The organism is Variovorax sp. DXTD-1, assembly GCF_003984625.1.
Lineage (GTDB): Bacteria > Pseudomonadota > Gammaproteobacteria > Burkholderiales > Burkholderiaceae_C > Variovorax.
Genome location: NZ_RWKH01000012.1, coordinates 56,455 through 111,907 on the forward strand (window position 1 = coordinate 56,455; position 55,453 = coordinate 111,907).

Sequence of the window (55,453 nt, forward strand, 5' to 3'; positions counted from 1 at the left end):
CGCGTTCTCGGGCCGCATCGGCCAGCGCGTGGCGGCCAAGGGCGTGACGGTGCTCGACGACGGCACCATTGCCAACCGCCGCGGCTCGCTCAACGTGGACGACGAAGGCAACGCGAGCCAGCGCAACGTGCTCATCGAGGACGGCATCCTCAAGGGCTACATCCAGGATTCGCTCAACGCGCGCCTCATGAAGGTCAAGCCCACCGGCAACGGCCGGCGCGAGAGCTACGCCCACGTGCCGATGCCGCGCATGACCAACACCTACATGCTCGGCGGCGACAAGGACCCGAAGGAAATCGTCGCCAGCATCAAGAAGGGCCTGTACGCCACCAACTTCGGTGGCGGCCAGGTCGACATCACGAGCGGCAAGTTCGTGTTCTCGGCCAGCGAGGCCTTCTGGGTCGAGAACGGCAAGATCCAATACCCCGTGAAGGGCGCGACCATCGTGGGCAACGGCCCCGACGCGCTCACCCGCGTGACCATGATCGGCAATGACATGGCGCTCGATTCGGGCGTGGGCACCTGCGGCAAGGAAGGCCAGAGCGTGCCCGTGGGCGTCGGCCAGCCCACCTTGCGCATCGATGGTTTGACCGTAGGCGGAACGGCCTGAGAGCTTGCTAAGCTCCGCTCCTTATTTTTCAAGAAGAGGAGCATTCGATGAGGATCAGGATCAATTCGTCCACGGCCCTTTGGGCTGCAACCGCCGCAGTGGCGCTCGCAACCGCAGGCTGCGCTTCGCGCGGCGGCTCGGGCGACAGCAGCCAACCCGCGGCCTCGGCACCCGCTGCCAGCGCACCCGCCGCCCCGGCGCGCGGCGGCGCCAAGGCCGGCATGGACGCCAAGGGCAACGTCATTGATTCGTCCAAGGTCGAAGCCGGCAGCGGCCGCACCGTCAAGGGCCTGAACGGCTACGAAGGCGAAATCACGGGTATTCCCGCCCGCAACAGCAAGTTCTCGCGCTTGCAGATCGGCATGAGCGCCAAGCAGGTGACCGACCTGGCCGGCCAACCGACCGACCAGGGCGCCTATGTCACGGGCAAGGCCTTCATTCCGTTCTATTTCGGCGGCGACCGCCACCGTTACGAAATGACCTACAAGGGCCAGGGGCGCCTGGTTTTTGCGGGTGGCGGCATGGGCGACTACTCGGGCGGCAACCTGATCTGGATCATCCACAACCCCAACGAATCGGGCTACCGCTAAGCCGTTCGGAGCCGGGCTTTCGCCCGGCTTCTTGTTTTCCATGCTACATTTCGCCCACATGTCCGCCCTCCGCGCTTATTTCTTTGCCTACTTTTGGTTCCCGGTTTCCGGCGGACGAGAGGCGAGCGCGTAAAGCAAACGAACACCCTCCCAGAACCGCCGGTGGCCCAGAGCCCCCGGCGGTTTTTTTATGCCCTGACGATTTCACTCCAACAAGGAAAAGCACCATGAGCACGAACACTGCCCCCGCCAGCGACAGCTGGTATGCGAGCGTCGAAAAAACCAGCAAGACCGACGACGAACGCATCAAGGACATCAACGTGCTGCCCCCTCCCGAACATCTGATCCGCTTCTTCCCGATTCGCGGTACGCCGGTCGAAACGCTGATCGAGGGCACCCGCCGCAACATCCACAACATCATGGCGGGCAAGGACGACCGGCTGCTGGTGATCATGGGACCGTGCTCGATCCATGACCCGGCTGCCGCGCTCGACTACGCCCGCCGCCTGAAGGTGGAGCGCGAAAAGTACGCCGGCACGCTCGAGATCGTGATGCGCGTGTACTTCGAGAAGCCGCGCACCACGGTGGGCTGGAAGGGCCTCATCAACGACCCGTACCTGGACGAAAGCTACCGCATCGACGAGGGCCTGCGCATTGCGCGCCAGTTGCTCATCGACATCAACCGGCTCGGCCTGCCGGCAGGCAGCGAGTTCCTCGACGTGATTTCGCCGCAATACATCGGCGACCTGATCGCCTGGGGCGCCATCGGTGCGCGCACCACCGAGAGCCAGGTGCACCGCGAACTGGCCTCGGGGCTTTCCGCGCCCATTGGCTTCAAGAACGGCACCGACGGCAACATCCGCATCGCCACCGACGCCATCCAGGCGGCGGCGCGCGGCCATCACTTTCTATCGGTGCACAAGAACGGCCAGGTGGCCATCGTGCAGACCAACGGCAACCGCGACTGCCACGTGATCCTGCGTGGTGGCAAGGCGCCCAACTACGACGCCGAGAGCGTCGAGGCCGCCTGCAAGGACCTCGAGGCCGCCAAGCTGCCGCCCACGCTGATGGTCGACTGCAGCCACGCCAACAGTTCCAAGCAGCACCAGAAGCAGATCGACGTGGCGAAGGACATTGCCAATCAGATCGCGGGCGGATCGAACCGCGTGTTCGGCGTGATGGTCGAGAGCCACCTGCAAGCCGGTGCGCAGAAGTTCACGCCGGGCAAGGACCAGATCGCAGGCCTCGAATACGGCAAGAGCATCACCGACGCGTGCCTGGGCTGGGACGATTCGGTGCAGGTGCTCGACGTGCTGTCGCAGGCGGTCAAGCAGCGCCGGGGATAAACCGCGCTGGCCGGGATCAGAGCATCCCGGCCAGTTCGGGCCAGTGGTGCCGCATGGCGGTGGCTTCATCGCTTTCGGGCGGCACCAGGGAAAAGTCTGCGAAGTCGAAGCCCGGGCCGACCATGCAGGCGACCAGCGTGTAGTCGCCACTCGCGTGGCCCTGGATCGGCCGGGCAGCCTGCCACTGGCCGGCCGATACCACGTGCTGTGGGCGCGTGCCGTGTGCGTCGACCGGCCCCAGCCGTACGTGCGCCGGCGCGGTGCGCATGGCGGCATCGCACGTCCACAGTGCCAGCGGCACGCCTTCCAGGTGAACCCAGACTTCATCCGAAAGCACCCGGTGCCAGCGTGAATGCTGGCCGGCCTCCAGCAGAAAGTAGATGCTGGTGAGCGCGCTGCGCGGCGCGCGGCCGTCCATGGGAACCACGCTCGCGGCCGAACGGAACACCTCGCTATACCAGCCGCCCTCGGGGTGGGGCTGCAGCTTCAGGCTCTCGATCAGCTCGCGGGTGCGCGTGGCTGTCATGGGGCCGCCGCGCTGCGGAGCGCCGCAAGCAGCTTGTCGTGCACGCCGCCGAAGCCGCCGTTGCTCATGCAGACGATGTGATCGCCGGGCCGCGCCGCGGCAACGATCTGCGCGACCAGCGGCTCGACGGCACCGGCCACTTGCGCGCGGTCGCCCATCGGGGCCAAGGCCGCGGCGGCGTCCCAGTCGAGCCCGGCGGTGTGGCAGAAAGACAGGTCGGCCGCTTCCAGGCTCCACGGCAGCTGCGCCGCCATCACGCCGAGCTTCATCGTGTTGCTGCGCGGTTCGAAGGCCGCGAGGATGCGCTCGCCTTGCTTGCCGGCATCGTCGAGCTTCTTGCGCAGGCCGTCGAGCGTGGTGCGGATGGCGGTCGGGTGATGCGCGAAGTCGTCGTAGACGGTGATTGCGCCGCCGCTGCGCTCGACCGTGCCGCGCAACTCCATGCGCCGGCGTACGTTGCGGAAGCTGCCGAGTGCCTTGGCCGCATCGGCCGGCGCAACGCCCACATGCTCGGCCGCGGCAATGGCGGCCAGCGCGTTCATCTGGTTGTGCAGGCCCGAAAGCCCCCATTCGACGCGGCCCACGGCCTCGCCGCGACACAGCACGTCGAAGGCGTCGTGCGTGCCGCGCGCCTGCCATTCACCGCCAGCGCCAAAGCGGGCGAGCCCGCTCCAGCAGCCTTGGCTCAGCACGCGTTGCAAGCTCTCTTCGGTGGCGTTCACCACCAGCCGCCCGCTGCCGGGCACCGTGCGAACGAGGTGGTGGAACTGCCGCTCGATGGCGGCGAGGTCATCGAAGATGTCCGCGTGGTCGAATTCCAGGTTGTTGAGAATCGCCGTGCGCGGGCGGTAGTGCACGAACTTGCTGCGCTTGTCGAAAAAGGCGGTGTCGTACTCGTCCGCCTCGATGACGAATGCCGGGCCGTCGCCTAGCCGGGCCGACACGCCGAAGTCGAGCGGAACGCCGCCCACCAGAAAGCCCGGCGCCTTGCCGCCTTTCTCCAGCACCCAGGCCAGCATCGACGTGGTGGTGGTCTTTCCGTGGGTTCCGGCCACGGCAAGCACGTGGCGGCCCAGCAGCACGTGCTCGGCGAGCCACTGCGGTCCGCTGGTGTAGGGCTTGCCGGCATCGAGGATGGCTTCCATCAGCGGGAACTTGGGACTGCCGTCGGGCAGCCGGGCCCTCGAAACCACATTGCCGACCACGAACACGTCGGGTGAAAGTGCCAATTGGTCGGCACCGAAGCCTTCGATCAGGTCGATGCCGAGCGACCGCAGCTGGTCGCTCATGGGCGGGTACACGCCGGCGTCGCAGCCCGTGACCCGGTGGCCCGCGTCGCGCGCCAGCGCGGCCAATCCGCCCATGAACGTGCCGCAGATGCCAAGAATATGAATGTGCATCGGGCGATTCTAGGGAGGCGGCATGCCGCGGCCGCGCCGCAGCCTTGTCCTTTGTACTGATGTTTGGTGTGAGGGCGGCGTAGTGCGGGCAAAATGTTCCGATGGACACGACCACCAAGCGTGAGATCGCCGCCGCCGCAGCCCGCCTCGTCGTCGAAGAGGGGCTGGAGTACGGCCCGGCCAAGCGCCGGGCGGTACGAGACCTTGGCCTGTCGTCGCGCACGGCGCTGCCGAACAACGACGAAGTCGAGGCCGAAGTGCGTGACTACATCGCGCTTTATTGCGCCGACACCCAGCCGCAGGAGCTGCATGCCTTGCGGCTGCTCGCGCTCGAATGGATGGAGCGCATGGCGGCGTTCCGGCCGCACATCGGCGGTGCCGTGTGGCACGGCACCGCCACACGGCTGTCAGACATTTATATTCAATTGTTCTGCGATGATTCCAAGTCGGCCGAAATTGCCCTCATCGACCATCACGTGGACTACGAGCCGCGAATGGTCACCGGTTTTCACGGTGAGCAGGTCGAGGCCTTGAGCGTGCATGCCGCGAGCCGCGCGCTGGGCGAGGAGATCGGGGTCCACCTGCTGGTCTACGACCTCGATGACCTGCGTGGGGCACTACGGCCCGACGCCCAGGGGCGTACCCCGCGCGGCGATCTGGCCGCGCTGCGCCGGCTGATTGAAAGAGAAAAGGACAAGTGAATGACTTCTTCGCCCACACGGCGCCGCCTCATGTATGGCGGCGTGGCGGTCGCGGCCGCCACGGCGGGCCTGGGCGGCGCGTGGTGGCGTGAGCGCGGCGGCAGCACCAAGGGCGAAGTGCTGGATGCCGCCTTCTGGGACCAGCGTTTCGACCGCCCGGAGGGTGGTGAACTGGTTTTCTCGAGCTTGCGCGGCAAGCCGCTGCTGTTGAATTTCTGGGCCACGTGGTGCCCGCCGTGCGTGGAAGAAATGCCGATGATCGATCGCTTCTTCCGCGAAAATGGCGCCAACGGCTGGCAAGTCGTCGGTTTGGCGATAGATCAGCCCAGCGCCGTCCGCAAGTTTCTGCAGAAAACGCCCGTCAGCTATCCGCTTGGGTTGGCCGGTTTGCAGGGTACCGAACTGGTAAAAAGCCTTGGCAACGCCGCCGGAGGATTGCCTTTCACGCTGGTTGTTACGGGCGCGGGGACTGTGGCGGCTCGTAAAATGGGCAAGCTCGAGCCCACCGATCTGGACACTTGGCGACGTGAACTCGTTCACGGTTAGAATCAGATACACCTCGGCATTCGCCGCCAATCGCTAAAGATCAACGATTTTTAGCCAAATTACATCCTAATGACCGGCAAAGTCGGCACTGGAGCCTCATGGATCTGCGCAAACTCAAGACACTGATCGATTTGGTGTCTGAATCCAATATTTCCGAACTGGAAATCACCGAAACCGAAGGCAAGGTTCGCATCGTCAAGGGCGGCGGCGCTGCCCCGGTGCAATATGTTCAGACGGTGGCGGCGCCTGCCGCTGCTCCCGCCGCCGGTGCCCCTGTGGCCCCCGCGCTTGCAGCTGCGCCCGTAGCCGAAGCCGCGCCCGCCGGTCATGCGGTCAAGTCGCCGATGGTCGGCACCTTCTATCGTTCCTCCAGCCCTGGCGCTCCGGCGTTCGTCGAAATCGGCAGCAAGGTCAACGAGGGCGACACCGTCTGCATCATCGAAGCGATGAAGATCCTCAACGAAATCGAAGCGGACAAGTCCGGCACGATCACCCAGATCCTCGGCGAAAACGGTCAGGCAGTCGAATACGGCCAGCCGCTGTTCATCATCGAGTGACCATGTTCAAGAAGATCCTGGTTGCAAACCGGGGGGAAATCGCCCTCCGGATCCAGCGCGCCTGCAGCGAGCTCGGCATCAAGGCCGTGATGGTCTATTCCGAAGCGGACCGCGACGCAAAGTACGTCAAGCTGGCGCAGGAAGCTGTGTGCATCGGCCCGGCGCCATCGTCGCTGAGCTATCTGAACATGCCGGCGATTATCTCGGCGGCCGAGGTCACCGACGCCGAGGCCATCCACCCCGGCTACGGTTTCCTGAGTGAAAACGCGAACTTTGCCGAGCGCGTGGAGCAGAGCGGTTTCCAGTTCATCGGCCCGACGCCCGACAACATCCGCACGATGGGTGACAAGGTCTCGGCCAAGCAGGCCATGATCAAGGCCGGCGTGCCTTGCGTGCCCGGCTCCGAGGGCGAGCTCTCCGACGACGCCGCCACCAACAAGCGCATTGCGCGCGCCATCGGCTACCCGGTCATCATCAAGGCCGCCGGCGGCGGTGGTGGCCGCGGCATGCGCGTGGTGCACACCGAAGCGGCACTGGTCAACGCGATCCAGATGACCAAGGCGGAAGCCGGCGCTGCTTTCAACAATCCGGCCGTGTACATGGAGAAGTTTCTCCAGAACCCGCGCCACGTTGAAATCCAGATCCTGGCCGACAAGCACAAGAACGCGGTCTACCTGGGCGAGCGCGACTGCTCCATGCAGCGGCGCCACCAAAAGGTGATCGAGGAATCGCCGGCCCCCGGCATTCCGCGCAAGCTGATCGAGAAGATCGGTGAGCGCTGCGCGGCGGCCTGCAAGAAAATCGGCTACCGCGGCGCCGGCACCTTCGAGTTCCTGTACGAAAACGGCGAGTTCTATTTCATCGAAATGAACACGCGCGTGCAGGTGGAGCACCCGGTGACCGAGTTCACCACCGGCATCGACATCGTGAAGACGCAGATCATGGTGGCGGCGGGCGAGAAGCTGCCGTTCACCCAGCGCCAGATCGAAATGCGCGGCCACGCCATCGAGTGCCGCATCAACGCCGAAGACGCCTGGAAGTTCACGCCGTCGCCGGGCCGCATCACCATGTGGCACCCGCCGGGCGGCCCTGGCGTTCGCGTCGATTCGCATGCGTACACCAACTACTTCGTGCCGCCCAATTACGACTCGATGATCGGCAAGATCATTGTGTATGGCGACACGCGCGAGCAGGCCATGGCGCGCATGCGCACGGCGCTGAACGAAACCGTGATCGAAGGCATCCAGACCAACATTCCGCTTCACCGCGAGCTGATGGTCGACGCCAAGTTCATGAGCGGCGGCACCAACATCCACTACCTGGAAGAGTGGCTCGCAGCCCACAAGCGCTGAACAGCGAGCACCGGACGCCACCATGTTTGAACTTCGCCTGATGGCGCCGGAAGACCGGGTCGAAATGCTCAGCGATTCGCTCGACGCACTCGATGCGCTGAGCGTGTCGGTGGAAGACGCCGATGCGCAGACCGATGCCGAACAGGCGCTGTTCGGCGAGCCCGGCATGCCGCCGCCCAAGGAGGGCTGGCAGCGCTCACGCATCATTGCGCTGTTCGCCGACGAAACCCTTGCCAAAGAGGCTGCGTCGGTGCTCGCGCTGCAAGACTTCTTCGAAGGCTGCGCGGTGCTCGGCGTGGCGCCGGTGCCCGATCAAGACTGGGTGCGGCTCACGCAGTCGCAATTCGCGCCGGTCGAAATCACGCCCGAGTTCTGGATCGTGCCCACCTGGCATGAGCCGCCCGAACAGGCCAGGCAGTTGATCAGGCTCGACCCGGGGCTCGCCTTCGGCACCGGCACGCATCCCACCACGCGCATGTGCCTGCGCTGGATCGCGAAGCAGGGCGAAGGCGCATTCGGCAACCAGCGCGTGCTCGACTACGGCTGCGGCTCGGGCATTCTTGCCATTGGCGCGGCGAAGTTCGGTGCGCTCGATATCGACGCCGTCGACATCGACGAGGCCGCCGTTTCGTCGACCCGCCTCAATGCCGAAGCCAATGGCGTGCGCCTGAATGCCGGCCTGCCGGAAGCGGCCAAGGGCAGCTACAACACGGTGCTGGCCAACATCCTTGCGACGCCGCTCAAGGTGCTTGCGCCTTTGCTGTGCAGCCACGTGGAACCGGGCGGATCGCTGGTGCTCGCCGGCATTCTCGAGCGCCAGGCCGACGAACTGAAGCAGGCCTACGCGCCCTATGCCGCGCTCGAGGTCAGCGACAGCGAGGACGGCTGGATCCTCATGACGGCTCGCTGCTGAGCAGCGCGGCCGGGATTTCGCACCGCCGCGCACCGCTCGCGAGGCGGGGGCTCAACCCTACAATCGCCCGGTCATGAGCCTTGTCACGCGTTGTCCCGCCTGTGCCACCACCTTCAAGGTGGTGCGCGACCAGCTTCGCATCTCCGATGGCTGGGTGCGTTGCGGCCGCTGCAGCCATGTGTTCGACGCCACGCTCGATCTGCACGAGGCACCGGACGGCGTTCCGGGTCCGGCGGTTCCACCTCCGCCTCCAACGGAGCCTTCCGCAAAGGCCGAAGCGGAGCCCGGGCCGTCCAAGCAGCACTCTTCACCAGCCCAAGCCGCGGCGGAGCCTTCGAGTGCCGCGGAAGACGCGGACTTCTTCGACGACGAACCGGAGCATGGTGAAACGTCGGACGCTGTTGCTTCGTCGCCGCTGGAAGAAACGGACGAGCTTCTGTCGCCGGCGCCGCTTCCCGAGACCAGGCCTGCACTGACGCCTGCGCCAAGTCCCGCAGCTGCGACGCCGTCCGCGACGGCCTTCGTCCTGCCTGCGCACGGAATCATCGCCGACGAGTTGTGGTCCGACTTCGAAGCCAACGAGCCGGAATGGCGGCCACCGGCGAGCTCACTGCCGCCGTTTCCGAACATCGACCTGAATCTTGCGGCGGCGCCTTCGCCGCCGCCACCGCCGCCGCCTCCCTTGCCAGCCTTGCGCGTCAAGGCTCGCGAAATGGCGGCATCGGCCAGCGTCGAAGACGAAAAGCACGAGGCCGCGCAGGATCGCGACCAGGTGCAGATGCAAAAGGCGCTGCGCCGGGCGCGCATCAAGTCGGCCAAGATTGCGAGCGCCAAGGCGCGCGACGAGGGCACCGCCGCAAAGGCCTCGGCGTCGATGGTGAGGCAGGCGAGCGAGCAGGATGGCGACTCGGGTCCGCTGCCGCTTCCGGCGCCGCTTCACGAAGCGGAGGATTCGGACAGGGTTCCTTTCTCCGGTGACGAGAAGGCGGACCGTGGCACCGAGGGGTTCTGGCAGCGTGGCGCCATTCGATTTGCGCTTTGGTTCTTCGCCGTGCTGGCCGTTCTGCTGTTCGTCGCGCAGGTCTTGCATCACGAGCGCAATGGCATCGTGGCCCGCCAGCCGAACCTGCGGCCTGCATTCGCCGCCATGTGCCGATTGACCGGCTGCGAGCTCACGGCGTTGCGCCAGATCGGCGACATCGTGATCGAAGGCGCCGCCTTCGCACGCGAGAAGACCGGCAACAACGACTACCGGCTCAGCTTTACCTTGCGCAATGGCGCCACGGTTCCGCTGGCCATGCCGGCCATCGAGCTTTCGCTGCTCGACACCCAGGAGCGGGCAGTGGTGCGCCGCGTGCTCACGGCGGCGGACTATGGTGCGCCGACGGTGCTCGCAGCGCGCTCCGACCAGGCCGCATCGCTGCCGCTCACGTTGTCCGCAACGGAGGCGGCAACGCTGCCGCCCATTGCCGGCTACCGCGTGGAAGCGTTCTATCCTTAGGCCCTCGGTTTGGGCTCGACCCGCGCCTCGTCCATTTCATCCATTCATCCTTCAACCAACGGCTCACCATGGCAGCAGTGATTTGCGGTTCCCTCGCGTTCGACACCATCATGACTTTCGAGGGCCGGTTTGCCGACCAGATTCTTCCGGACCAGCTGCACATCCTCAATGTGTCTTTCCTGGTGCCGGGCCTGCGGCGTGACTTTGGCGGCTGTGCCGGCAACATCGCCTACAGCCTCAACGCGCTGGGCGGCACGGCATTGCCGATGGCCACGCTCGGAAGCGACGGAGCCGACTACCTGGAGCGCCTGCGCACGCTGGGCATCAGCACCGAGTTCGTGCGCCAACTCGACGACACCTTCACCGCGCAAGCGATGATCATGAACGACGTCGACAACAACCAGATCACCGCGTTTCATCCCGGTGCGATGCAGCAGGCGCACCTCACGAAGATTGCCGCGCGCGAAGACATTCGCGTCGGCATCATCGCGCCCGATGGCCGCGAAGCGATGCTGCAGCATGCGGAGCAATTCGCTGCCGCCGGCATTCCGTTCGTGTTCGATCCGGGCCAGGGCCTGCCGATGTTCGATGGCGAAGCGCTCAAGCACTTCATCGACCTGGCAAGCTGGGTGGTCGTCAACGACTACGAGGGCAAGATGCTTTCGCAGCGCACCGGCTGGAGCCTGGCCGAAATCTCAAAGCGTGTACGCGGGCTGGTGGTCACGCTGGCGGCCGAGGGCTGCGAAGTGTGGACCGACGGCGAGCGCGAGCACGTGCCGGGCGTGAAGCCGACCGCGGTGGTCGAACCCACCGGCTGCGGCGATGCATGGCGCGGCGCGCTGCTGTTCGGCCTTGAAAAGGAATGGCCGCTTGCGCAATGCGCGGCACTTGGCAACCGCATCGGTGCGCTCAAGATCGCGCAGCGCGGGCCTCAGAACTACCAGATCGACAAGAAGGCGCTGGGCCTCTGAGCCGCCGCCTGCTCGCTCCCCCTTGTGAGCGGCGCGCATAAAAAAAGCCCGACACCGTGAGGTGCCGGGCTTTTTGCCGTCAAGGCCGCTGAGAAGCTCAGGGCTTGCTGGCCGTCGGAAACGGCCAGGCTGCCTGCGGGTTCAGCGTCGTTTGCGCAGCAGGAGCAGGCGCTGCGGCAGGAGCTGCCTTGGCGGCCTTCTTCGCAGCAGGCTTCTTGGCAGCAGCGGCAGGCTTGGCAGCGGGCTTTTTCGCGGCTTTCTTGGCCGCAGCCTTTTTGGCAGGAGCCTTCTTGGCGGCAGCCTTCTTCGCAGGGGCCTTCTTGGCAGCGGCCTTCTTCGCCGGAGCCTTCTTCGCCGCCGCCTTCTTGGCAGGAGCCTTCTTCGCTGCGGCCTTCTTCGCCGGAGCCTTCTTGGCAGCGGCCTTCTTTGCCGGAGCTGCCTTCTTGGCGGCTACCTTCTTCGCAGGCGCCTTCTTGGCGGCTACCTTCTTGGCTGCGACCTTCTTGGCCGGAGCCTTCTTCGCAGCTACCTTCTTGGCGGGAGCCTTCTTAGCGGCCGCGACCTTCTTTGCCGGAGCCTTCTTTGCAGCGGCTTTCTTAGCCGGCGCTTTCTTTGCAGTTGCCATTTCTATTTCTCCTTGATCAAGTTGAAAAAATCAACCTATTGAAGCACTCCGCGCACGTTGGTAGCGCAAAGCGATTCATGGCGTTGGAATCTGTGCTCCAGCACCATGAACACCTGAGCCCTCATCCATGCCGCGCTCTTCGGCGCGATCGGTGGCAAGGGCAATTCTTGAATTCATTAATTCTTATCGGAAAGATTCAATCCCAGGAGAGCGCGCCACCCGACTGGTACTCGATCACGCGGGTCTCGAAGAAATTGCGCTCTTTCTTCAGGTCAATCATTTCGCTCATCCAGGGGAACGGGTTTTCCTCGTTCGGGAAGAGCGTTTCGAGGCCGATCTGCTGTGCACGCCGGTTGGCAATGTAGCGCAGGTAGCCCTTGAACATGGAGGCGTTCATGCCGAGCACACCGCGCGGCATGGTGTCTTCGGCGTATTTGTACTCGAGCTCGACGGCCTTCATGAAGAGGGCCTTGATCTCGGCCTTGAACTCGTTGGTCCAAAGGCCGGGGTTCTCGAGCTTGAGCTGGTTGATCAGGTCGATGCCGAAATTGCAGTGCATCGACTCGTCGCGCAGGATGTACTGGTACTGCTCGGCGGCGCCGGTCATCTTGTTCTGGCGGCCCAGCGCAAGAATTTGCGTGAAGCCGACGTAGAAAAAGAGGCCTTCCATCAGGCAGGCGAACACGATGAGCGACTTGAGCAGCGTCTGGTCGGTTTCGTGCGTGCCGGTCTTGAAGTGGGGGTCGCTGATGGCGTCGATGAACGGGATCAGGAACTGGTCCTTCTCGCGGATCGACGGCACTTCGTTGTAGGCGTTGAAGATCTCGCTCTCGTCCAGGCCGAGCGACTCGACGATGTACTGGTACGCGTGCGTGTGGATCGCTTCCTCGAAAGCCTGGCGCAGCAGGAACTGGCGGCATTCGGGCGCCGTGATGTGGCGGTAGGTGCCCAGCACGATGTTGTTAGCGGCCAGCGAGTCGGCGGTCACGAAGAAGCCGAGGTTGCGCTTGACGATGCGGCGCTCGTCTTCGGTCAGGCCGTTCGGGTCTTTCCACAACGCGATGTCGCGCGTCATGTTCACTTCTTGCGGCATCCAGTGGTTGGCGCAAGTGGCGAGGTATTTTTCCCAAGCCCACTTGTACTTGAACGGCACCAGCTGGTTGACGTCGGTCTGGCCGTTGATGATGCGCTTGTCGGAAGCCTTGACGCGCTGCGCTGCGACGGGGGCCGTGGGTTGTGCAATCGACGAAGTCGGAGCGTCCACCGGTCGGCCTGCGGGCAAGCCGCTGGTCGATGCGTGGTGTTGCTGCAATCCTTGTTGCATATCCTTTGGTAAGGAGGGCTTGACTTCTTCGTCCCAGGTCAACATAGAAAAATCCAATGCTCAATTATCGGAGCAACGATGTGAGTTGCAAAGTGCTCGTTCACGTCGCGCTCCATTTATGTGGTTGTTATGTTGCTCTCATGCATCGCGCGATGTCAGTCAATGCCGTGATCGAGTGAGGGTTCGCGCGTTGTGCATGGACCTCGCTCTCTTCACTGACGCGTCATTGGCATGCTTCGCAAGTCGGATCGTCCACGCCGCAGAACGCGATGTCGGTTGCGGGAATCGCGTTCATCTGCGCCTTTGCTGCGGCAGCTGCTGCGTCGAGTGCGCTCATGCCCGAAGGTGCATCGCTGCCCGACGACACCGCGTTGAGACGGCCCGACTGCACCGTGGATTTCTCCGCGTGCGTCGCGCTCTGCGTGCGCAGGTAGTAGGTGGTCTTCAGGCCGCGCAGCCATGCGAGCTTGTAGGTGTCGTCGAGCTTCTTGCCCGATGCGCCGGCCATGTAGATGTTGAGCGACTGCGCCTGGTCGATCCACTTCTGGCGGCGCGAGGCGGCTTCGACGAGCCACGTGGTTTCCACTTCGAACGCGGTGGCGTAGAGCGCCTTCACGTCTTGCGGCACGCGGTCGATCGGACGCAGCGAACCGTCGAAGTGCTTCAGGTCCATCACCATCACGTCGTCCCATAGGCCCAGGCGCTTCAGGTCGCGCACCAGGTAGTGATTGATCACGGTGAATTCGCCCGACAGGTTCGACTTGACCGAGAGGTTGCCGAAGCAAGGCTCGATGGAAGCGTCGACGCCGATGATGTTCGAGATCGTCGCGGTCGGGGCGATGGCCACGCAGTTGGAGTTGCGCATGCCGTCGGCCTTGATCTTCTGGCGCAGCGCGTCCCAGTCGAGGGTGGCCGAGCGGTCGACCTCGACGTAGCCGCCGCGTGCTTTTTCAAGCAGGTCGAGTGTGTCGATCGGCAGGATGCCCTTGTCCCACAGCGAGCCCTTGTAGCTCGAGTACTTGCCGCGTTCCTTGGCCAGCTCGGTCGAAGCCCAGTAGGCGTGATAGCAGATGGCTTCCATCGACTCGTCGGCAAACTGCACGGCTTCCTGCGAGGCGTAGGGAATGCGCAGTTCGTACAGCGCGTCCTGGAAGCCCATCAGGCCCAGGCCGACCGGACGGTGGCGCAGGTTCGAGTCGCGCGCCTTCTTCACGGCGTAGTAGTTGATGTCGATCACGTTGTCGAGCATGCGCATCGCGGTCGAGATCGTCTTCTTGAGCTTTTCCTGGTCGACCTTGCCGTCCTTCAGGTGCTGCAGCAGGTTCACGGAACCCAGGTTGCAGACGGCGGTTTCGGTGTCGCTGGTGTTCAGCGTGATTTCGGTGCACAGGTTCGACGAGTGAACCACGCCGGCGTGCTGCTGCGGCGAGCGCACGTTGCAGGCGTCCTTGAACGTGATCCAGGGATGGCCGGTCTCGAACAGCATCGTGAGCATCTTGCGCCACAGGTCCGACGCCTGGATGGTGCGGGCGGGCTTGATCTCGCCGCGCGCGGCCTTTTCTTCGTAGGCGACATACGCCTTCTCGAAGTCGGCGCCGAAGAGGTCGTGCAGGTCGGGCACGTTCGACGGCGAGAACAGCGTCCAGGTGCCCTTTTCCATCACGCGGCGCATGAAGAGGTCGGGAATCCAGTTGGCCGTGTTCATGTCGTGCGTGCGGCGGCGGTCGTCGCCGGTGTTCTTGCGCAGCTCCAGGAACTCCTCGATGTCGAGGTGCCAGGTTTCAAGATACGTGCAGACCGCGCCCTTGCGCTTGCCGCCCTGGTTCACCGCCACGGCGGTGTCGTTCACCACCTTGAGGAACGGGACCACGCCCTGCGATTCGCCGTTGGTGCCCTTGATGTGGCTGCCCAGCGCGCGCACGCGGGTCCAGTCGTTGCCCAGGCCACCCGCAAACTTGGAGAGCAGCGCGTTTTCCTTGATCGACTCGTAGATGCCGTCCAGGTCGTCGGGCACGGTCGTCAGGTAGCAGCTGGAAAGCTGCGAGCGCAGCGTGCCGGCGTTGAAGAGCGTGGGCGTGCTCGACATGAAGTCGAACGACGACAGCACTTCATAGAACTCGATGGCGCGGGCTTCGCGGTCGATTTCGTTCAGCGAGAGGCCCATCGCCACGCGCATGAAGAAAGCCTGCGGGAGCTCGATGCGCGACTTGCGCACGTGCAGGAAGTAGCGGTCGTACAGCGTTTGCAGGCCGAGGTAGTCGAACTGGTTGTCGCGCTCGGCCTTGAGCGCCGCGCCCAGGCGGGGCAGGTCGTACTGCAGCAGCTTTTCGTCGAGCAGTTCGTTCTCGACGCCCTTCTTGATGAACTGCGGGAAGTAGTCGGCGTAGGTCTGCGCGCGCTCGGCGGGCATGACTTCGCGGCCGATGATTTCCTTGAAGATCGTGTGCAGCAGCAGGCGGGCGGTCGCGAAGGTGTAGTCGGGGTCCTTCTCGATGAGCGTGCGGGCGGCCAGGATCGAGGCCTTGTACACCTCGTCGAGCGGCACGCCGTCATACAGGTTGCGCATCGTCTCGGCGACGATCGGCGCGGCGCTGATGCCGTCGCCCAGGCCTTCGCAAGCCGATTCGATCAGGCCCTTGAGTTCGTTCAGGTCGAGCGCCACGCGCTCGCCGCGGTCCAGTACGTGGAGCATCGGCACGGCCGGCGCTTCCTGCGTGCCTTGCTTGGAGCGCTCTTGCGTGCGGCGCTCGCGGTACAGCACATAGGCGCGCGCAATTTCGTGGTGGCCGCCGCGCATGAGGCCGAGCTCGACCTGGTCTTGCACGTCTTCGATGTGGAAGGTGCCGCCGCCCGGACGCGAGCGGACCATGGCGCGGATCACGCCTTGAGTGAGGGCGTCGACGGTTTCACGCACGCTGGCCGAAGCCGCGCCCTGGGTGCCGTGCACCGCCAGGAAGGCTTTCATCATCGCGATGGCGATCTTGTTGGGTTCGAAGGGAACCACAGCGCCGTTGCGGCGAATGATCTGGTAGTGCGCGAGGTTCTGACCGGTGGGCGAGCCAGCAGTGTCTCGTTGCTGCTGCGGCGTCGAGGGAACGGCACGCGGGGTCGATGGGGTGTTCAGGGCTGTTTGCATTCGCTTCCTCTCGGTGTGGCAATTCTTGTTGGGTGGCAATGCCTTGGCGGGGCATTGCGCCGGTGCGTGATGACCGGACGGAAGACACTATATCTAGGGTGTGAAGCGTCTACAACCACTAGATGTAGTGTTTTTTGAGATATTCAACACAGTGGCGTATTTGTTTGGGCGCGGCACTTGGCCAGCGATGCCCCATGAATACTGGCCTATGGTTACGCAACCCGCGCGGGCTATGGCTTGCAAGCGGATTTGGGCCTGCAAGGCGCATGGTTGCTGGAGGCGCGCTCTGGATTTTAGAGATTGCTGCGGCGCAAGAACGCCGCATCGCATACCGCCGACCGATTAAAAAAATTAGAGCGGCAGCACCTGTTCGGGAAACATCCGCGGACTCCAGCCGAGCTGGCCGCGCAGCAATTGCCAATCGAAGCCCGCGCCCGGATCCTGCTTGCGGCCCGGCGCAATGTGCTCATGGCCCGCGATGAACGCGATGGCGTAGTGCTGCGCAATCGCCGCGCAAAGGCTGGCCAGCGTTTCGTATTGGGCCTCGTCGAAGGGCTGGCCTTCGAGGCCTTCGAGCTCGATGCCGATCGAGTCGTCGTTGCAGTTTTCGCGGCCGCGCCAGGACGACACGCCGGCATGCCACGCGCGGTCGTCGCAGCTCACGAACTGCCAGAGTTCGCCGTTGCGCCGCACATAGAAGTGCGAGGAAACCTGCAGGCCGCGAATGGATTGGAAGTAAGGGTGAGCGTCCCAGTCGAGCTGGTTCGCGAAGAGCTGCTGCACCGCATCGCCGCCATATTCGCCGGGCGGCAGGCTGATGGAATGCAGCACGATCAGGTCGGTCTGCGCGCCTGCCGGTCGCGGGCCGAAATTCGGCGATTGCAGCGCCTTTGCAAAGCGGTACCAGCCGGCGTGCCAGAGGCCGTCGTCGCCGCTCGCGTTCGACGTTGCTGCTTCAGTCGTCGGCATTGCTCGCGGTACCTTCATCGCCGTTGGGCGTGGTGATGCCCAACCGTGCGATGCGATAGCGGATCTGGCGCAGGCTCATGCCGAGCCGCGCGGCGGCCGCGGTGCGGTTAAAGCCGCTTTCATGCAGCGCGCGTACGAGAATTTCGCGCTCCTGCTGGTCGAGGTAGGCCTGCAGGTCGGACGGCAAGGGCGGCGGTGCGGTCTTGGGCTCCACGAAGGCTGCGGCTGCGGGCGCCGCAGCGGCGGGCGGTTCACCGTCGCCCGGCGGCGGTGAAGACGAGGGCGCCGAAGCGGCAAGCCCCGCGACGGCGGGCTGTCCACCGCCCATCAGGTCCAGGTGCAATTCGTCGCCGTCGTTGAGTGCCACGGCGCGGTGCAGCAGGTTTTCAAGTTCGCGCACATTGCCGTGCAGCGGATGCTGCGCGAGACGTTGCAGCAGGTCGGCGGAAAGATGCGGCACCGGCAGTCCGCCGTCGTGCGCAATGCGCGCGAGCAATGCGGCGCACAGGGCCGGCAGGTCTTCGCGCCGGTCGCGCAGCGCGGGCACCGCAATCTCGATCACGTTGAGCCGGTAGAACAGGTCCTGGCGGAAGCGGCCAGCGTTGACCTCGGCATGCAGGTCCTTGTGCGTGGCGCTCACGATGCGCACGTCGACCGCGTCTTCCTGCGTGGAACCGATGGAGCGCACGCTGCGTTCCTGGATCGCGCGCAGCAGCTTGGACTGCATGGCCAGCGGCAGGTCGCCGATTTCGTCGAGGAACAGCGTGCCCCCGCGCGCGGCCTGGAAATAGCCGTCCCGGTCTTGCGACGAGCCGGTGTACGAGCCCTTGCGTGCGCCGAAGAATTCGGCCTCGAGCAGGTTCTCCGGAATGGCGCCGCAGTTGACGGCGACGAACGGCCCGTCGCTGCGCTGGCTGCAGGCATGCACGGCGCGGGCCACCAGCTCCTTGCCGGTGCCCGATTCGCCGCGCACCAGCACGGGTGCCATGCCGCGGGCCACCTTGGCGATGCGCGACTTGACCAGGCGCATCGGCTCCGAGTTGCCCACCAGCCGTTCGAGCGCCGCAATGCCGCTGCCTGTCACGCCGGGCGTGTCGCCGGCACGTTCGCCTTGTGCCGCCGGTGCCGCTTTCATGGTCTTGGCGGGCGCGGCCTGCTGCGCCTGCACGGCGGACGCGACCACGGCGCGGAACTGCTTCAGATCGACGGGCTTGGTCAGGTAATCGAACGCGCCGGCTTTCAGCGCCTCGACCGCGTTCTCGGCGGAACCGTAGGCCGTCATCACTACGCAGCGCTCGGTGCGCTGGTCCTTCTGGATGCGATGGATGATTTCCATGCCCTGGCCGTCGGGCAGCCGCATGTCGGTGATCACCGCATCGAATTGCCCGGCCTCCAGGTGCTCCCATGCTTCCGAAACGCTGCCCGCGGCTTCCACGCGGTAGCCCTCGCGCAGCAGCGTGAGTTCGTACAGCGTGCGCAGGTCGGGCTCGTCGTCGATGACCAGGATGTTGGCCGGGCGCTGCAGGGAAGGGGGATTGGGAGTGCTCACGGCGCTATTGTGTCAGCCGGTTTTCGCTGGGGGCGAAGCTGACGAAGAATTCGTTGCCCTCGGGTCCGCCCGCCACAAGCGCCCGCCGCTCGTAGCCGATGGTGGCGCCGTGGCGCCGGCACAGCTCGCGGCACAGGAACAGGCCGAGTCCGCTGGAGCGGCTTTCGGAAGAGAAAAACGGCTCGAACAAATGGCGCTGCACCGCCGGCTCCAGCGGCGCACCGTCGCTCCACACCTGCAGGCTCGGCCGCCCCGAGCTTCCGCGCTGCGTGGTGGTGACGACCTGGATCGAGCCCTCGCGCTTGCCGGCGTAGCGCGCCGCGTTGTCCAGCAGGTTCACCAGCAGCCGGCGCAGGTGTTCGACGTCGAAGCGCACCTCGCTGTCGGCGGCATCGAGCGTGATCAGAACGCCCGGGCGTTGCGTCTGGCGCACCCATTCCTCGGCGAGGGCGCGCACGGCGGGGTCGAGCGCGACCTGCTCGCCGAGCGAAAGCACGCGCTGCTGGCGTGCGCGCGAAACGTCGAGCACGTCGTCCACGATGCGTGCGAGCCGCTGCGCGTTGTGCTGCACCATGCTGGTCAGCCTACGGTGCGCGGGATCGGTGAGGTCTTCGTTGAGCAGCGCGCTGGCCTGCGTGATGGCGGCCAGCGGATTGCGGATTTCATGCGCCACCGCGGCCGACATGCGGCCCATTGCCGCCAGCTTCTCGGTGCGGATGCGGGCCTCGAGTTCGCGCAGGTCTTGAAGGAACATCACGCACAGGCTGTCCACGCGCTGGTCGCTGGTGGGCGTAAGCCGCGTTCGCACCCGTACCTCGCGTGCCGCGCCGCGCGCTTGCGCCACCGGAATTTCTTCGGATTGCGGCGCCCGGCGCGCAAAGGTCTGGCGCGCCAGCGCAGCCAGTGCATGCCATGCGGGCTGCGTGTGCAGCGCAAAGGGCAGCGGGAGCTTGGCCAGGCCCTGCCCGAGGATGGCATCGGCGGCCGGATTGGCCGCGTGCACCAGGCCTTCGGCGTCGATCACCAGCACGCCCTCGCTCAGCGTTTCGATCACCAGGTCGTTCACCTGCGCCTGCATCTGCGCGCTGCTGCGGTTGCGCTCGGCGGTTGCTTCCTCTCGCGCGAGCCGGCGCGCGAGCTCGTGCGCCAGCAGCGCCACCACGAAGAGCCCGGTGCCGGTGAGCGCCGCCTGCACGAAGCGGGTGGACGAATCGCCGGGCTGCTGGAGCCAGTGCCAGCCCGCATCCGCCAGCAGCAGCAGCGTGACGGTGGCCGTGGTGCCCAGGCCCACGGTGACGGTTCCGAGCACCGCGCTCATGAGCACCGGCAGTGCGAACAGCGGCGTGTAGTTGATATTGCCGCCTTGCAGCACCTGCAGCGCGGTGAAGGTGCCCAGATCGATGCCGATGGTCACGAACCAGAGCGCCGCAAAGCCCCGGATCGGCGGCGTGAAATGCGCGTAGCGCGCACCCAGCCAGGTGGCCACCAGGTAGCCCGCCGAAAGCGCAATGGCCAGCGGCTGCATCGTCTGACCGAGCGCAAGGGACACGCCCTGCAGCAACACGAGCACCAGTGCCACGAAACAGCGTGCCGCCATGAAGCCGCGCCACAGCCGCAGCAGCGCGGCGCTTTCGCTGCGGCCGGGTTCGAGCACGTCCCAGTCGGTGACGGCTTCGCCGCGCGACCAGAGAGACGAGCTCATGGAGGCAGCACCCGTTCAGCCGCGCTCGGCGGCCTCACGGTGCGCGGCGCTGCAGTAGACCACGTCGTCGGGGCCGCCGAGCGCATCGCTTGCAGGCAGGTGCAGGCCGCAATGCGCGCAGCGAAGCATGGCCTTGGGCGCTGCAGGTGCGGCGGGCTGGCGCTGCGCGCGGGCGGCCTTTTCGCGCTGCGCGTCGCGCATTTCTTCGCGGCGGTTCTTGCGCCAGAGCCAGATCGCCACCCAGAGCACCGCGAGGACGAGCAGGTATTTCATGCCGTGCCGCGCGCCAGCACCACTTCGAGCACAAAACGCGAACCCACATAGGCGAGCAGCAGCAAGGCGGAGCCGGCGTACAGCACGCGGCGTGCCGTGCGGCCGCGCCAGCCGAAGCGTGCGCGCCCCACCAGCAGCACGGCAAAACTCATCCACGCCAGCACCGAGAACACTGTCTTGTGGTCCCACTTCCAGGCTCGGACGGTGGCGCCGTATAGCGTTTCGCTGAACAGCAGGCCTGCCAACAACGTGGCGGAAAGCAGAACGAACCCCGCCGTGACGAAGCGGAAGGTGAGCCGTTCGAGCGTGAGCAGCGGCACCCCGGCCTGCGGCTCTGTGGCCAGGCGGATCTGCTTTTCAGCCCGTGTGATCAACCAGGCATGCACCACCGCGGCGCCGAACAATCCATACGAGGCAATGCCCAGCGCCAGGTGCAGCGGCAGCCAGGGCGATGCCGAAACGTGCAGCGGCGTGCCGGGAAACAGAATGGCCAACACCACCGCGGCCGCGCCCAGCCACGCCAGCGCCCGCCGAACTTTCAGTTGCGGGTACATCCGGCTCTCGACCGCGTAGACGGTGAGCACCAGCCATGCCGTGACGGAGAGCGCCGGCGCAAAGCCGAAGCGCGGTTCGCTGCCGACCAGGCCGTGGGCCAGCACCGCGGCATGCAGCAGCCATGCGAGCCCCAGGGCCCATTGGGTGGCTTTTCGGCTCAGGCGGGCGCCCGCGGCGGCGGCAAATCCGTAGGCAGCCGCGGTGGCGATGCCCAGCGCCACGGCAAGTGGGGAGGGGATCGCTAAAATCATTGCAGGAGTGTAATAGGCTCGCCCCCAAGTCTTCGCGCACATCGTGGCGCATCGCCACCCCCGTCGGGGGCAACACCTGCGGCCCCGAAAGCCGGTCCGGCGGTGTTTCGCGAAGGGGCGCAAGCGGCCGACACCCACATCAGTCACGACTTCCCAATGACCCGCCGCGGCGGGCAGCAAGGCATTTCTTCCATGGCCACCGCCCTCTCAGAAAAGTTCTCCCGCCTCGTCAAGACGATGAGCGGCCAGGCGCGCATTACCGAAAGCAACGTGCAGGACATGCTGCGCGAAGTGCGCATGGCGCTGCTCGAGGCCGACGTGGCGCTGCCCGTGGTGCGCGACTTCGTCGCCCGCGTGAAGGAAAAGTCGCTCGGCCAGGAAGTGCTGGGCTCGCTCAAGCCGGGCCAGGCGCTGGTCGGCATCGTGAACCGCGAACTCGCCGCCACCATGGGCGAGGGCATCTCCGACATCAACCTTGCGGCCCAGCCGCCGGCAGTCATTCTGATGGCCGGCCTGCAGGGCGCGGGCAAGACCACCACCACCGCCAAGCTCGCCAAGCACCTGATCGAAAAGCGCAAGAAAAAAGTGCTGACGGTGTCGGGCGACGTCTACCGGCCCGCGGCCATCGAACAGCTCAAGATGGTCACCAGGCAGGCCGGTGCCGAATGGTTTCCGAGCACGCCGGACCAGAAGCCGCTCGACATTGCACGCGCCGCGCTCGACCACGCCAAGCGCCACTTCTTCGATGTGCTGCTGGTCGACACGGCCGGCCGCCTGGCCATCGACGAAGTGCTGATGACCGAAATCAAGCAGCTGCACGGTGCGCTCGACCCGGTCGAAACGCTGTTCGTGGTCGATGCGATGCAGGGCCAGGACGCGATCAACACCGCCAAGGCCTTCAAGGACGCGCTGCCGCTCACCGGCATCATCCTGACCAAGACCGACGGCGATTCGCGCGGCGGTGCAGCGCTGTCGGTGCGGCAGGTCACTGGCGTGCCGATCAAGTTCGCCGGCACGAGCGAGAAGATCGACGGCCTCGAAGTGTTTGATGCCGAGCGCCATGCGGGCCGCATTCTCGGCATGGGCGACATCGTCGCGCTGGTCGAGCAGGTCACGGCCGGCGTCGACGTGGCGGCGGCGCAGAAGCTCGCGGCCAAGGTCAAGAGCGGCGCGGGCTTCGACCTGAACGACTTCCTCGGCCAGCTGCAGCAGATGAAGCAGATGGGCGGCCTCTCCAGCCTGATGGACAAGCTGCCGCAGCAGATGGCCGCCAAGGCCACCGAGGCCGACATGACCCGCGCCGAGCGCGACATCCGCCGCAAGGAAGGGATCATCCAGAGCATGACGCCGCTGGAACGCCGCAAGCCCGAACTGCTCAAGGCCACGCGCAAGCGCCGCATTGCGGCCGGCGCTGGCGTGCAGGTTCAGGAAGTGAACCGCCTGCTCAACGAGTTCGAGCAGATGCAGGGCATGATGAAGAAGATGAAGGGCGGCGGCCTCATGAAGATGATGAAGAAGATGGGCGGCATGAAGGGCATGGGCGGAATGGGTGGCCCCGGTGGGCCCAAGCTGCCGTTCTAGTCATATATAGAGAGACGGCTGCTGCCCTGGCAGCCTCTCCATGAAAAAAGCCGGCTCAGTGGCCGGCTTTTTTGTTTGCGCTGAGCTTCGGCGCTTCAGTCGATCATCAGGCCGTTGCCAGTGCCGCCGGACGCGCAAGGCGCACCGCATGCATCCAGGCGCGGCGCAGCACGGCCGGCGAACGCGATTCCTCGGGAATCAGCAGGAAGCCGCGGTCGCGCAGCGATGTGCCCAGCGCGATCTGGCTGGTCAGCACCGTGAGCGGAATGGCCAGCAGCAGCGGCAGGCCAACCGGCATGAGCCAGATCAGCGCGCTCGGGTCGATCATTGCAACGCCCAGGGCCAGCGCACCGACCACGATGCTCATCGGAGCGAGTTGCGACACGGCAATCTTCCACGGCACGGCAGCGGCTTCACGCGGGGGCGACTTCCAGTCGAGCTTGATGCCGGTGAGGGCGACCAGCACAAACAGCGAGTGAGCCAGCATGCGAACCGGTGCCTGCACGATGGCCAGGGCGCTTTCGAGCACCGAGCTCTTCACCAGGCCCCACAGGCCGCCGTACTGGCGTTGCTCGCCGCGCATCAGCACGGCGGCAATGCCGAGCACGCGGGGCAGGAACAACAGGCACAGGGTCCAGATCCACAGGCCGGCCAGTTCCGCCGGCAGCACGCTCCAGCTGGAGATGAGGCTGGAGCCGCTCAGCCACAGCGCGGTGCCGAGCGTCAGGAAAGCGAGCCACAGCGGTGCCGAGACATACGCCATGGTGCCGGTCACGAACATTGCGCGGTGCACCGGGTGGATGCCGGGTTCGGCCATCAGGCGGGCGTTCTGCAGGTTGCCCTGGCACCAGCGGCGGTCGCGCTGGAGTTCGGCCAGCAGGTCCGGTGGTTGCTGCTCGTAGCTGCCGACGAGGTCGGCGCAGAGCCACACGTTGTAGCCGGCGCGGCGCATCAGCGCGGCTTCGACGAAGTCGTGCGACATGATGCCGCCCGACATGCCGCCGGTGCCCTTGATGGGAGCCAGCGCGCAGTGCTTCATGAAGGGCTCGACGCGGATGATCGCGTTGTGGCCCCAGTAGTGCGATTCGCCCAGTTGCCAGAACTGCATGCCCAGCGTGAACAGGCGGCCCGTCACGCGGGAGGCGAATTGCTGCGCGCGGGCATGCAGCGTCACGTGGCCGATGGCCTGGGTGGCGGTCTGGATGATGCCGGCGGTGGGGTTGGCTTCCATCAGCTTGACCATCGAGGTCAGGCAGTCGCCGCTCATCACGGAGTCGGCGTCGAGCACCACCATGTAGCGGTAGTCCTTGCCCCAGCGCCGGCAGAAGTCGGCCACGTTGCCGGCCTTGCGATGCGTGCGGCGGGTGCGAAGGCGGTAATACACCTCGACCTGCGGCTGGTTCGGGCTGTCGGCCAGTGCGGCGCGAAGGTCTTCCCAGGCAGCGCGCTCGGCGGCGGCGGTTTCGGGCGAGTAGCTGTCGGACAGCACGAACACGTCGAACTGCTTCGCGTGGCCGGTGGCCGCAACCGATTCGCACGTAGCGCGCAGGCCGGCGAACACCGTGGCAACGTCCTCGTTGCAGATCGGCATGATGATCGCGGTGCGTGCCTCGGGGTTCATCGGGTGGTGGGCCACCTGCTTGACCGACAGCGCGTGCTTGTCGCCGCGCACCGAGACGTAGAAACCCATGAGCGCCGTGACAAAGCCGGTGACGACCCAGCCCGAAAGCAGGCCGTACAGGCCGATCTGGCCGTATTCGAGCCAGATGTTGTCGTAGTCGGGCTGCACGCCGGCAAACAGCGCGGAGGCGACCACGGTGTTCAGCACGGTGAGCAGCATGAAGGCGTTGCGGCGGCGGGCCGCGGCGCGCTGCCACGGCTGCTTGACCTGTGCGCCGGCTTCGGCGGTCTGGCTTTCCGGTTTGCCGCCGGCGCCGAGCTTGACCAGCAAGGCGGTGCCGATGCTGTTCCAGAAGCCGCGCCAGGGGCGGGGCGCCATGGAACCGCGGTTGACCGGCGGAGCGGTCACGGAATTGGGGTGGCGTTCTTCGCGCACCGGGCTGCGGTGCGAAAAGTCGGTTTCGGTCAGCACGTTCAGTTGGGAGAAGTCGTTTGGCTTCATGTGTGATTTACCAACGTTGCTTGTCGAGGGAAGGGGTGTCGCCAATGGCAGGAAAGCGCTTGATCACGCAATCCGGTTCGGCGCCGCCTGCGCTTGCGAGCGCGGCCAGCGAATGACCGGCGGCCCGGGGCCGCACGGGGGAAAACTGCTTTTGACGCAGGCCGTCGCGCTGCTGGCGCAGTGCGAAAGATGGGCTGTTGAGTGCTGTCATGCCTGTACAGGGGCAAACCCTGTGCCAGGATGAAAAAACGCTTTCAGATCAACAACTTGGCGCGATCTGGATGCGATTTTCGGAGTTAGAGCCGGTTGGCGGGCTCCGAAACCCCTGTTTTTGTCGCCGAATCCCGACAAGCCTCGGAGGCTGAAGGAAAAGAGCCTTTCAAATCAATGACTTAGCGCCGTCGCTAGTCGGCGACAGGCTCGCTGCCCGGAGCGACAGGGTCGGCCTTGAAGTGGCCCGGGGTGAGTTCGTGCTTTTGCAGCAGGCGGTAGAACTCGGTGCGATTTCGGTCGGCCAGGCGGGCCGCGTCGGCCACGTTGCCGTCGGTGAGCTTGAGGAGCCCGACCAGGTAGTCGCGCTCGAAACGCTGCTTGGCCTCGGCATAGGTCTGGACCTCGACCGTCGGCACGCGCAGCGCCCGCTGCACCAGCGCCAGCGGAATGAGCGGCGAGCTCGACAGCGCGCAAACCTGTTCCACCACGTTGTAGAGCTGCCGCACGTTGCCCGGCCAGGCGGCGGTGGCCAGTGCCTTCAGCGCCTCGGGCGCAAAGCCGGACAGGCGCTTGCCGTACTTGGTCGACAGCTTCTGCAGGAAGTGATTGGCCAGGAGTGGAATGTCCTCGCGCCGCGCCGACAGCGGCGGCAACGTGAGCGTGACCACGTTCAGGCGGTAATAAAGGTCTTCGCGGAACTGGCCCGCTTCCATGGCCGCGTCCAGATCGCGGTGGGTGGCCGAGATGATGCGCACGTCGACCTCGATCGACTGGCTGGCGCCGAGCGGCCGTACCGCGCGCTCCTGCAGCACCCGCAGCAGCTTGACCTGCAGCGCGGGCGGCATGTCACCGATTTCGTCCAGCAGCAGCGTGCCGCGGTCGGCCTGCTGGAACAGGCCCTTGTGGTTGGCATGGGCGTCGGTGAAGGCGCCCTTCATGTGGCCGAACAGTTCCGACTCGAGCAGCGCCTCGGGAATGGCGCCGCAATTGACGGCCACGAAGGGCTTGTCGGCCCGAGCGCTCGCGCGGTGAATGGCACGCGCCAGCAGTTCCTTGCCGGCGCCGCTGTCGCCGCGCAAAAGCACCGAGGCGTCTGACTTGGCGACCATGCGCGCCTCGGCCAGCAGTTCGGACATGCGGTTGCTGCGGCTCACGATTTCGGCGCGCCAGCTTTCGTCGCCGGCCCTGGCGGGCGTGCTGGCGGGCGCGCCCAGTGCCAGCGCCTGGGCGATCTTGTCGAGAAGCTCGCGGCCGTCGTACGGCTTGGTGAGGTAGGTGAACACGCCGCGCGCCGTGGCCTCGACCGCATCGGGAATGGTGCCGTGCGCGGTGAGCAGGATCACCGGCAGGGAAGGGTGGCGCTTTCTTATTTCATCGAACAGCTGGAGGCCGTCGCGCCCGGGCAGCCGCACGTCGCTGAGCACCAGCTGCGGGTGCTCGATCTCGAGCTGCGTGAGCGCGGTTTCCGCCGAGGTCACGGCCGTGACCTGGTAGCCGACCGAACTCAGCCGCATCGAGAGCAGCCGCAGCATGTCCGGATCGTCGTCCACCACCAGCAGGCGCGCGCCGGTCGTGCTCATCGAAGAACCTCTTTTTGCAGCCGCTGGATATTCATGGAGTGGGCTTGGTGCCGTTGGGTGGATGCAAGGCCGGCGCCGGTGCGTTCGGGCGCGCAAAGCTGCGCTCAATGGCGCGCAGCGCCTCGATGCGGTCGTTCAGCTGGTCGATGCGGCGCTGGCTTTCGCGCAACTGCTGCACCTGCTTGTCGCGGTCGTCCTCGACGCGGCGCTGCTCCACGTAGCGCGCAGCCAGTGCGCGCGCGAGCGGCTGCAGCGGCTGCGCTTCGGGCGAGGGGTTGGCGGCCACACGCTGCATCAGGCCAAGGGCGCGCGCCAGGTCGGCCGGCACGCGCGTTTGTGCAAGCAGCAGCGCCAGCTGCATCTGTGCGCTGGGCGAATCGCCCGGATCGCCGGCGCGGGTGATCTCGGCGCTCAACTCGGCACCGCCAAGCGGACGCACTTTGTCGGCATAGGCCAGCATGGCTGCCACGGGCCCCTGGGTCATCAGCGTGAAGAGCGAGGCCGGCTGCGTGGCGGGTGCGGTGGGCTCGGCCTCCACGGGCATCACGCGCGGCACCACGGGTGGCGGCGGCAGGGCGATGGCCTCGGCCGGGGGCTCGGGCTGCGTCGCGCAGGCGGCCAGCAGCAGGACGAAAGGCACGGCCATCGCCCCGGAGAAGGTCGAACTGCGGACGAACGAAAAAGACATGGATCGACGAAGGAAAGACAAGAGGCAGTGTTTCAGGTGGATGCCCGAAGGCTTCACGAGGGATTCGCGATGGGTTGTTCTGGAGGCTGGATCCGGGATCAGGCCGTGCGCGGCAGTTCGATGCGAAAGCGCGCGCCAGGCCCGCTCGGCTGCAGGGTGATGCGGCCTCCATGGGCAGCAATGTACTCCTGCACGATGGAAAGGCCGATGCCGGTGCCCTTGACCGCATGCTCGGGCTGGCGTTCGCCCCGGTAGAACGGCTCGAAAATGCGGTCGCGGTCGCTTTCGGCAATACCCGGGCCGGCGTCATTGACATCGATGCAGGCCGAATCCGGCGTGCTCGACACGACGATATTGATGACTCCGCCGCGCGCCGAATAGCGAATGGCGTTGGACAGCAGGTTGGCAATGGCGGTGCCGAGCTTGGTGCGGTCCACCGTGACCGTGAGCGGTTCGCCCTCTGCGCGCACGCGCAGGCCGTGCGCTTGCCACTGCAGTCGCTGCGCCTCGATCTGTTCTTCAATCAGCGGCAGCAGCTCGGTGCGTTCCCGGCGCAGCTCGCGCGCCTCGAAGGCCGCGGCATTGAAGCGCAGCAGCGCCTCGATCTGGCCCTGCAGCGACACGGTGTTCTGGTTCAGGATTTGCGCCACTTCCAGCTGGGCCGGGTTGAGCGGGCCCGTCACGCCGTCTTCGAGCAGCGAGACACCTTCCCTCAGCGCGGCCAGCGGCGTTTTCAGCTCGTGCGACACATGGCGCAGGAAGCGCGCCTTGTCGGCGTCCAGTTCGGTCAGGCGCAAGCGCAGCCACTCCAGCTGCTGCGACACGCGCCGGATGTCCGCCGGACCGCGAATGTCGATCGGCTCGTCGAGCCGGTTTTGCCCGAGGCCGACGATGGCGTGCTCCAGCCGCTTGAACGGGCGCGCCAGCCAGATACCGAAAGCCAGTGCCAGCGACACCGCGAGCACGCTGGCGGCGATCACCTCGCGCATCAGGCGGCTGCGTGCGTTCTCGATGCGCTTGGCCAGCGCGTCGTTCTGCGTTTCGATGAGGAACTGCGCCTGCTGCGCCAGGTTGGTGTTCAGCGAATCGAGTTCGCGGAACTGCATGGCCATGGTGCTTTCGCGCGAGAGCGCACTGTCGGCGCTTCCGCTCATCAGGCCTTCGATCACGCCGAGCTGGGCGCGCCACATCTGGATTCCCGCCGGCGCAAGGCCGTTGTTCTCCAGCCGTTCGAGCACCTGGTGCGCTTCACGCGCGGCGTCGTCGAAGCGGCGGCGCAACACGGCGTCGTTCAGCACCAGCGACTGGCGCCCGGCGCGCTCCATGGCCGCGCTGCGCTCGGCCAGCGACTGGGCCGCGCCCGAGAGCCGCAGCGCGCGGGCGGCCGCATCGCGGCTCTGGCTCATGAGCGCGTCGTACTGGAACACCGAGCGCAGCACCACGCCCACCAGCAGGGCGGTGATCAGCAGGAATGCGAAAAGAAGGAGCTGCTGGAACGAGCCCCGCGTCGATGGCCGTTTCGCCATCAGGCGGCGAGCGCGGCCGAAGCCGGCGCCGTCGACGTTTCGCGCGTGGTCACTTCGCCGCGCAGCGTGTAGGCGAGCGAGCGCGTGATGCGCAGGTCGGCCATCTGCCCGACGAGCCGTGCATCGCCTTCGAAGTTGACCACGCGGTTGCACTCCGTGCGGCCCATCAGCTCGTTCGCGTCCTTGCGCGAAGCCCCTTCGACCAGCACGCGCTGCGTGGTGCCCACGAGCGCATCGCCGAAGCGGCGCACGTTGCCGTCGATCACGCGCTGCAGCGTTTGCAGGCGCGCGAGCTTCACCGCATGGGGCGTGTCGTCGTGCAGCGCCGCGGCCGGCGTGCCGGGGCGCGGGCTGAAGATGAAGCTGAAGCTGTTGTCGAACTGGCAGTCGTCGATCAGCTTCATCATCTTGGCAAAGTCTTCGTCGGTTTCGCCGGGGAAGCCGACGATGAAGTCGCTGGAGAGCGCAAGCTCGGGCCGGATGGCGCGCAGCTTGCGCACCGTGCTCTTGTATTCCATGGCGGTGTAGCCGCGCTTCATGGCCATGAGGATGCGGTCGCTGCCGTGCTGCACGGGCAGGTGCAGGTGGCTCACCAGCTGCGGCACCTTGGCGTAGGCCTCGATCAGCCGGGGCGTGAATTCGTTCGGGTGGCTGGTCGTGTAGCGGATGCGCTCGATGCCGGGAATTTCGGCCACGTATTCGATGAGCAGGGCGAAGTCGGCAATCTCGGCCGTATCGCCCATGCGGCCTCGGTAGGCGTTCACGTTCTGCCCGAGCAGCGTGACCTCGCGCACGCCCTGGTCGGCCAGCCCGGCAATCTCCACCAGCACGTCGTCCAGCGGTCGGTTCACTTCCTCGCCGCGGGTGTAGGGCACCACGCAGTAGCTGCAGTATTTGGAGCAGCCTTCCATGATCGACACGAACGCCGTAGCGCCCTCCACCCGCGCGGGCGGAAGGTGGTCGAACTTCTCGATCTCGGGAAAGCTGATATCCACTTGCGGGCGGTCCAGCCGCTCGCGGTCGTTCAGCATTTCGGGCAGGCGGTGCAGCGTTTGCGGGCCGAACACGATGTCGACATAAGGAGCGCGCGCGATGATGGCATCGCCCTCCTGGCTGGCCACGCAGCCGCCCACGCCGATCTTCACGCCCTTGGCCTTCAGGTGCTTCACGCGGCCCAGGTCGGAGAACACCTTCTCCTGGGCCTTTTCGCGCACCGAGCAGGTGTTGAACAGGATCAGGTCGGCCTCGTCCACGTTCTGGGTGGGCTCGTAGCCCTGCGCGGCGTTCAGCACATCGGCCATCTTGTCCGAGTCGTACTCGTTCATCTGGCAGCCGAAGGTTTTGATAAAGACTTTTTTGCTCATGGGGTGCTCTCTTGCCCTCCCGAGCGGGAAGGCGGAATACCGGACGCGCGCGGCGTCCGGAGGCGCGGCGGGCGAGGGCCCGCTGGCATTTTTATTGCGTGTTGACGGTGTCGTTCGTGGTGAACGGCCAGATGTTCAAGAGCGGCTTGTCGAGCGATTCGCGCCTGGCAACGGCTTCGTCGGGCGTCAGGATCCAGACCTCGCGCAGCAGGCCTGCTGCGTCACGCGTGTAATTGACCAAGAATTTCTGACCCGTGATGGCACTCGACATGACCAGCATGTTCTGGGCGCTGCGGATGCGTCCGCCCGGCGCCATGCGGTCAGGCTTGCCGTCGAGTTCGACGTCGACCCCGTCGATCACCATGAACTTGCCGCGCAGCGTGCCGACCGGGAACGTGCGGCCGCCTACGAGCGACTCGTTCTGGGTCTGCGGCCGGGGAATGTCGGCCTGGGCCGCCGCGTCAATGGAAAAAAGGCTTGCAGCTACTGTGCAAAGCGCTATGAAAGTGAGAGCATTCGTGGGTTTCTTGCAGCGGTTCATGGGGTATATCCAGAGGCTGTGGAGCGGCGATTTTAGCGGCGAGGTTGATTTCGGCCTTGCGCCTGCCACAGCGGGTTGTGCACGGGCCATTGCGTTGCCGCTTTACTTATCTTTACGGTACCCGTCGACACTGTGAACTGGCCGCTGATCCAATAGCCGCTGTCAGCCCAAAGTGCACAAAAAATCCATGAAGAAAAAACTCGTCTTCGCCCTTGCAGGTGTGTCTATCGTAGCCGCCGCAGGATGGTGGTGGAGCGGATCTGGCGATCGGCTTGCCGCAGGCAATGCCAAGCCCGCCGCAGGCGCCAAGGGCGCAGCACCCGCCGACGGCGCGCCGCCGGCACTGGTAACGCTCGCAACCGCCGTGCGGCAGGACGTACCTGTCACGGTCCAGGTCAACGGCAGCGTGGTGTCCCTCAACAGCGTCGATCTCCGGCCGCAGGTGACCAATACCGTGGCGGCGGTGCACGTGAAGGAAGGGCAGTTCGTCAAGGAGGGCCAGCTGCTCTTCACGCTGGACGACCGCAACGACCAGGCCAATCTGGCCCGCGCCCGCGCGCAGCAGAAGCGCGACGAGGCCACGCTGGCCGACCTGGAGCGCCAGTACAAGCGCAGCCAGGAACTGCTGGCGCAGAACTTCATCTCGAAGAGCGCCAGCGACGCCACGCTGTCGCAGCTCGAGGCGCAGCGCGCCGCAGTGGCCGCCGATCGCGCCGCGGTGCAGTCGGCGCAAGTGGCGCTGGGGTACGCCACGCTGCGAGCGCCCATTGCGGGGCGCATCGGCGCCGTCAACATCTATCCCGGCACACTGGTGCAGCCCACGCTGTCGCTGGTCACCATCACGCAGCTCGACCCCATTGCGGTGAGCTTCCCCGTGCCCGAGGCCAATCTGCAAGACCTGCTGGCCGCAGCGCGCAGCCGCGCCAAGGTCGAGGCGCTCGTGACCGGGCGCCAAGAGCCACTGAGCGGTGTGCTCAATTTCGTCGACAACACGGTCGATCCGCAGATCGGCACCGTGCGCGCGAAGGCGGTGTTCGACAACGCCGACCAGAGCCTGTGGCCCGGCCAGTTCGTGGGCACGCGCATCACGGTGCGCACGCTGGCAGGCGCCACCGTGGTGCCTGCCGCGGCGCTCATGATGCTGCCCGACGGTGCCTCGCTCTACGTGGTCGACCATGCCGGCACCGCGGCGCGCCGCAAGGTCCAGGTGCTCTATACCTTCGGCACCAAGGTGGCGGTGAGCGGCGTCGAGCCGGGTGAGCAGGTGGTCATCGAGGGCAGCCAGAACGTGCGCCCGGGTGGCAAGGTCCGCGTCGACGCAAAGGCCGCGCCGGCGGGCACGACCGGCGTCACGCCGGGCAGCGCAGCCTCATCGGACATCAAGACCCCGCGGGAACGCGCATGAACATCTCGGAGCTGTGCATCCGCCGTCCCGCCTTGACGGTGCTGTTGTCCGCCGCGGTGGTGGTGGCGGGCATCTTTGCGTATTTCAGCATTCCGGTCGCCGCGCTGCCGAGCTACAACACGCCGGTCATCAACGTGAATGCCCAGTTGCCGGGGGCAAGCCCGGACACCATGGCCTCGTCGGTGGCGCTGCCGCTCGAGAAGCAGTTCTCGACCATTCCGGGCCTGCAGACCATCAGCTCGGTCAACACCCAGGGTGTGAGTTCGATCACGCTCGAGTTCGTGAGCAGCCGCGACATCGATGCCGCCGCCGTCGACGTGCAGGCCGCGCTGCTGCGCGCCCAGCGCCAGCTGCCGCAAGAGCTGACGCAGCTGCCTTCGTACCGCAAGGTGAATCCGGCCGATGCGCCGGTGCTGTTCATTGCGCTCATTTCGCCGTCGATGAACCCCTCGGAGCTCAACGACTATGCCGAGAACCTGATCTCGCCCACGCTCTCCACTATCGACGGCGTGGCGCAGGTGGCCGTGTACGGGCGCAAGGCCTTCGCGGTGCGCATCAAGGCCAACGCCGATCTGCTGAACGCGCGCAACATCACGCTCGACGAGCTCGCCAGGGCGGTGAATTCGGCCAATGCCAACACGCCCGTCGGCACGCTCGACGGCCCGCGCCAGACGCTCACCATCCAGGCCAACCGGCAACTCACGAAGGCCGAGGACTTTGCCAAGCTGATCATCGGCCAGCGCAACGGCGCCCCGGTGCGGCTCGACGAAGTGGCCACCATCGAAGACAGCTTCGAGTCGGTCAAGACCGCGAGCAGCTTCAACGGCCAGAGCTCCATCTCGCTGGCCGTGCAGCGGCAGCCGAATGCCAACACGGTGGAAGTCGTGGACGCGGTGCGCGCGCTCATTCCTCGCTTCAAGGCCGAGTTGCCGCAGTCGGTCGAGATCCACATGGTGAACGACCGATCGCTGTCCATCCGCGAGGCGGTGCATGACGTGCAGCTCACGCTGCTGGGCACCATCGCGCTGGTGGTCATGGTGATCTTCCTGTTCCTGCACCGGCTGGTGGCCACGCTGATTCCGGCCGTCACCATCCCCATCTCGTTGATCGGCGCGGTGGCGCTGCTCTATGCCTTCGGCTACAGCCTGGACAACGTGTCCCTGCTCGGCATCACGCTGGCCGTGGGCCTGGTGGTGGACGACGCCATCGTGGTGCTCGAAAACATCATGCGCTATGTCGAAAAGGGCATGGAGCCCTTCGCGGCGGCGCTGCGCGGCGCGCGAGAGGTGGGCTTCACCATCATCTCCATCTCGATCTCGCTGGTGGCGGTGTTCATCCCCATCTTCTTCATGCCGGGCGTGATCGGCCTGCTGTTCCATGAGTTCGCGGTGGTGGTGGCGCTGGCCGTGCTGGTGTCGGCCGTCGTGTCGCTCACGCTGGTGCCGATGCTTGCGAGCCGGCTGCTCAAGCACACACCGCGGCCCGAAGGTGCCATCGACCACGAAGAAGAGCATCCGGAACCCGGAACCGCCATCGGCCGCGCTTTCGAGCGCGGCTACCGCTGGGTGCACGGCAGCTACATGCGAACGCTCGACTGGACGCTCGGCCATCGCACGCTGATGCTGCTGGTGGCCGGCGCCACCTTCGTCGTCACGGCCTGGCTGTTCGTTTCCATTCCGAAGGGCTTCTTCCCCGAAGAAGACATCGGGCAGATCCAGATCACCACCGAAGCTGCCGAGGACATCTCGTTCACCGCCATGAATGCGCTGCAAGAGCGCGTGGCCGCCTCACTCCAGGCTGACCCGAGCGTGGCCTACGTGAGCTCTTTCGTCGGCGTGGGCGGGCCGACCGCCACGCAGAACTCAGGCCGTCTTTTTGCTGTGCTCAAGCCGCGCAGCGAGCGCCCCAAGATGGCCAAGGTGCTCGAATCGCTGCGCCAGCGCTTCCGCGAGATTCCAGGCATTGCGGTCTACATGCAGCCGGTGCAGAACCTGCGCCTGGGCGGGCGCCAGAGCAAGGCGCGCTTCCAGTACACGCTGCAAAGCGTGAACGCCGGCGAAATGGCGCCGTGGTCCACGCGGCTCATGGAGCGCATGCGCGCCGACCCGGTCTTCCGCGACGTGACCAGCGACTCGCAGAACCGCGGCCTGCAGGCCACGCTCGAAATCGACCGCGACAAGGCCGGCGTGCTCGGCGTTGCGGTGGGCGACCTGCGGCTGGCGCTCTACAACGCGTATGGCGACCGGCAGATCGGCAGCATCTACGGCGCGAGCAACACCTACCAGGTGATTCTCTCGGCCGCGGACAGCGACCGGCAGTTCGAGGACGATGTCTCGCGCCTCTCGGTGCGCAGCACCACCGGCCGGCTGGTGCCCCTCTCGGCCTTCTCGACCGTCAAGCGCACGGTGGGGCCGACCTCGGTCAACCACCAGGGCCAGCTGCAGGCGGTGACGGTGTCGTTCAACCTCGCGCCCGACGTGCCGCTGGGCAACGCGACCGCGAAGATCGACCAGTTCAAGGAAGAGCTGAAGATGCCGCAGTCGATCATCACCACCTACGGCGGCGATGCGGCGGTGTTCCAGAGTTCGCAATCGAGCCAGGCCGTGCTGCTGGTGCTGGCCGTGCTGGTCATCTACGTGCTGCTGGGCGTGCTGTACGAAAGCTACATCCACCCGCTGACCATCCTGGCCGGGCTGCCGTCCGCGGCGGTGGGCGCGTTGATCTCGCTGAAGATATTCGGCTTCGACCTGACGCTGATCGCGACCATCGGCATCCTGCTCCTGATCGGCATCGTGAAGAAGAACGCGATCATGATGATCGACTTCGCGCTCGACGCGCAGCGCACCGAAGGAATGAAGCCGGTCGATGCCATCCGCGAAGCCTGCCGGCTGCGCTTTCGCCCGATTCTCATGACCACGCTGGCGGCGCTGATGGGCGCGCTGCCGCTCGCGCTGGGGCTGGGTGCCGGCGCCGAACTGCGCCAGCCGCTGGGCGTGGCCGTGGTGGGCGGGCTGATCTTCTCGCAAGTGATCACGCTCTACATCACGCCCGCCATCTACCTGGCGCTCGACCGCTACAGCGGCACCGGGCCGATGGTCGACCTGCCGGGCGAAGCGAAGGCCGAAGCCGCCGCGGCGCACGGCACGGCATCGCACGCCTAGGTGGTTGTTTCGTCCAGAACGTCGTCGTCCGCTGCCAGGTGGGCGGTGTCGCTCCAGCCGACCAGGCTGAAGCCCTCGGCCGTCCACAGCATGCGGTTGATGGCCGCATTGCCGAGCTGCCAGGTGCGCGGCGCCTGCAGCTCCTGGCGGGTGGCAGCGCGGTAGAGCACGTCCATCACGCCGCCGTGCGCCACCAGCGTGACCAGCTGGCCGGGGTGGCGGGCGGCGAGCGTCGATGCGATGCGCGTCACGCGATCGCGGAAAACCAGCAGGCTCTCACCGCCTTCGGGCTCGAATTCAGGGTCGCGCTCGCGCCAGCGCCTGGCTTGCTCGGGGAGCGTCGCCTCGATTTCGGCAAAGCTCATGCCCTCGAAGCGGCCGAAGGCGCGTTCGCGCAGGCCGGGCTCGGGCAGCACCGTGAGGCCGTGGGGTTTTGCGATCTCCTGCGCGGTCTGCCAGGCGCGCGAGAGGTCGCTCGCGTAGATCACGCCGATGTCTTCGTCCGCCAGTGCCTGCCCCACACGCTTGGCCTGCCACAAGCCGGTGGCGTTGAGCCCGATGTCGAGCTGGCCCTGAATGCGCGTGTCGACGTTCCAGGCGGTTTCGCCATGGCGAACGGCAATCAAACGGGTAATTTCTTCCATCCGGCGGGATTCTAGAAGCGCGTCATTTCTTTGCCGCGCGCAGCTCGATGTTCACCCGGCGCTCGCCCTGCGGCGGATTCGGAAACCCTTGGAGCGCGGCATCGAACATCACCGGCAGGATGGCCGCGCTCGCGTTGTACGGCCCGTCGTTGCGGGCCCGCGTTTCATAGATCACCCGGTTCGAGCCGATGTCGCGCAGCACGATGCTCACTTCGCGCTCATACCAGGGGTTGGCTGCGGGCGGCATGAAGGCCGGGCCGCCGTACCAGCCGCCGCCATACCAGCGGCGGGCGTAGCCGTGGTAACCATAGCCGCCATAACCCCAAGGGCCGTCGAAGAGCCATGGGTCCGCCCACGGCGAGAGGCCGGCCGTCACGCGCGCGCCGATCTGCGCGCTGTAGGTCGGGCGGGCATCGTCGCGGCGCAGGCCCACCTTTTCGAGCGCCGCGGCCGCCATCGCTTCCAGAGATTCCTGCCGGGCGGCGTCGGCCTGCTGCGACGGCAGGCGTTCGAAGCGGTAGGTGGCGCCGGATGGCACTGCGGCGAGCGAAGAAAAGCTCTTCACGTCGCTGTCCACCACCCAGGAGGTGGCGCAGCCGCTCAGTGTTGCTGCCAAAAAGAGAGCGAAAAATGCACGTTTCATGAGGGTCTCCGGGCTCCGCGGCCCCCAATTCCCCTGGGTTGCCGCTTCAGCCCTGAAGAATGCGCAGGGCTGCGGGTGCCTGGGAGAGCAGGTCGAAAGAGGGCGCGTCGAAGGCCTTGTCGCCGTCTTCGTCGGCCACGCCCGTCGCCTTCAGACCCTTGAAGTCATGCCGCGTTCCGTCCAGCAGATGCGAAGGCACCACGTTCTGCAGCGCGGTGAACATGTTTTCCACGCGGCCGGGGTGCTTCTTGTCCCATTCGCGCAGCATTTCGCCGACCTGCTTGCGCTGCAGGTTTTCCTGGCTGCCGCACAGGGTGCACGGAATGATCGGAAATTCGCGGTGCTGCGCCCAGCGCACCAGGTCTTTCTCGGCCACGTAGGCAAGGGGGCGAATGACGATGTGCTTGCCGTCGTCGCTCACCAGCTTGGGAGGCATGCTCTTCAACTTGCCCGCGAAGAACATGTTGAGGAAGAAGGTCTGCAGCATGTCGTCGCGGTGGTGCCCCAATGCCACCTTCGTGGCACCGAGTTCGTCCGCCACGCGGTACAGGATGCCGCGGCGCAGGCGGCTGCACAGGCCGCAGGTCGTCTTGCCCTCCGGAATCACGCGCTTGACGATGCTGTAGGTGTCTTGGTTCTCGATGTGAAAGGCCACGCCAAGCTCGCTCAGGTACTTGGGCAGCACTTCTTCCGGAAAGCCGGGCTGCTTCTGGTCGAGGTTCACCGCCACGATGTCGAAGTGAATCGGCGCCCGCGCCTTCAGCTTGAGCAGGATGTCCAGCATGGCGTAGCTGTCCTTCCCGCCCGAGACGCACACCATGACCTTGTCGCCCTCTTCGATCATGTTGTAGTCGACGATGGCGCGGCCCACCTCGCGGCACAGGCGCTTTTCGAGCTTGTGCGTCTCGCGCTCGATCTTCAGGGAATTGGTGGCGGCGCCGGCGACGGGCGCCTCGTCGATCCAGACGGCGTTCATTGGTGGACTACTTCAGGCAAATGAGGGGGAAGACCCCCGATTTTGCCTTGGATCACCATTCCCCGGCTTCGATGCGGATAGCCACCTCGCAGTCGTCGAAGATTTCGAGCTTGGCGATCTTCACCCGCACGCCGCGCACGCCGGGCAGCTGCAGCAGCCGCTGCGCGAGCTTGCCGATCAGGCTTTCGAGCAGGTTCACATGCTCGGCGGTGCACTCGTCGATGATGATGCGGCGCACCTTGCGGTAGTCCAGCACGTGAAAGATGTCGTCGTCCTGCGGCAGCAGCGGCTGTGGTCCCAGGTTCAGTTCGGCATCGACCAGGATCGGCTGGGGCGCCCGCTTTTCCTGCTCGAGGATGCCCAGGTTGGCGTCGAAGCGCAGCCCCTGGAGGGTGAGTGTCTGGTGGCCGTGCGGTATGGAAGACATGGTGTTGGGTGCTCACATGAGCGAGAAATCGCGCTCGAATCTCATCAGGTGCTGGCCGCCGTCCACCAGCAGCGTGGTGCCGGTGATCGAGTTGTTCTCCAGCGCAAATTTCACCGTGGCCACCACGTCGGCCGGCGTGGAAGAGCGGCCCAGCGGCGACAGCTTGTGCAGCTGCGCAAACTTTTCGTCGTCCAGCATGTGGCTCGAAAGCGTGAGGCCCGGCGCAACGCCGACCACCCGCACGCGCGGGGCCAAAGCCAGCGCCAGCATGGGCGTGGCGGCTTCCAGCGCGGCTTTCGAGAGCGTGTAGCTGAGAAAGTCGGGGTTCGGGTTCCAGAGCTTCTGGTCGAGCAGATGCACCACCGCACCTTGCGCATCGCGCAGCGCCACGTGGTCGCGCAGCGCCTGCGCCAGCAGGATGGCCGCCCCTGTGTTGCTGCGCGCATGGCGCTCCATGAGCGCATAGCTGAAGCTGGCGGCATCGTCGTGCTCGAAGAGCGCCGCACTGTGGACCACCGCATCGACCCCGCCGAAGTGCGCCGCCACCCGCGGCAGCAAGGCACGGGTGGCGCCTTCGTCGAGCAGGTCGGCCTCGAAGGCGGCCGATTTGCCCGAGAGCCCCGCGCATTCGGCGGACGTTTGCTCGGCCTCGATGCGAGAGCTGCGGTAGTGCACCGCCACCTGCCATCCCCCCGCGGCCAGCGCCAGTGCAATCTCGCGCCCCAGCCGGCGGCCCGCACCCGTGACGAGAACGGTGCGGGGGCCTGCGGAAAGCGGTGCTGTGCTCATGCGGACGGAGAAGGGAGAATCGGGGGGTGACGACAAAGACGACGAACAGTTTACCCATCGCCCTCGATGCCCTGATCGCCCGCGCCGTGGAACGCGCCGGCGGCTGGATCGGGTTCGACCGCTTCATGGCGCTGGCCCTGTATGCGCCGGGGTTGGGCTACTACGCCAACACCTCGGCCAAGTTCGGCCACATGCCGTCTTCGGGCAGCGACTTCGTGACCGCGCCCGAACTCACGCCCATGTTCGGCCAGGCGCTTGCCGCGCAGGTGGCCGAGGCGCTGCATAAGACTGGCACCGACACGGTCTGGGAGTTCGGTGCCGGCTCCGGCGCCCTGGCCGTGCAACTGCTGCACGCGCTCGACGAAATGGGCCGTACCGACGTGCGCTACCGCATCGTCGATCTTTCGGGCACCCTGCGCGAGCGGCAGCAGCAGGCCCTGGTGCGTTATGAAGGCCGTGTCGAGTGGCTTGGCGAACTGCCCGAGTCGATGCAGGGCGTGGTGATCGGCAACGAGGTGCTCGATGCGATGCCTGTGCAACTGCTGGCGCGCGTCGGCAGTCAGTGGTTCGAGCGCGGCATCGTGCGCAATGCAGGGGGCGACGGCTGGACCTGGGCCGACCACGAGACCGACCTGAGGCCGCCGTTCGAAGTGCCGGGCGAGCACGACTATTTGACCGAAATCCATCCGCAGGCCGAGGCCTTTGTGGCCACCTTGGCGGACCGCCTGACGAAGGGCGCGGCCTTCTTCATCGACTATGGTTTTCCGGAGCGCGAGTACTACCACCCGCAGCGCCACATGGGAACGGTGATGTGCCACCGGGCCCACCAGGCCGATGGCGATCCGCTGTCCGATGTGGGCTACAAGGACATCACGGCGCATGTCAACTTCACCGGCATTGCGCTCGCGGGGCAGGAGGCGGGGCTCGAGGTGCTGGGCTACACCAGCCAAGCGCGGTTTCTGCTGAACTGCGGGTTGCTGGAGAAGATGGAGCAGGGCTCTACTGCGGAGAGGGGAATGGCGGCTCGGCTCGTTCATGAGCATGAGATGGGGGAGCTGTTCAAGGTGGTGGGGTTTGCTGTGGGGGATGCTTGGGAGGCGATGGGGTTTTTGGAGGGGGATCGGAGTCATACGCTTTGACTCTTTGGCTTGTTTGTTTCCCGAGGCCGGGTCTCGCCCCGGCGGGCGACTCACTTTCTTTGCTTCGCCAAAGAAAGTAAGCAAAGAAAGGCGACCCCTACTGTCTGCGTCCCTCCGCTGCGCTACGGGCAACCTGCGGTGCTCGATTCCGGCGGGGGTCCGCAGAACTCGCTTCGCTCAAACAGCTGCGGCCCTGATCCCGCCTCCATCTGCGCTCCTCGGCGCATACAGAAGGGGTGGGAGCGGGCAGCCGTCGCTTCGCTCGGCCCCAACACGAACAGCCAACAGCCAATACCAACCCCCGCGGGCGCTGCGCGCCTGCGGGGCTTTGTGGCCGAGCGAAGCAAAGGCCCGTTCGGTTTCCAAGCCCCTCTGTATGCGCCGAGGAGCGCAGGGTTTCGCGGATCAGGGCTCGCAGCTGTTTGAGCGAAGCGAGTTCTGCGAGACCCCGCGAAACCCGAGCACCGCAGGTTGCCCGCAGCGAAGCGAAGGGTCGCAGACAGTGGGGTCGCCTTTCTTTTGCCTACGTTTCTTTGGCGAAGCAAAGAAAAGTAGGTCGCCCGCCGGGGCGAGACCCGGCCTCGGGAAACAAAAAAAGCCTACATAAGCTATCAACAAAGATTTCGTTGAGAAACCACCGCTGAAAACCTACATTGGCGGAATGACCGCTTCCCCCAAGACCGAAGCTCCTCCGCAGCACTTCGAAGTCCGCCCCTTCTCCGCCCCCGTAGGCGCAGAAATCCTCGGCCTCGACATCTCCAAGCCCATCAACGCCGAAGATTTCGCGCACATCCACCGCGCCCATCTGGACCACCACGTCCTGGTCTTCCGCGACCAACGGATTACGCCGCAAGAGCACATCGATTTCAGCCGCCGTTTCGGCCCGCTCGAGATCCACGTGCTGCATCAGTTCCACCTCAAGAACCATCCCGAGATCCTGATCGTCTCCAACATCAAGGAAAACGGCGAACCCATCGGCCTCGGAGACGCAGGCGTCTATTGGCACTCGGACATCTCGTACAAGCCCCAGCCGAGCCTCGGCTCGCTGCTGCATGCCCAAGAGCTGCCGAGCGAAGGCGGCGACACGCTCTTCGCCGATCAGCATCTCGCATGGGAAGCTCTAAGTCCGCAACTGCAGCAGCGCATCCTGCCGCTCAAGGCCGAGCACAGCTATCTCGCCAAGTACGAAGAGCTGCGCGCCAGGAACCCGTGGCGGCCCAAGCTTTCGCAGGCGCAGATCGACCAGGTCGCGCCCGCCGTGCAACCGGTGGTGCGCACGCACCCCGAAACGGGCCGCAAGGCGCTTTTCGTCAGCGAGCATTTCACGACGCGCATCGTCGGCCTGCCGCAGGCAGAAAGCGATGCACTGCTGGCCGAGCTGTTCGCGCACAGCGTGAAGCCCGAGTTCGTGTATCGCCACGCATGGGCGCCGCACGACCTGGTGTTCTGGGACAACCGCTCGCTGATGCACCTGGCCGCCGGCACGCCCGACCACCTGCGCCGCCGCCTGAACCGCACCACCGTCGTCGGCGACACGCCTTTTTGACGGCGTTCCCAGCTCAGGCGGCGCCGGGTTTGCGGGAACCCCGGCGCAGCGTGCGCAACTCGGCGTTGAGGAATTCCTTGGCGTCCCTCATCGCGCCATTCGGCATCTTGACCTGGTAGGGCTTGCCCGTCATTTCCGAGCGGGAAGCGCAGCGGTCGATGAAGTCTTCCGCGGTGACGATCTCGTCTTTGAAGTGATCGAACTTGGCCTGCATGTGCTTGGCGGCTTCGGCGGCGTCGTGTTCCTTGCCGTTGCGCATGAAGGTCATCGTCGTCATCCCGGAGACGCGCAGGATCAGCGTGTCGATGAGCTTTTGCTCCGACGCGGAAGGGGTGGCATGGGCCAGTACGGCCAGGGTGCCGAGCAGAAGTGCGAGCAGCGTGGTGCGCAGAAATCGAAATGAAGCCATTCGGGCAGGAGCGGTCAAGTTGCGGGCCATGCTAGAGCGCCGGCCCCCGGCGTGTCAAACCGGCCCCGGCTCGGGTCTAATCGCAGTTTTTGGCACGCGTCACTTCTCCATGAGCTCCCCGACCCCCGAACTTCTGTCGATTGCCAATGCGCTGGCCGATGCGGCCGCCGCGCAATCGATGCACTATTTCCGCACGCCGCTCGACATCATCACGAAGGCCGACGAAAGCCCGGTGACGCTGGCGGACCGCGCCGCCGAAACGGCCATGCGCGAGATTCTTGCCCTCCGTGTCCCGGCGGACGGCATCTTCGGCGAGGAGCATGGCCTCGAGCGGCTCGACGCCGAGTGCGTCTGGGTGCTCGACCCGATCGACGGCACGCGCAGCTTCATTACGGGCTCGCCGCTCTGGGGCACCCTGATCGGCGTGCTGCAAGGCGCCCGCGTGGTGCTCGGCATGGTCGACATGCCGGTGCTGAAAGAGCGCTGGGTCGGCCAGGCCGGCAAGGGCGCCACGCGCGACGGCCAGCTGGTGCACGTAAGCAGCTGTACCGAGGTGGCCAAGGCGCGCATCGTCACCACCTCGCCCGACATCTTTGCGCCGGCCGACTGGCAGGCTTTCGATCGCCTGAGCCGGCAGTGCGCGATGCGGCGCTTCGGCGGCGACTGCTACGGCTATGCCCAGCTGGCGGGCGGCACCATCGACCTGGTGGTGGAAACCGGGCTGCAGCCCTACGACTACCTGGGTCCCGCGGGCGTGATAGAGGCGGCGGGCGGCGTCATCACCGACTGGCAGGGGCGGCCGCTGGGGCTGGAGTCCGACGGCAGGGTGATTGCGGCCGCAACGCCCGAACTTCACCGACAAGCCATGGCCGTTCTTGCGGCCTAGACTGTTCCCATGTTCCGCTGGCTGATCGTCGTCGTCCTTGCACTGGTGCTCATGAGCGGCCTCACGGCCTGGCTGCGCCGGTTCGGCTTCGGGCGATTGCCTGGCGACTTCGAGTTCCGCGCCTTCGGCCGCGAGTGGCAATTGCCCATCTCCAGCACCCTGGTGCTCAGCATGATCGCGGCGCTGGTGGCGCGCTTCATCTAGCGCCATCGATGAACCAGAAGCCGAAAAGAAAGAGAAGAACCACGCGATGAGAGCCTGTGTTGACATCGGCGGCACCAAGGTGGCCGTGAGCCTTTCCGCATCGAGCGATGCGCCGCTGGTCGGCCGCCGCAGCGAACCGACGGCCAAGACCGGCGACAACGACGCCGTGGCCGTGCAGATCATGCGGATGATCGAGGAGGCCTGCACCGAGCAGGGGATCGATATCGCCACGATCGACCGCGTGGGCGTCTCGTCGACTGGCCCCTTCGAGCTGCGGGACGGCATGGTGGAACTGGCCACGCCCAATATCTGCGGCGGCATTGCCGGCCCGGCGCGCGGGCTGCCCAACAACTGGATGACGGCCATCATCGAAGCCCCGCTGGCGCGGCGTTTCGGCAGCGTGCGGGTCGAGAACGACGCCGTGGCCGCGCTGGAGGCCGAGCGCCAGTGGGGTGCGCTGCAAGGGATGGACAACTGCGCCTACGTCACCTGGAGCACCGGCGTGGGCGTGGGCCTGTGCGTCGATGGCCGCGCGCTGCGCGGCAAGAACGGCAACGCGGGCCATGCGGGCCACAGCTTCGTTGCAGACGATGCCAGCGGCGCGCTCTGCGGCTGCGGCAATCTTGGCGACGTGGAGGCGCTGGTGGCGGGCAACTCCATTGCTCGCCGTTTCGGGCAGCCCGCGCCCGACTTGTTCGCCGCCGCTTCGGCGGGTGAGCCGCATGCCATAAGCATCGTCGATGCGCTGTGCCGCGTCACCGGACGCATGCTCTACAACCTGGTGGCGACGCTCGATCTCCAGCGTATCAGCCTGGGCGGCAGCGTGTTCTGGCACCACCGCGATTTTCTGCTGCCGCGGCTGCAGGCACAGGTCGACGGCAAGCTGCTGCCGCTCACGCGCGGCGTGACGCTGGTGCCCGCGGGGCTCGGCGAAAAGGTCGGCGACTACGCCGCCCTGGCGCTGCTCGACTGAGAAGGTGCGAATGAACCTGCTGCGCACCCCGATCTCGCACCTGCGGTCCTCACCGTACGCGAGTACGGTTCCGCTCCTCGACGCAAGCTCGGGGCGCTCGCGACGGTTCCTTCACACCTTCTGACGCCGGCGCACTGCGGCTCATCAGCGTCTCGACGATCTGACCCAGGCGGCGCAGGCCCGAGTCGACCGCCTCGCCATACGGCCAGCCGCAGTTGATGCGCAGGTAGTGATCGAAGCGCGACGAGTTCGAGAACAGCGTGCCGGGCGCCACCACGATCCGCTCGGCCAGCGCCGCGTCGAAAACCCGCGACGATGAAAGGCGCTCCGGCAGCTCGACCCACAGCTGCAGCCCGCCCGGCGGCAGGTTGATGCGGGTGCCCGCCGGAAAGTAGCCGGCAATCGCATCGGCGGTCTGCTCGCGCTGCGTCTTCAGGCAGGCGCGCAGGTGGCGCAAATGGCGGTCGTAGGCGCCGGTGCCCATGAACAGGCCCGCCGCGCTTTGCGAAAGCCCCTCGTTGTTGCGCGTTTGCGCGAACTTGAGCATCTCCACCCGCGCCTGCCAGCGGCCGGCCGTGATCCAGCCCAGCCGCAGGCCGGGCGCCAGGATCTTGTGCAGCGAGGCGCAATAGATCACGTTGCCGCTGGTGTCCCAGGACTTGAGCGCGCGCGGCGGCATTGGCGCGTCGACGAGCTCGCTGTAGGTGTCGTCCTCGATCAGCGGAATGGCGTGCCGCTCGCACAGCTGCGCGAGCCGTGCCTTGTGGGCATCGGGCATGACGCTGCCCAGCGGGTTCTGCAGGTGCGGTACCACCACCACGGCCTTGATGTTGTCGTAGGCGCCGATCGCGAGTTCCAGCGCCTCGATCGAGATGCCCGTTTGCGGGCTGGTCGGGATTTCCAGCGCGCGCATGCCCAGGCTCTCGAGCACCTGCAGCAAGCCGTAGAAGGTGGGTGACTCCACCGCCACCGTGTCGCCCGGCTGCGCCACGGCGCGCAACGCGAGGTTCAGCGCCTCGATGCAGCCATTGGTCACCAGGATGTCTTCCGGAGAAATCGTCATGCCCACCCGCACGCTGCGCTGCGCGAGCACTTCGCGGAACTGGCGGTGGCCCTTCAGTTGCGCCGCCACCGTCAGCAGCTCGGGTTGTTGGCGCAGCACGCGCGTCATCGCGTTGCGCAAGGCCTCGGCCGGGTACAGCTGCGGTGCGCCGCGCGCAATCGAGAGATTGAGCTTTTCCGGAATCTGCCGGCGGCGGGCCACGAAGTCCGACACTTTGGCGTGAATGCCCACGTACTGAGCCGGATCGGGCGGCACGCCGGCCGCGGGCTCTTCCATGGGGGCAATGGCCAGCCGCTTGGGGCGCCGCACGAAGTAGCCCGAGCGGTCGCGCGCCTCGACCCAGCCGTCGCTCTCCATGGTGCGGCACAGCTGCAGCGCGGTCGACAGGCTGATGTCGTGCAGGCGCATGAGGCTGCGCAGCGAAGGCAGCTTGTCGCCCTGCTTGAGAGAACCCGTGTGGATCGCGTCCACATAGCGTGCTGCAAGCTGGCGGTAGAGCGGTAGCGAATCCATGGCGTCGATGCTCTTCCTGTCGCGCGTCCGAAAACAGATGCAGATGCGCAGAAAAACCACCATAACAGATGCCTGATGGCAGGCGCTGTTCCGGTGCGAATCGCCTTGGCGTGTGCCTGTTTTCCGGGCGCCCGAATTCCTACGATGACCGCACCAACTCCAGAAGGTACGCCCATGTCTCCCCTCACGCTCGATAGATTGCCCGATACCCTCGTGCTGCACCCTGGGCAGGCCTTGCGTGCCTCGCTCGACCCCGCCACCTGGATCGAAATGCTGGAAGGCTGCGCGCAGCTGGTGTCGCCGCCGTCATGGTTCGGCGACACGGTGTTCACCGCCAAGACCGTGCTGAACGAAGGCGACGTGCATCGCCTGGAGCGCGGCGGCTGGATCGAACTCTCGGCGCTCACGCCGGTGCGGCTGCGCGTGCATGCGCCGCGGCAGGCGGCGGTTGCGCCGGCTTCCCGGCAGCCTACGGAAACGCGGCCGGTGATGCGGCTGGTGCGGCTCCTGACCGGAACCTAGCCGCCCGGCTTCCTACCGCTGGCTCGCGGCTTCGCGCAGCGCATCGAGAAAGCTGCGCCGCCACCAGTGAATGTCTTGCTCGCGGATGCGCGACAGCAGCTTCTGGTGCCGCTCGCGCCGCTCCTCGAGCGGCATCTGGAGCGCCTGCTGCACGGTTTCGGCGGTGCCGTGCGTGTCGTAGGGGTTCACCAGCAGCGCTTCCTTCAGCTGCTCGGCTGCGCCGGCAAAGCGCGAGAGCACCAGCACGCCGGGGTCGGCCGGGTCCTGCGCCGCAATGTATTCCTTGGCCACCAGGTTCATGCCGTCGCGCAGCGGTGTGACCAGCCCCACCGCGGCCGCACGGCACAGCCCTGGCACGCGCTTGCGGGCCACCATGCGGTGGATGTAGCGCACCGGCATCCAGTCGAGCTCGCCGTAGTCGCCGTTGATGGCGCCGCACAGCGATTCGAGCTCGCGCCGGATGTCGCCATAGGCATCGACCGTTTCGCGCGTGGGCGACGCGATCTGGATCAGCGTGGCGCTGCGGCGGTTCTCGGGGTAGTTGGCAAGCAGCTCGCGGAAGGCGCGCACCCGCTGCGGAATGCCCTTGGAGTAGTCGAGCCGGTCGATGCCCAAGAGCAGCCGCCGCTGCGAGTACTCGCGCTTCATGGTCTCGAACATGTCGCGCGATTCCTTGGCATGCGTGAGCGCCGCGAACTCGTCGACGTCGATGCCGATGGGGAAGGCGCTGCAGCGCACCGTCTGGCCGTAGGCGCGGTACATGTCGTCGCCCAGGTATTCGCCATGCGCCTCGTTGCGCACGTAGTGCTCGAAGTGCTGCACGTCCTGCTGCGCCTGGAAGCCGATCAGGTCATAGGAGAACAGCGAGCGCATGAGCCACTCGTGCTGCGGAACGGCCGCGATGATGATCTGCGGCGGCAGCGGAATGTGCAGGAAGAAGCCGATGCGCTGCGTGCAGCCCATGGCGCGCAGCTCGGCCGCGAGCGGGATCAGGTGGTAGTCGTGGATCCAGATGATGTCGTCTGGCTTGAGCATCGGCATCAGCTTGCGCGCGAACAGCTGGTTCACGCGCCGGTAGCCGCCGATGAAGCCGGCTTCGAAGTGGGCCAGGTCGAGCCGGTTGTGGAACACCGGCCACAGCACGTCGTTGCTGTAGCCCAGGTAGAAGCTGTCGTGGTCCTCGCGGCTCAGGTCGATGGTGGCGAGAGTGACCTTGCCGGCGTGCTGCATGTGCAGCTCGCCTTCGCCCGTGGGACCGTCCTCGACGATCTGGCCGCTCCAGCCGAACCACAGGCCGCCGCTTTGCTGCAGGCTTTCGCCGAGCGCAACGGCGAGGCCGCCCGCCGCGGGCTTGCGCGGATCCGCCACGCGGTTGGATACAACAACGAGGCGACTCATATGCAGGAGTCCCAAGGTGCCGACAGCCGCACGGCCGCGTTGATGATGCCGACCATCGAATAGGTCTGCGGAAAGTTGCCCCACATCTCGCCCGTGACCGGGTGCGTGTCTTCCGAGAGCAGGCCCAGCGGATTGCGCGCCGCCAGCATGGTCTCGAAGATTTGCCGCGCTTCGGCCTTGCGGCCGATCTTGGCCAGCGCGTCGATGCGCCAGAAGGTGCAGATGTTGAAGGCAGTCTCGGGCTTGCCGAAATCGTCGGCCGCTTCGTAGCGGCGCATGTAAGGGCCGTCGCAAAGCGACTTTTCCATGGCGTCGACAGTGGAAATGAAGCGCGGGTCGCGCGCGTCGATCAACCCCACCTCGACCATCAGCAGAATGCTGGCGTCCAGTTCGTGGCCGCCGAAGCTTTCGGCAAAGGCCTGGCGCTCCTCGCACCACGACTTGGCCAGGATTTCTTCCTTCATGCGCGCGGCGTGGCCGTGCCAGTACGCGGCGCGCTCGGGCAGCTCCAGCGCGCGCGCGATCTTGGCAAGCCGGTCGCAGGCGGCCCAGCTCATCAGTGCCGAGCTGGTGTGCACGCGGGCGCGGGTGCGCAGCTCCCACATGCCCGCATCGGGCGTGCCATAGACGCGAATCGCCTGTTCGCCGACCGCTTCGAGGTGCGGAAACTCGGCCACGCCCGCGCGGGCGAGCAGGCGGTGGTCATGAAAGGCCTGCGCCGCGCCGAGCACGATGTTGCCGTAGACGTCGTGCTGGAAGTGCTCCTGCGCCTGGTTGCCCACGCGCACCGGCCCCATGCCGCGGTAGCCCGCGAGGTTCTCGACCATCGACTCGGGCAACTCGCGCTCCAGTCCGATGCCGTACAGCGGCTGGATGTGCTCGCCGTGCGAGCCGATCACCACGTTGCCCAGCCAGCGCAAGTAGTCTTCCATGGTGCCGACTTCGCTCAGCGAGTTGAGGGCGCGCACCACGAAGAAGGCATCGCGCAGCCAGCAGTAGCGGTAGTCCCAGTTGCGCTGGCTGCCCGGCGCTTCGGGAATGCTCGTGGTCATGGCCGCGACGATGGCGCCCGTGTCTTCGTACAGAGAGAGCTTGAGCGTGATGGCCGCGCGGATCACCGCATCCTGGTATTCGAACGGAATCGCAAGCCGCTTGCTCCAGGTGCGCCAGTAGGCGATGGTTTCCTGCTCGAAGCTGCGCGCGGTGTCGGCAATGCCGTCGAGCAGGGTTTCGTCGACGCCGAACATGAAGTTGTATTCGCGCGAAATGACGAAAGGCTGGCGCGAAAGAATGTGCGAAATCGACGCGTCGGTGTTGAGCCGCAGCGTGATGTCCGGGCCCACATAGCGGATGTGGTTGCTGCCGCGCGTCACTTCCAGCGGCGCCGAAGCACCCCACTGAAAGCGCGGATCGAGCGCGACGCGGATCCGCGGCGCGCCGGCAATCGGCCGCACACGGCGCACCATCATCAGCGGACGAAAATAGCGCGAGCGGCTGTAGAAGCGCGGCGCAAAGTCGGTGATCTCGATGCCCTGGCCGGCGCTGTCGAACAGCTGCGTGCGCAGCACCGCGGTATTGGGCTCGTACCACTGCTTGCTGGAAGCGAAGTCTTCGATTTCGATGGCCCAGGCGCCGGCTTCCTCGCCGGGATGCAGCAGGGCGTTGAACACCGGGTCGCCGTCGAAGCGCGGCAGGCAGCACCACACGGCGCGTCCGCGTGCATCGATGAGCGCGCTGTAGGCGCAATTTCCAATCAGGCCGACGTCGAGCGAGGGCTCCGCCGGCGGCCCGAAGCCGCGGGGAACCGCCAAAACCGCGGCGCGCGGGTCGACCGGCGCCCGGTCGGCGGGCCCGGCGGCGCCGGAAAGGGATATGCCCGCGCGATCCTCGGGTGCTTTCGACAGTTGCAGCTCGCTCATTCAGGATTCCTCGGGGACTCGTTTTTCTTGCGTTCCGGCGCGGCGAGCTGGTCGCGCATCTCGACCAGCCATTCGTAGACCGCGCGGGGCGATTCGAGCCGGTGCAGCGCCAGGCTCGGGCCCGAGCCCACCTTGATGCCGATGCCGCCGCGCGGCTGCACCACCGCGAAGCCGCTCTCGTCGGTGGTGTCGTCACCGGCAAAGACCGGCCTGCGTCCCGCGAACGGGGCCTCGTTCATGAAGGCCTCGATGGCAATGCCCTTGTTGATGCCTGTGGGCTTGACCTCGAACACGAACTTGCCGTGCATCAGTTCGAGCTGGGGCCGGCCTGTGATGGCGCGCGACATGGCGTCGCGGCACACGGCCTCCAGCTGCGGCGCGAGCCGGTAGTGCAGGGCGATAGCCGCATGCTTGCGTTCGACCAGCAGGCCTTCATGCACGCGCGCCAGCTCGTTGGCGATGTCCAGAATGGGCACGAGGTCGGGCGCGTGCTGTTCCTGCATGTGGCCCTGCGAGTCGCGGCGCTGCACGCCGTGTTCGCCGGCGGCCGGCAGCCGCAGCGGCGCGAGGAAGCGGTCGATGACGTCGATCTGGCGGCCCGACACCACGGCGAGGGCGCCGCCGAGCTGGTCGCGCAGGTCTTCGAGCAGTGCCACCAGGGCGGAAGGAATCTCGATCGCCTCGGGGGTGGGTGCGAGCGCGACCAGCGTGCCGTCGAAGTCGAGAAAGAGGGCGGTATCTCGGCCCAACGGAGGTGGCAACTGGGAGGACATTGGCATCGGCGAAAACCATAACACGGGCATTTCATTTCCCGTGTCGGCCAAAGTCGGACGTATGCCCGCGGCGGCACCGCACCGGGGACGGCCGCCGGCGTGCCGAGGCAGGGCTTCAGCTTCAGCCCAGCAATGCCGCCACGGCCGCCACAGCCTCGACGCGCGCGCGATGGATCGCCTCGCCGATTTGCGGCCCCGTGGCGCCTGACTGCTGCGCCGTGCGCGCCACCGCGTCGGTTGCCACGCCGGCCGCCGCGGAGAGCACCGCGAGCAGCCGGTCGCGCTGGGGATAGGGCCGGTCTTCGAATCCGAGCCGGCCGCGCGAGTCGCACTCGCAAGCCAGCAGCACGTCGCCGAAACGCGCGGGCTTGCGGAATGCATCGCAACGCTCCAGCAGGCGCACCAGCCCCGCCGCCTCGAGTTCGCCGCTGCCATGGATGTTGCCGTGCTCACGCGCCACCACTTCGGCGAGCTCGCGAATGTCGACCGGCACGCGCCAGCGGTCGCACACCGCGTGCAGCAGTTCGGCGCTGCGCTTCTCGTGACCCGTGTGGCGCGGCAGCAGCCCGGGCTCGGTCGTGCCCTTGCCGAGGTCGTGCATCAGGCAGGCAAAACGCACCGGCAGCGGCGCCTTGAGCCTGGCGCTGGTGTCGACGACCATCATCAGGTGCGCGCCGGTGTCGACCTCGGGGTGATGCTCCGCGGACTGCGGCACGCCCCAGAGCCTGTCGACTTCGGGCAGCAGCACGGCCAGCGCGCCGCAGGCCCGCAGCACGTCGAACATGCGCGAGGGGCGCGTTTCCATCAGGCCGCGGGCCAATTCCTGCCAGACGCGTTCGGCCACCAGCGCATCGGTTTCGCCGGCCTCGACCATTTCGCGCATCAGGGCCATGGTTTCGGGCGCGACCGAAAAGTCGTCGAAGCGTGCCGCGAAGCGCGCCACCCGCAGGATGCGCACCGGGTCTTCGCGGAAGGCATCGGTCACATGGCGCAGCACTCGCTGTTCCAGGTCGCGCCGGCCGTGGAAGGGGTCGGCCAGCTTGTCTGGATCGGGCTCGAAGCTTCCGTCGGGCTGCACCCACTCGGCGGGCATTGCGATGGCGTTGACCGTGAGGTCGCGCCGCGCCAGGTCTTGCTCCAGCGTGACGTCTGGCGACGCATGCACGGTAAAGCCGCGGTAGCCGGGCGCGCTCTTGCGCTCGGTGCGGGCCAGCGCGTACTCCTCGCGGGTCTGCGGGTGCAGGAACACCGGAAAGTCGCGCCCCACGGGCAGGTAGCCGCGCGACGTCATTTCTTCGGGTGTGGCGCCCACCACCAGCCAGTCATGGTCGGACACCGGCCGCCCGAGCAGCCGGTCACGCAGCGCGCCGCCGACGAGATACGTTTTCATGCGCTCCAGTGTAGGGATATCCATACTCCAAGAAATAGAACGACCGTTCGATAATTTTCTGGCAAATCAAAGGAACGTTCGCCGATTTGTCCGAAAGGCAGCCGCTGTTCCAGCAGCTGCCGCGTGCCACGAACATTAAAACCAAAGGAGCAATCACAGCATGAAGAAAACAATGTTTGCGCTTGCGGCAGTGAGCGCAATGGCGTCCGGGGGCGCTTGGGCGCAGAACGCCGGGGACTGGGTCATCGGCGCGGGCTGGCTTCGAATGTCGCCGCAGGATTCGAGCAAGCCGCTCACGTTCACGGCGCCGGTGCACAGCGTCGTACCCGGTTCGGGCGCGTCGGTGAGCGACGCCGACACGCTCGGCTTGAGCGCTGTTTATTTTGTCGACAGCCACTGGGCCGTGGAGGGGGTGCTGGGCATTCCGCCAAAGTTCAAGCTCGACGGCGAAGGCACGCTGGCCCGCATCGGTGAACTGGGCGAAGCGCGGCAATGGAGCCCGACGATCCTGGGCAAGTACTACTTCAACGAAGGCAGCAGTGCCTTCCGTCCGTTCGTGGGCCTGGGCGCCACCTACGTCTGGTACAGCGACGTCAAGCTCACGCCGGGCCTGCAGGGCGCCTTGGGCAGCCAGGTGCGCCAGCCGCCGCTTTCCACCTCGACCACCGCCAAACTCGACAGTTCGTTCGCGCCCGTGCTCAATGCCGGCGTGGCCTACCAGTTCGACAAGAACTGGGGCGTGTCGTTCTCGGTGTCCTACATTCCGCTGAAAACCAAGGCCAAGCTCACCACCACGTCGATCACCGGCCTGCCGGTGGCCACCAGCGAAGCCAGGCTCAAGCTCAATCCGATCGTGACGTACCTCGCGGTGACCTATCGCTTCTGAGCCTCGGCCTCGAAGAGTTCAGCGCGCCTTGCGGTACGGCTCTTCGAACTGCAGGAAGTCCTTCTCGGCCAAGGCGTCGTCGATCCACGCCTTGACGCCGGGCAGGGCGTGCACACGCTCGATGTACGCCGTGATGGCCGGCGGCACCGGCAGCCCGTAGGTCTTGATGCGCGTGCCCACGGGTGCGAAGTAGGCGTCGGCATTGCTGAACTCGCCGAACAGCATCGGGCCGCCATGGGCACTGAGCAGGTCGGTCCACATCTGCACGATGCGGTCGACCTCGCCCTGCAGGCCGGGGTTGTCCTTCAGCAGCTGTGCGCCGACGTCGGCCAGCGACGCCTCGATGTTCATGACGCAGAGGCTGCGAAGGTTTCCGAAGCCCGAGTGCATCTCGGCGCAGATGCTGCGCGCGCGGGCCCGGTCGGCCGTGGCGCGGGGCCACAGCTGCTTCTCGGGAAATGTCTCGGCCAGGTATTCGGCAATGGCGAGCGTGTCCCACACCACCAGGTCGCCGTCGACCAGCACCGGCACCTTGGCAACGGGATTCAGCGAGCCGATGGTTTTCTTGAACTGCGAATTGGCCTCGAACGAATCGAAGCGCACCTTCACTTCCTCGAACGGAATGCCGGCCTGCTTCATGAGCACCCAGGGCCGCATGGACCAGGACGAGTAGTTCTTGTTGCCGATGTAGAGCTTGCGCATCGCGTTGTGATCCTGCGGTTCAGATGAGAAGAAGGCCTTCAATGCTAGCCGGGCCGCACGTACGGATTGATGCCGAAGCGCGCGCGAATTGATGCATGCGGCGCGCAGAGGCTATCGTTTATCAGCGTGGCGGCGGGTCTTCAGGAGAGGCGATCACGCGGGACGCCTCGCCGTTCTTACCTTCGTCGTGCGGCGGACCGACCAGCCGCTCGATCAGGTTCACAAGGCGCGGCACCAGCGAAAGCACGGCCAGCGCCAGCAGCGCGCTCAATACCGCAGTCACCTCGCGGCCAAGCCCGCAGGCCATGCCGATGGCGGCCGTCATCCACAGCCCGGCGGCGGTGGTGAGGCCCTGCACCTGGTGCTCGTCCTTGCCCTGCTTGAGGATGGTGCCGGCGCAAAGAAAACCCACGCCCGCCACCAGGCCCTGGATCACCCGGCTCATGTCAGCCGGAACAATGCCGGTCTGCTGCGGAATGAGCACGAACAGCGCCGAGCCGATGGCCACCAGCATATGAGTGCGCACGCCGGCCGCCTTGCCCTGCTGCTCGCGCTCGAAGCCGAGCATGAAGCCGATGACCGCCGCAAGCATCAGGCGAACCACGATGCGCGTGAGCTGGGCGACGTCGCCCACGTCCGAGAACTCGGCCGCAACGGTGTCGAGTACCTGGTCGCCCCAGCTCATGTCAGGGGAGGTCCTTGTTGGGTTCGGGTTCGGCCGCGTCGCGCGGGCCCACCCGGCCCAGGCGCTCTTTCAGCGACTGCGGCTTGCCGGTGATGATGGCGGCATAGTTGGTGGTGTTGGCCAGCACTTTCTTCACGTAGTCGCGCGTCTCGTTGAAGGGCACGTTCTCGGCCCAGATCGCGGCTTCCATCACCGGGCCGTTGCGCCAGTTGCGCGGCCGGCCGGGGCCGGCGTTGTAGGCCGCGGCGGCCAGCGCCATGGAGCCGTCGAAGTCGTCGAGCGCCAGCTTCAGGTAGTTGGTGCCGATGGTGATGTTGGTCTCGCGGTCGTTGATCTGCCCCGGCGTGAAGTCGTTCATGCCGATCTTGCGGGCGGTCCAGCGGGCCGTGGCGGGCATGACCTGCATGAGGCCCGAGGCACCCACGCCAGAGCGGGCGTCCATGATGAAGCGGCTTTCCTGGCGGATCAGCCCGTACACGTAGGCCGGGTCCAGCCCGATGTCCTGGCTCTTGCGCAGCACGGTGTCGTGGAACGGCATGGGGAAGCGCTGCTCCGCGTCGATCACGCCCTTGGTGCGCTCGCTGGTGTTGATGCAGCGGTCCCACACCTCGCGCTGGCAGGCGAAGTCGGCCGCGGCCAGCAGCGCGCGGTCGTCCATGCCGCCCTTGTCGTGCAGGTTCGTGGCGTAGTTCCATTCGCGCGTGCCTTCGGGGCGCAAGCCGATCGCGATGGCGTAGAGGCCGCGGTTGAGCCCGATGTTGCCGCGCGCGGCGGCTTTTTCCTCGGGCGTGAGCGGCGCGGGCCGGGTCGGCGTCACGATGCGCTGGCCGAGTTCTTCGAGCGCCAGCATTTCGTAGAAGCCGCGTGTGCCGGCAATGCTCTGGTAGAGCTCGCGTGCCTGGGCGCGGCGCTCGTCGCCGCCGGCGGCGCTGAGCGCGCGCGCCTTCCAGTAGACCCAGGCGGGGTCGAGCTGGGCGGTTTCACTCATGGCGTTGATGGCAGGCGCCACCTCTTTCCACTGGCCGTTGCGCAGCGCGGCGCGCACGCGCCAGCCGAGCATGTCGTCGGATAGGTCGCCGTTCTTGGTGACGTTGGCGAAGTAGCTGCCGGCCATGGGCGAAAGCTTGCCCGCCGCCTGGCGGCCGATGGTGCCCCAGAGCCAGTTGCGCTCTTCGGCGGAAAGCATCGGGCCCCACTTGCTGTCGAGCTGCGTGGCGGCCTGCTCCGGGTCGGCCATGGCAATCTTGATGAGCGCCAGAACCACCAGCTCCTTGCGCGACTTGGCGGCCACGAAGGCGCGGCCGGCCAGGAACTTGGCCGCGCTGGCGTTGAGCTCTTCGAACAGCGGCAGCGCATCCGGGGCGGCAATGGTCACGGCGCCGCGCGCG

At 66.2% G+C, this 55,453-nt stretch carries 51 protein-coding genes (2 of these 51 running past the window's edge); 20 read left to right on the forward strand and 31 right to left on the reverse strand.

Annotated elements, in window-relative coordinates:
• The 3 genes from tldD to EJI00_RS13095 form a co-directional block, all read left to right on the forward strand.
• Window positions 1-610 carry the 3' portion of a metalloprotease TldD gene (tldD, locus tag EJI00_RS13085; protein WP_126747944.1) on the forward strand. The gene continues 851 nt to the left of window position 1, outside the view, so only the last 610 of its 1,461 coding nucleotides appear in the window; its start codon lies off the left edge, out of view; its stop codon occupies window positions 608-610.
• Between the two features lie 47 nt (window positions 611-657).
• Window positions 658-1,200, forward strand: coding sequence for a hypothetical protein (locus EJI00_RS13090; RefSeq protein WP_126747945.1), 543 nt, complete (start codon window positions 658-660; stop codon window positions 1,198-1,200).
• 227 nt (window positions 1,201-1,427) lie between these two features.
• Window positions 1,428-2,546 carry a 3-deoxy-7-phosphoheptulonate synthase gene (locus EJI00_RS13095; RefSeq protein WP_126747946.1) on the forward strand — a complete coding sequence of 373 codons (1,119 nt, stop codon included), beginning with the start codon at window positions 1,428-1,430 and terminating at the stop codon, window positions 2,544-2,546.
• A gap of 16 nt (window positions 2,547-2,562) precedes the next feature.
• Here the strand turns inward: EJI00_RS13095 and EJI00_RS13100 are convergent, their stop codons facing one another.
• Both EJI00_RS13100 and mpl read right to left on the reverse strand, forming a co-directional pair.
• Window positions 2,563-3,072: a cupin domain-containing protein gene (locus EJI00_RS13100; protein WP_126747947.1), complete on the reverse strand. Its 510-nt coding sequence runs from the start codon at window positions 3,070-3,072 to the stop codon at window positions 2,563-2,565.
• Window positions 3,069-4,472: a UDP-N-acetylmuramate:L-alanyl-gamma-D-glutamyl-meso-diaminopimelate ligase gene (gene mpl, locus EJI00_RS13105; RefSeq protein ID WP_126747948.1), complete on the reverse strand. Its 1,404-nt coding sequence runs from the start codon at window positions 4,470-4,472 to the stop codon at window positions 3,069-3,071. The genes EJI00_RS13100 and mpl overlap by 4 nt, the downstream gene beginning before the upstream one ends.
• A gap of 101 nt (window positions 4,473-4,573) precedes the next feature.
• On the opposite strand from mpl, the gene EJI00_RS13110 reads away from it, so the two are divergent.
• The 7 genes from EJI00_RS13110 to EJI00_RS13140 all read left to right on the forward strand — a co-directional run bounded on the left by EJI00_RS13110 (window position 4,574) and on the right by EJI00_RS13140 (window position 11,013).
• Window positions 4,574-5,173: a hypothetical protein gene (locus EJI00_RS13110; protein ID WP_126747949.1), complete on the forward strand. Its 600-nt coding sequence runs from the start codon at window positions 4,574-4,576 to the stop codon at window positions 5,171-5,173.
• Window positions 5,174-5,719, forward strand: coding sequence for a TlpA family protein disulfide reductase (locus tag EJI00_RS13115; protein ID WP_126747950.1), 546 nt, complete (start codon window positions 5,174-5,176; stop codon window positions 5,717-5,719).
• 98 nt (window positions 5,720-5,817) lie between these two features.
• Window positions 5,818-6,276, forward strand: a complete 459-nt coding sequence (accB, locus tag EJI00_RS13120) for an acetyl-CoA carboxylase biotin carboxyl carrier protein (RefSeq protein WP_126747951.1) — start codon at window positions 5,818-5,820, stop codon at window positions 6,274-6,276.
• Window positions 6,277-6,278: 2 nt separating this feature from the next.
• Window positions 6,279-7,628, forward strand: a complete 1,350-nt coding sequence (accC, locus tag EJI00_RS13125; RefSeq protein ID WP_126747952.1) for an acetyl-CoA carboxylase biotin carboxylase subunit — start codon at window positions 6,279-6,281, stop codon at window positions 7,626-7,628.
• Window positions 7,629-7,650: 22 nt separating this feature from the next.
• Window positions 7,651-8,541: a 50S ribosomal protein L11 methyltransferase gene (gene prmA, locus EJI00_RS13130; RefSeq protein WP_126747953.1), complete on the forward strand. Its 891-nt coding sequence runs from the start codon at window positions 7,651-7,653 to the stop codon at window positions 8,539-8,541.
• Between the two features lie 73 nt (window positions 8,542-8,614).
• A complete protein-coding gene (locus EJI00_RS13135; RefSeq protein ID WP_126747954.1) occupies window positions 8,615-10,042 on the forward strand; it encodes a zinc-ribbon and DUF3426 domain-containing protein in 1,428 nt (475 codons plus the stop codon).
• 68 nt (window positions 10,043-10,110) lie between these two features.
• Complete coding sequence (locus EJI00_RS13140) at window positions 10,111-11,013, forward strand: carbohydrate kinase family protein (RefSeq protein ID WP_126747955.1); 903 nt, start codon at window positions 10,111-10,113, stop codon at window positions 11,011-11,013.
• 97 nt (window positions 11,014-11,110) lie between these two features.
• Here the strand turns inward: EJI00_RS13140 and EJI00_RS13145 are convergent, their stop codons facing one another.
• The 8 genes from EJI00_RS13145 to EJI00_RS13180 form a co-directional block, all read right to left on the reverse strand.
• Window positions 11,111-11,638, reverse strand: a complete 528-nt coding sequence (locus EJI00_RS13145; RefSeq protein WP_055801757.1) for a histone H1-like DNA-binding protein — start codon at window positions 11,636-11,638, stop codon at window positions 11,111-11,113.
• A 196-nt stretch (window positions 11,639-11,834) separates the two neighbouring features.
• Window positions 11,835-13,007 carry a ribonucleotide-diphosphate reductase subunit beta gene (locus EJI00_RS13150; protein ID WP_126747956.1) on the reverse strand — a complete coding sequence of 391 codons (1,173 nt, stop codon included), beginning with the start codon at window positions 13,005-13,007 and terminating at the stop codon, window positions 11,835-11,837.
• 178 nt (window positions 13,008-13,185) lie between these two features.
• Window positions 13,186-16,098, reverse strand: a complete 2,913-nt coding sequence (locus EJI00_RS13155) for a ribonucleoside-diphosphate reductase subunit alpha (RefSeq protein ID WP_126747958.1) — start codon at window positions 16,096-16,098, stop codon at window positions 13,186-13,188.
• 351 nt (window positions 16,099-16,449) lie between these two features.
• Window positions 16,450-17,067 (reverse strand): 1,6-anhydro-N-acetylmuramyl-L-alanine amidase AmpD, encoded by a 618-nt coding sequence (gene ampD, locus EJI00_RS13160; protein WP_126747959.1) that lies wholly within the window; start codon window positions 17,065-17,067, stop codon window positions 16,450-16,452.
• Window positions 17,054-18,616, reverse strand: coding sequence for a sigma-54-dependent transcriptional regulator (locus tag EJI00_RS13165; RefSeq protein ID WP_409514018.1), 1,563 nt, complete (start codon window positions 18,614-18,616; stop codon window positions 17,054-17,056). Before EJI00_RS13165 ends, ampD begins: the two co-directional genes overlap by 14 nt.
• Before the next feature lie 4 nt (window positions 18,617-18,620).
• Window positions 18,621-20,318: a two-component system sensor histidine kinase NtrB gene (locus EJI00_RS13170; protein ID WP_126747960.1), complete on the reverse strand. Its 1,698-nt coding sequence runs from the start codon at window positions 20,316-20,318 to the stop codon at window positions 18,621-18,623.
• A gap of 15 nt (window positions 20,319-20,333) precedes the next feature.
• On the reverse strand, window positions 20,334-20,591 hold the full coding sequence (locus EJI00_RS13175) for a PP0621 family protein (RefSeq protein WP_126747961.1): 258 nt from the start codon (window positions 20,589-20,591) through the stop codon (window positions 20,334-20,336).
• Window positions 20,588-21,397: an inner membrane protein YpjD gene (locus EJI00_RS13180; protein ID WP_126747962.1), complete on the reverse strand. Its 810-nt coding sequence runs from the start codon at window positions 21,395-21,397 to the stop codon at window positions 20,588-20,590. Before EJI00_RS13180 ends, EJI00_RS13175 begins: the two co-directional genes overlap by 4 nt.
• 192 nt (window positions 21,398-21,589) lie before the next feature.
• On the opposite strand from EJI00_RS13180, the gene ffh reads away from it, so the two are divergent.
• On the forward strand, window positions 21,590-22,978 hold the full coding sequence (ffh, locus tag EJI00_RS13185; RefSeq protein ID WP_126747963.1) for a signal recognition particle protein: 1,389 nt from the start codon (window positions 21,590-21,592) through the stop codon (window positions 22,976-22,978).
• A 106-nt stretch (window positions 22,979-23,084) separates the two neighbouring features.
• Here ffh and mdoH read toward each other — a convergent pair whose 3' ends face one another.
• The 7 genes from mdoH to EJI00_RS13220 form a co-directional block, all read right to left on the reverse strand.
• Window positions 23,085-25,100, reverse strand: coding sequence for a glucans biosynthesis glucosyltransferase MdoH (gene mdoH, locus EJI00_RS13190; protein ID WP_126747964.1), 2,016 nt, complete (start codon window positions 25,098-25,100; stop codon window positions 23,085-23,087).
• Window positions 25,101-25,107: 7 nt separating this feature from the next.
• The gene (locus EJI00_RS13195) at window positions 25,108-25,311 is read right to left on the reverse strand and encodes a hypothetical protein (protein ID WP_126747965.1); all 204 of its coding nucleotides are present in this window, start codon (window positions 25,309-25,311) and stop codon (window positions 25,108-25,110) included.
• 193 nt (window positions 25,312-25,504) lie between these two features.
• Window positions 25,505-26,893, reverse strand: coding sequence for a sigma 54-interacting transcriptional regulator (locus tag EJI00_RS13200; protein WP_126747966.1), 1,389 nt, complete (start codon window positions 26,891-26,893; stop codon window positions 25,505-25,507).
• 31 nt (window positions 26,894-26,924) lie between these two features.
• Window positions 26,925-27,581 (reverse strand): hypothetical protein, encoded by a 657-nt coding sequence (locus EJI00_RS13205; protein WP_126747967.1) that lies wholly within the window; start codon window positions 27,579-27,581, stop codon window positions 26,925-26,927.
• 98 nt (window positions 27,582-27,679) lie between these two features.
• Window positions 27,680-29,107 (reverse strand): sensor histidine kinase, encoded by a 1,428-nt coding sequence (locus tag EJI00_RS13210; RefSeq protein WP_126747968.1) that lies wholly within the window; start codon window positions 29,105-29,107, stop codon window positions 27,680-27,682.
• On the reverse strand, window positions 29,107-30,471 hold the full coding sequence (gene miaB / locus EJI00_RS13215) for a tRNA (N6-isopentenyl adenosine(37)-C2)-methylthiotransferase MiaB (RefSeq protein WP_126747969.1): 1,365 nt from the start codon (window positions 30,469-30,471) through the stop codon (window positions 29,107-29,109). Before miaB ends, EJI00_RS13210 begins: the two co-directional genes overlap by 1 nt.
• Before the next feature lie 91 nt (window positions 30,472-30,562).
• Complete coding sequence (locus EJI00_RS13220) at window positions 30,563-31,012, reverse strand: hypothetical protein (protein WP_126747970.1); 450 nt, start codon at window positions 31,010-31,012, stop codon at window positions 30,563-30,565.
• A gap of 187 nt (window positions 31,013-31,199) precedes the next feature.
• Here EJI00_RS13220 and EJI00_RS13225 point away from each other — a divergent pair, with 187 nt between their 5' ends.
• Window positions 31,200-32,417: an efflux RND transporter periplasmic adaptor subunit gene (locus tag EJI00_RS13225; RefSeq protein ID WP_185868128.1), complete on the forward strand. Its 1,218-nt coding sequence runs from the start codon at window positions 31,200-31,202 to the stop codon at window positions 32,415-32,417.
• The gene (locus EJI00_RS13230) at window positions 32,414-35,578 is read left to right on the forward strand and encodes an efflux RND transporter permease subunit (protein WP_126747971.1); all 3,165 of its coding nucleotides are present in this window, start codon (window positions 32,414-32,416) and stop codon (window positions 35,576-35,578) included. Before EJI00_RS13225 ends, EJI00_RS13230 begins: the two co-directional genes overlap by 4 nt.
• On the opposite strand, the gene EJI00_RS13235 is transcribed toward EJI00_RS13230, so the two are convergent.
• The 5 genes from EJI00_RS13235 to EJI00_RS13255 are packed head-to-tail and all read right to left on the reverse strand — an operon-like array spanning window position 35,575 to window position 39,057.
• Window positions 35,575-36,222 (reverse strand): histidine phosphatase family protein, encoded by a 648-nt coding sequence (locus EJI00_RS13235; protein WP_126747972.1) that lies wholly within the window; start codon window positions 36,220-36,222, stop codon window positions 35,575-35,577. The two genes, EJI00_RS13230 and EJI00_RS13235, sit on opposite strands and share 4 nt — an antisense overlap.
• A 22-nt stretch (window positions 36,223-36,244) precedes the next feature.
• Complete coding sequence (locus EJI00_RS13240; RefSeq protein WP_126747974.1) at window positions 36,245-36,865, reverse strand: DUF4136 domain-containing protein; 621 nt, start codon at window positions 36,863-36,865, stop codon at window positions 36,245-36,247.
• A gap of 46 nt (window positions 36,866-36,911) precedes the next feature.
• Window positions 36,912-37,841, reverse strand: coding sequence for a tRNA 2-thiocytidine(32) synthetase TtcA (gene ttcA, locus EJI00_RS13245; RefSeq protein ID WP_126747975.1), 930 nt, complete (start codon window positions 37,839-37,841; stop codon window positions 36,912-36,914).
• Window positions 37,842-37,893: 52 nt separating this feature from the next.
• Window positions 37,894-38,268 carry a dihydroneopterin aldolase gene (locus EJI00_RS13250; protein ID WP_126747977.1) on the reverse strand — a complete coding sequence of 125 codons (375 nt, stop codon included), beginning with the start codon at window positions 38,266-38,268 and terminating at the stop codon, window positions 37,894-37,896.
• A gap of 12 nt (window positions 38,269-38,280) precedes the next feature.
• Window positions 38,281-39,057, reverse strand: a complete 777-nt coding sequence (locus tag EJI00_RS13255) for an SDR family oxidoreductase (RefSeq protein ID WP_126747978.1) — start codon at window positions 39,055-39,057, stop codon at window positions 38,281-38,283.
• A gap of 26 nt (window positions 39,058-39,083) precedes the next feature.
• Here EJI00_RS13255 and EJI00_RS13260 point away from each other — a divergent pair, with 26 nt between their 5' ends.
• Window positions 39,084-40,196, forward strand: coding sequence for a class I SAM-dependent methyltransferase (locus EJI00_RS13260; RefSeq protein WP_126747980.1), 1,113 nt, complete (start codon window positions 39,084-39,086; stop codon window positions 40,194-40,196).
• 661 nt (window positions 40,197-40,857) lie between these two features.
• The gene (locus tag EJI00_RS13270; RefSeq protein WP_126747982.1) at window positions 40,858-41,742 is read left to right on the forward strand and encodes a TauD/TfdA dioxygenase family protein; all 885 of its coding nucleotides are present in this window, start codon (window positions 40,858-40,860) and stop codon (window positions 41,740-41,742) included.
• Window positions 41,743-41,755: 13 nt separating this feature from the next.
• On the opposite strand, the gene EJI00_RS13275 is transcribed toward EJI00_RS13270, so the two are convergent.
• Window positions 41,756-42,181: a DUF5329 domain-containing protein gene (locus EJI00_RS13275; RefSeq protein WP_260590708.1), complete on the reverse strand. Its 426-nt coding sequence runs from the start codon at window positions 42,179-42,181 to the stop codon at window positions 41,756-41,758.
• A 79-nt stretch (window positions 42,182-42,260) separates the two neighbouring features.
• Between EJI00_RS13275 and hisN the strand changes: the two genes are divergently transcribed.
• From hisN to EJI00_RS13290, 3 genes are read left to right on the forward strand one after another with little or no spacing between them, the layout of a single operon-like run.
• Window positions 42,261-43,037 carry a histidinol-phosphatase gene (hisN, locus tag EJI00_RS13280; protein ID WP_126747983.1) on the forward strand — a complete coding sequence of 259 codons (777 nt, stop codon included), beginning with the start codon at window positions 42,261-42,263 and terminating at the stop codon, window positions 43,035-43,037.
• 9 nt (window positions 43,038-43,046) lie between these two features.
• On the forward strand, window positions 43,047-43,241 hold the full coding sequence (locus EJI00_RS13285) for a DUF2905 domain-containing protein (protein WP_126747984.1): 195 nt from the start codon (window positions 43,047-43,049) through the stop codon (window positions 43,239-43,241).
• A gap of 46 nt (window positions 43,242-43,287) precedes the next feature.
• Entirely contained in the window at window positions 43,288-44,214 is a 927-nt protein-coding gene (locus EJI00_RS13290; RefSeq protein WP_126747985.1) for an ROK family protein, read from the forward strand.
• Window positions 44,215-44,263: 49 nt separating this feature from the next.
• Here the strand turns inward: EJI00_RS13290 and EJI00_RS13295 are convergent, their stop codons facing one another.
• The gene (locus tag EJI00_RS13295; RefSeq protein WP_260590709.1) at window positions 44,264-45,790 is read right to left on the reverse strand and encodes a PLP-dependent aminotransferase family protein; all 1,527 of its coding nucleotides are present in this window, start codon (window positions 45,788-45,790) and stop codon (window positions 44,264-44,266) included.
• A 174-nt stretch (window positions 45,791-45,964) separates the two neighbouring features.
• Here EJI00_RS13295 and EJI00_RS13300 point away from each other — a divergent pair, with 174 nt between their 5' ends.
• Complete coding sequence (locus EJI00_RS13300; RefSeq protein ID WP_126747986.1) at window positions 45,965-46,312, forward strand: hypothetical protein; 348 nt, start codon at window positions 45,965-45,967, stop codon at window positions 46,310-46,312.
• A 12-nt stretch (window positions 46,313-46,324) separates the two neighbouring features.
• On the opposite strand, the gene otsA is transcribed toward EJI00_RS13300, so the two are convergent.
• The 4 genes from otsA to EJI00_RS13320 all read right to left on the reverse strand — a co-directional run bounded on the left by otsA (window position 46,325) and on the right by EJI00_RS13320 (window position 51,792).
• Window positions 46,325-47,710, reverse strand: a complete 1,386-nt coding sequence (gene otsA / locus EJI00_RS13305; protein ID WP_126747987.1) for an alpha,alpha-trehalose-phosphate synthase (UDP-forming) — start codon at window positions 47,708-47,710, stop codon at window positions 46,325-46,327.
• A complete protein-coding gene (locus EJI00_RS13310; protein WP_126747988.1) occupies window positions 47,707-49,629 on the reverse strand; it encodes a glycoside hydrolase family 15 protein in 1,923 nt (640 codons plus the stop codon). The genes otsA and EJI00_RS13310 overlap by 4 nt, the downstream gene beginning before the upstream one ends.
• Window positions 49,626-50,402 carry a trehalose-phosphatase gene (otsB, locus tag EJI00_RS13315; RefSeq protein WP_126748055.1) on the reverse strand — a complete coding sequence of 259 codons (777 nt, stop codon included), beginning with the start codon at window positions 50,400-50,402 and terminating at the stop codon, window positions 49,626-49,628. The genes EJI00_RS13310 and otsB overlap by 4 nt, the downstream gene beginning before the upstream one ends.
• Before the next feature lie 121 nt (window positions 50,403-50,523).
• Window positions 50,524-51,792, reverse strand: coding sequence for a multifunctional CCA addition/repair protein (locus EJI00_RS13320; RefSeq protein ID WP_126747989.1), 1,269 nt, complete (start codon window positions 51,790-51,792; stop codon window positions 50,524-50,526).
• 160 nt (window positions 51,793-51,952) lie between these two features.
• Between EJI00_RS13320 and EJI00_RS13325 the strand changes: the two genes are divergently transcribed.
• Entirely contained in the window at window positions 51,953-52,678 is a 726-nt protein-coding gene (locus tag EJI00_RS13325; protein WP_126747990.1) for an OmpW/AlkL family protein, read from the forward strand.
• Window positions 52,679-52,696: 18 nt separating this feature from the next.
• Here EJI00_RS13325 and EJI00_RS13330 read toward each other — a convergent pair whose 3' ends face one another.
• The 3 genes from EJI00_RS13330 to EJI00_RS13340 form a co-directional block, all read right to left on the reverse strand.
• Window positions 52,697-53,380, reverse strand: coding sequence for a glutathione S-transferase family protein (locus EJI00_RS13330; RefSeq protein WP_126747991.1), 684 nt, complete (start codon window positions 53,378-53,380; stop codon window positions 52,697-52,699).
• Between the two features lie 121 nt (window positions 53,381-53,501).
• On the reverse strand, window positions 53,502-54,065 hold the full coding sequence (locus EJI00_RS13335; RefSeq protein WP_126747992.1) for an MgtC/SapB family protein: 564 nt from the start codon (window positions 54,063-54,065) through the stop codon (window positions 53,502-53,504).
• A gap of 1 nt (window position 54,066) precedes the next feature.
• Window positions 54,067-55,453, reverse strand: the 3' portion of a protein-coding gene (locus tag EJI00_RS13340) for a transglycosylase SLT domain-containing protein (RefSeq protein WP_409514019.1). Its footprint extends 617 nt past the window's final position; 1,387 of the gene's 2,004 nt are visible here — the last part of the coding sequence; its start codon lies beyond the right edge, outside the window; its stop codon occupies window positions 54,067-54,069.

Excerpts from the sequence above, each read along its gene's own strand:
- EJI00_RS13090 (WP_126747945.1), top strand. The coding sequence starts at position 658 with ATGAGGATCAGGATCAATTCGTCCACGGCCCTTTGGGCTGCAACCGCC.
- EJI00_RS13095 (WP_126747946.1), top strand. The coding sequence starts at position 1,428 with ATGAGCACGAACACTGCCCCCGCCAGCGACAGCTGGTATGCGAGCGTC.
- EJI00_RS13100 (WP_126747947.1), bottom strand. The coding sequence starts at position 3,072 with ATGACAGCCACGCGCACCCGCGAGCTGATCGAGAGCCTGAAGCTGCAG.
- mpl (WP_126747948.1), bottom strand. The coding sequence starts at position 4,472 with ATGCACATTCATATTCTTGGCATCTGCGGCACGTTCATGGGCGGATTG.
- EJI00_RS13110 (WP_126747949.1), top strand. The coding sequence starts at position 4,574 with ATGGACACGACCACCAAGCGTGAGATCGCCGCCGCCGCAGCCCGCCTC.
- EJI00_RS13115 (WP_126747950.1), top strand. The coding sequence starts at position 5,174 with ATGACTTCTTCGCCCACACGGCGCCGCCTCATGTATGGCGGCGTGGCG.
- accB (WP_126747951.1), top strand. The coding sequence starts at position 5,818 with ATGGATCTGCGCAAACTCAAGACACTGATCGATTTGGTGTCTGAATCC.
- accC (WP_126747952.1), top strand. The coding sequence starts at position 6,279 with ATGTTCAAGAAGATCCTGGTTGCAAACCGGGGGGAAATCGCCCTCCGG.
- prmA (WP_126747953.1), top strand. The coding sequence starts at position 7,651 with ATGTTTGAACTTCGCCTGATGGCGCCGGAAGACCGGGTCGAAATGCTC.
- EJI00_RS13135 (WP_126747954.1), top strand. The coding sequence starts at position 8,615 with ATGAGCCTTGTCACGCGTTGTCCCGCCTGTGCCACCACCTTCAAGGTG.
- EJI00_RS13140 (WP_126747955.1), top strand. The coding sequence starts at position 10,111 with ATGGCAGCAGTGATTTGCGGTTCCCTCGCGTTCGACACCATCATGACT.
- EJI00_RS13145 (WP_055801757.1), bottom strand. The coding sequence starts at position 11,638 with ATGGCAACTGCAAAGAAAGCGCCGGCTAAGAAAGCCGCTGCAAAGAAG.
- EJI00_RS13150 (WP_126747956.1), bottom strand. The coding sequence starts at position 13,007 with ATGTTGACCTGGGACGAAGAAGTCAAGCCCTCCTTACCAAAGGATATG.
- EJI00_RS13155 (WP_126747958.1), bottom strand. The coding sequence starts at position 16,098 with ATGCAAACAGCCCTGAACACCCCATCGACCCCGCGTGCCGTTCCCTCG.
- ampD (WP_126747959.1), bottom strand. The coding sequence starts at position 17,067 with ATGCCGACGACTGAAGCAGCAACGTCGAACGCGAGCGGCGACGACGGC.
- EJI00_RS13170 (WP_126747960.1), bottom strand. The coding sequence starts at position 20,318 with ATGAGCTCGTCTCTCTGGTCGCGCGGCGAAGCCGTCACCGACTGGGAC.
- EJI00_RS13175 (WP_126747961.1), bottom strand. The coding sequence starts at position 20,591 with ATGAAATACCTGCTCGTCCTCGCGGTGCTCTGGGTGGCGATCTGGCTC.
- EJI00_RS13180 (WP_126747962.1), bottom strand. The coding sequence starts at position 21,397 with ATGATTTTAGCGATCCCCTCCCCACTTGCCGTGGCGCTGGGCATCGCC.
- ffh (WP_126747963.1), top strand. The coding sequence starts at position 21,590 with ATGGCCACCGCCCTCTCAGAAAAGTTCTCCCGCCTCGTCAAGACGATG.
- mdoH (WP_126747964.1), bottom strand. The coding sequence starts at position 25,100 with ATGAAGCCAAACGACTTCTCCCAACTGAACGTGCTGACCGAAACCGAC.
- EJI00_RS13195 (WP_126747965.1), bottom strand. The coding sequence starts at position 25,311 with ATGACAGCACTCAACAGCCCATCTTTCGCACTGCGCCAGCAGCGCGAC.
- EJI00_RS13200 (WP_126747966.1), bottom strand. The coding sequence starts at position 26,893 with ATGAGCACGACCGGCGCGCGCCTGCTGGTGGTGGACGACGATCCGGAC.
- EJI00_RS13205 (WP_126747967.1), bottom strand. The coding sequence starts at position 27,581 with ATGTCTTTTTCGTTCGTCCGCAGTTCGACCTTCTCCGGGGCGATGGCC.
- EJI00_RS13210 (WP_126747968.1), bottom strand. The coding sequence starts at position 29,107 with ATGGCGAAACGGCCATCGACGCGGGGCTCGTTCCAGCAGCTCCTTCTT.
- miaB (WP_126747969.1), bottom strand. The coding sequence starts at position 30,471 with ATGAGCAAAAAAGTCTTTATCAAAACCTTCGGCTGCCAGATGAACGAG.
- EJI00_RS13220 (WP_126747970.1), bottom strand. The coding sequence starts at position 31,012 with ATGAACCGCTGCAAGAAACCCACGAATGCTCTCACTTTCATAGCGCTT.
- EJI00_RS13225 (WP_185868128.1), top strand. The coding sequence starts at position 31,200 with ATGAAGAAAAAACTCGTCTTCGCCCTTGCAGGTGTGTCTATCGTAGCC.
- EJI00_RS13230 (WP_126747971.1), top strand. The coding sequence starts at position 32,414 with ATGAACATCTCGGAGCTGTGCATCCGCCGTCCCGCCTTGACGGTGCTG.
- EJI00_RS13235 (WP_126747972.1), bottom strand. The coding sequence starts at position 36,222 with ATGGAAGAAATTACCCGTTTGATTGCCGTTCGCCATGGCGAAACCGCC.
- EJI00_RS13240 (WP_126747974.1), bottom strand. The coding sequence starts at position 36,865 with ATGAAACGTGCATTTTTCGCTCTCTTTTTGGCAGCAACACTGAGCGGC.
- ttcA (WP_126747975.1), bottom strand. The coding sequence starts at position 37,841 with ATGAACGCCGTCTGGATCGACGAGGCGCCCGTCGCCGGCGCCGCCACC.
- EJI00_RS13250 (WP_126747977.1), bottom strand. The coding sequence starts at position 38,268 with ATGTCTTCCATACCGCACGGCCACCAGACACTCACCCTCCAGGGGCTG.
- EJI00_RS13255 (WP_126747978.1), bottom strand. The coding sequence starts at position 39,057 with ATGAGCACAGCACCGCTTTCCGCAGGCCCCCGCACCGTTCTCGTCACG.
- EJI00_RS13270 (WP_126747982.1), top strand. The coding sequence starts at position 40,858 with ATGACCGCTTCCCCCAAGACCGAAGCTCCTCCGCAGCACTTCGAAGTC.
- EJI00_RS13275 (WP_260590708.1), bottom strand. The coding sequence starts at position 42,181 with ATGGCCCGCAACTTGACCGCTCCTGCCCGAATGGCTTCATTTCGATTT.
- hisN (WP_126747983.1), top strand. The coding sequence starts at position 42,261 with ATGAGCTCCCCGACCCCCGAACTTCTGTCGATTGCCAATGCGCTGGCC.
- EJI00_RS13285 (WP_126747984.1), top strand. The coding sequence starts at position 43,047 with ATGTTCCGCTGGCTGATCGTCGTCGTCCTTGCACTGGTGCTCATGAGC.
- EJI00_RS13290 (WP_126747985.1), top strand. The coding sequence starts at position 43,288 with ATGAGAGCCTGTGTTGACATCGGCGGCACCAAGGTGGCCGTGAGCCTT.
- EJI00_RS13295 (WP_260590709.1), bottom strand. The coding sequence starts at position 45,790 with ATGGATTCGCTACCGCTCTACCGCCAGCTTGCAGCACGCTATGTGGAC.
- EJI00_RS13300 (WP_126747986.1), top strand. The coding sequence starts at position 45,965 with ATGTCTCCCCTCACGCTCGATAGATTGCCCGATACCCTCGTGCTGCAC.
- otsA (WP_126747987.1), bottom strand. The coding sequence starts at position 47,710 with ATGAGTCGCCTCGTTGTTGTATCCAACCGCGTGGCGGATCCGCGCAAG.
- EJI00_RS13310 (WP_126747988.1), bottom strand. The coding sequence starts at position 49,629 with ATGAGCGAGCTGCAACTGTCGAAAGCACCCGAGGATCGCGCGGGCATA.
- otsB (WP_126748055.1), bottom strand. The coding sequence starts at position 50,402 with ATGTCCTCCCAGTTGCCACCTCCGTTGGGCCGAGATACCGCCCTCTTT.
- EJI00_RS13320 (WP_126747989.1), bottom strand. The coding sequence starts at position 51,792 with ATGAAAACGTATCTCGTCGGCGGCGCGCTGCGTGACCGGCTGCTCGGG.
- EJI00_RS13325 (WP_126747990.1), top strand. The coding sequence starts at position 51,953 with ATGAAGAAAACAATGTTTGCGCTTGCGGCAGTGAGCGCAATGGCGTCC.
- EJI00_RS13330 (WP_126747991.1), bottom strand. The coding sequence starts at position 53,380 with ATGCGCAAGCTCTACATCGGCAACAAGAACTACTCGTCCTGGTCCATG.
- EJI00_RS13335 (WP_126747992.1), bottom strand. The coding sequence starts at position 54,065 with ATGAGCTGGGGCGACCAGGTACTCGACACCGTTGCGGCCGAGTTCTCG.